General features: G+C 31.8%; 52 protein-coding genes and 1 pseudogene (2 of these 53 running past the window's edge). 30 read left to right on the top strand and 23 right to left on the bottom strand.

Translation table 11 applies throughout. The annotated features are described in order from the left end of the window. The 4 genes from H0I32_RS09375 to H0I32_RS09360 all read left to right on the top strand — a co-directional run. On the top strand, positions 1-370 hold the 3' portion of the coding sequence (locus H0I32_RS09375) for a hypothetical protein (RefSeq protein ID WP_173586235.1). It extends 23 nt beyond the left edge of the window; 370 of the gene's 393 nt are visible here — the last part of the coding sequence; its start codon lies off the left edge, out of view; its stop codon occupies positions 368-370. Between the two features lie 70 nt (positions 371-440). Then, positions 441-4,763: a CusA/CzcA family heavy metal efflux RND transporter gene (locus H0I32_RS09370; RefSeq protein WP_179313553.1), complete on the top strand. Its 4,323-nt coding sequence runs from the start codon at positions 441-443 to the stop codon at positions 4,761-4,763. 2 nt (positions 4,764-4,765) lie between these two features. Beyond that, on the top strand, positions 4,766-5,920 hold the full coding sequence (locus H0I32_RS09365) for an efflux RND transporter periplasmic adaptor subunit (RefSeq protein WP_179313554.1): 1,155 nt from the start codon (positions 4,766-4,768) through the stop codon (positions 5,918-5,920). A gap of 105 nt (positions 5,921-6,025) precedes the next feature. After that, positions 6,026-6,577: a DUF3575 domain-containing protein gene (locus tag H0I32_RS09360; protein WP_179313555.1), complete on the top strand. Its 552-nt coding sequence runs from the start codon at positions 6,026-6,028 to the stop codon at positions 6,575-6,577. A 75-nt stretch (positions 6,578-6,652) separates the two neighbouring features. On the opposite strand, the gene H0I32_RS09355 is transcribed toward H0I32_RS09360, so the two are convergent. From H0I32_RS09355 to H0I32_RS09345, 3 genes are all read right to left on the bottom strand, one after another. Beyond that, entirely contained in the window at positions 6,653-7,756 is a 1,104-nt protein-coding gene (locus H0I32_RS09355) for a hypothetical protein (RefSeq protein WP_179313556.1), read from the bottom strand. A gap of 161 nt (positions 7,757-7,917) precedes the next feature. Next, the gene (locus H0I32_RS09350; protein WP_179313557.1) at positions 7,918-9,459 is read right to left on the bottom strand and encodes a glycine--tRNA ligase; all 1,542 of its coding nucleotides are present in this window, start codon (positions 9,457-9,459) and stop codon (positions 7,918-7,920) included. A 77-nt stretch (positions 9,460-9,536) separates the two neighbouring features. Next, positions 9,537-10,421 (bottom strand): hypothetical protein, encoded by an 885-nt coding sequence (locus tag H0I32_RS09345; protein WP_173586229.1) that lies wholly within the window; start codon positions 10,419-10,421, stop codon positions 9,537-9,539. 71 nt (positions 10,422-10,492) lie between these two features. On the opposite strand from H0I32_RS09345, the gene H0I32_RS09340 reads away from it, so the two are divergent. Both H0I32_RS09340 and H0I32_RS09335 read left to right on the top strand, forming a co-directional pair. Beyond that, positions 10,493-11,170 (top strand): ComF family protein, encoded by a 678-nt coding sequence (locus tag H0I32_RS09340; RefSeq protein ID WP_173586228.1) that lies wholly within the window; start codon positions 10,493-10,495, stop codon positions 11,168-11,170. A 56-nt stretch (positions 11,171-11,226) separates the two neighbouring features. Beyond that, entirely contained in the window at positions 11,227-12,840 is a 1,614-nt protein-coding gene (locus tag H0I32_RS09335) for an Ig-like domain-containing protein (RefSeq protein WP_173586227.1), read from the top strand. Here H0I32_RS09335 and H0I32_RS09330 read toward each other — a convergent pair. From H0I32_RS09330 to H0I32_RS09315, 4 genes are all read right to left on the bottom strand, one after another. After that, a complete protein-coding gene (locus tag H0I32_RS09330; RefSeq protein ID WP_179313558.1) occupies positions 12,815-13,603 on the bottom strand; it encodes an amidohydrolase in 789 nt (262 codons plus the stop codon). The two genes, H0I32_RS09335 and H0I32_RS09330, sit on opposite strands and share 26 nt — an antisense overlap. Before the next feature lie 2 nt (positions 13,604-13,605). Continuing rightward, a complete protein-coding gene (locus tag H0I32_RS09325; protein ID WP_179313559.1) occupies positions 13,606-14,265 on the bottom strand; it encodes a hypothetical protein in 660 nt (219 codons plus the stop codon). Positions 14,266-14,270: 5 nt separating this feature from the next. Then, positions 14,271-14,792 carry a coiled-coil domain-containing protein gene (locus tag H0I32_RS09320; RefSeq protein WP_179313560.1) on the bottom strand — a complete coding sequence of 174 codons (522 nt, stop codon included), beginning with the start codon at positions 14,790-14,792 and terminating at the stop codon, positions 14,271-14,273. A gap of 76 nt (positions 14,793-14,868) precedes the next feature. After that, on the bottom strand, positions 14,869-16,011 hold the full coding sequence (locus tag H0I32_RS09315) for a methionine aminotransferase (RefSeq protein ID WP_179313561.1): 1,143 nt from the start codon (positions 16,009-16,011) through the stop codon (positions 14,869-14,871). Positions 16,012-16,095: 84 nt separating this feature from the next. On the opposite strand from H0I32_RS09315, the gene H0I32_RS09310 reads away from it, so the two are divergent. Next, positions 16,096-18,228 carry a S46 family peptidase gene (locus H0I32_RS09310; protein ID WP_179313562.1) on the top strand — a complete coding sequence of 711 codons (2,133 nt, stop codon included), beginning with the start codon at positions 16,096-16,098 and terminating at the stop codon, positions 18,226-18,228. Positions 18,229-19,059: 831 nt separating this feature from the next. Here the strand turns inward: H0I32_RS09310 and ahcY are convergent. After that, positions 19,060-20,376: an adenosylhomocysteinase gene (ahcY, locus tag H0I32_RS09305; RefSeq protein WP_179313563.1), complete on the bottom strand. Its 1,317-nt coding sequence runs from the start codon at positions 20,374-20,376 to the stop codon at positions 19,060-19,062. A gap of 133 nt (positions 20,377-20,509) precedes the next feature. On the opposite strand from ahcY, the gene H0I32_RS09300 reads away from it, so the two are divergent. The 8 genes from H0I32_RS09300 to H0I32_RS09265 all read left to right on the top strand — a co-directional run bounded on the left by H0I32_RS09300 (position 20,510) and on the right by H0I32_RS09265 (position 28,090). Then, entirely contained in the window at positions 20,510-21,136 is a 627-nt protein-coding gene (locus H0I32_RS09300) for a 4'-phosphopantetheinyl transferase family protein (protein WP_179313564.1), read from the top strand. Positions 21,137-21,224: 88 nt separating this feature from the next. Then, complete coding sequence (locus tag H0I32_RS09295; RefSeq protein WP_179313565.1) at positions 21,225-21,965, top strand: geranylgeranylglyceryl/heptaprenylglyceryl phosphate synthase; 741 nt, start codon at positions 21,225-21,227, stop codon at positions 21,963-21,965. A 31-nt stretch (positions 21,966-21,996) separates the two neighbouring features. Further along, positions 21,997-22,257 carry a hypothetical protein gene (locus H0I32_RS09290; RefSeq protein ID WP_173586218.1) on the top strand — a complete coding sequence of 87 codons (261 nt, stop codon included), beginning with the start codon at positions 21,997-21,999 and terminating at the stop codon, positions 22,255-22,257. Then, complete coding sequence (gene pnuC / locus H0I32_RS09285) at positions 22,241-22,870, top strand: nicotinamide riboside transporter PnuC (RefSeq protein WP_173586217.1); 630 nt, start codon at positions 22,241-22,243, stop codon at positions 22,868-22,870. The genes H0I32_RS09290 and pnuC overlap by 17 nt, the downstream gene beginning before the upstream one ends. Continuing rightward, positions 22,831-23,397, top strand: coding sequence for an AAA family ATPase (locus H0I32_RS09280; protein WP_173586216.1), 567 nt, complete (start codon positions 22,831-22,833; stop codon positions 23,395-23,397). Before pnuC ends, H0I32_RS09280 begins: the two co-directional genes overlap by 40 nt. Further along, positions 23,394-24,953, top strand: coding sequence for a DUF4301 family protein (locus H0I32_RS09275; RefSeq protein ID WP_179313566.1), 1,560 nt, complete (start codon positions 23,394-23,396; stop codon positions 24,951-24,953). The genes H0I32_RS09280 and H0I32_RS09275 overlap by 4 nt, the downstream gene beginning before the upstream one ends. Continuing rightward, positions 24,953-25,357, top strand: coding sequence for an alternative ribosome rescue aminoacyl-tRNA hydrolase ArfB (arfB, locus tag H0I32_RS09270; RefSeq protein WP_179313567.1), 405 nt, complete (start codon positions 24,953-24,955; stop codon positions 25,355-25,357). Before H0I32_RS09275 ends, arfB begins: the two co-directional genes overlap by 1 nt. 516 nt (positions 25,358-25,873) lie before the next feature. Further along, positions 25,874-28,090, top strand: a complete 2,217-nt coding sequence (locus H0I32_RS09265; protein WP_179313568.1) for a TonB-dependent receptor — start codon at positions 25,874-25,876, stop codon at positions 28,088-28,090. On the opposite strand, the gene H0I32_RS09260 is transcribed toward H0I32_RS09265, so the two are convergent. Continuing rightward, the gene (locus tag H0I32_RS09260; RefSeq protein WP_173586212.1) at positions 28,087-28,518 is read right to left on the bottom strand and encodes a hypothetical protein; all 432 of its coding nucleotides are present in this window, start codon (positions 28,516-28,518) and stop codon (positions 28,087-28,089) included. The two genes, H0I32_RS09265 and H0I32_RS09260, sit on opposite strands and share 4 nt — an antisense overlap. Before the next feature lie 367 nt (positions 28,519-28,885). On the opposite strand from H0I32_RS09260, the gene greA reads away from it, so the two are divergent. Next, positions 28,886-29,359: a transcription elongation factor GreA gene (greA, locus tag H0I32_RS09255; RefSeq protein ID WP_173586211.1), complete on the top strand. Its 474-nt coding sequence runs from the start codon at positions 28,886-28,888 to the stop codon at positions 29,357-29,359. An 82-nt stretch (positions 29,360-29,441) separates the two neighbouring features. Continuing rightward, positions 29,442-29,831, top strand: a complete 390-nt coding sequence (locus tag H0I32_RS09250) for an HIT family protein (RefSeq protein ID WP_173586210.1) — start codon at positions 29,442-29,444, stop codon at positions 29,829-29,831. 2 nt (positions 29,832-29,833) lie between these two features. On the opposite strand, the gene H0I32_RS09245 is transcribed toward H0I32_RS09250, so the two are convergent. Both H0I32_RS09245 and H0I32_RS09240 read right to left on the bottom strand, forming a co-directional pair. Then, positions 29,834-30,190 (bottom strand): hypothetical protein, encoded by a 357-nt coding sequence (locus tag H0I32_RS09245; protein ID WP_173586209.1) that lies wholly within the window; start codon positions 30,188-30,190, stop codon positions 29,834-29,836. 252 nt (positions 30,191-30,442) lie between these two features. Further along, positions 30,443-31,597, bottom strand: coding sequence for a sensor histidine kinase (locus tag H0I32_RS09240; protein ID WP_179313569.1), 1,155 nt, complete (start codon positions 31,595-31,597; stop codon positions 30,443-30,445). Positions 31,598-31,720: 123 nt separating this feature from the next. Between H0I32_RS09240 and H0I32_RS09235 the strand changes: the two genes are divergently transcribed. The 3 genes from H0I32_RS09235 to aat all read left to right on the top strand — a co-directional run bounded on the left by H0I32_RS09235 (position 31,721) and on the right by aat (position 33,865). After that, complete coding sequence (locus H0I32_RS09235) at positions 31,721-32,590, top strand: flavin reductase family protein (protein ID WP_173586207.1); 870 nt, start codon at positions 31,721-31,723, stop codon at positions 32,588-32,590. Positions 32,591-32,635: 45 nt separating this feature from the next. After that, positions 32,636-33,013, top strand: a complete 378-nt coding sequence (locus H0I32_RS09230; protein WP_173586206.1) for a DUF3127 domain-containing protein — start codon at positions 32,636-32,638, stop codon at positions 33,011-33,013. Positions 33,014-33,226: 213 nt separating this feature from the next. After that, the gene (aat, locus tag H0I32_RS09225) at positions 33,227-33,865 is read left to right on the top strand and encodes a leucyl/phenylalanyl-tRNA--protein transferase (protein WP_173586205.1); all 639 of its coding nucleotides are present in this window, start codon (positions 33,227-33,229) and stop codon (positions 33,863-33,865) included. On the opposite strand, the gene H0I32_RS09220 is transcribed toward aat, so the two are convergent. Continuing rightward, complete coding sequence (locus H0I32_RS09220) at positions 33,846-34,409, bottom strand: DNA-3-methyladenine glycosylase I (RefSeq protein WP_179313570.1); 564 nt, start codon at positions 34,407-34,409, stop codon at positions 33,846-33,848. The genes aat and H0I32_RS09220 overlap by 20 nt on opposite strands. A gap of 78 nt (positions 34,410-34,487) precedes the next feature. On the opposite strand from H0I32_RS09220, the gene H0I32_RS09215 reads away from it, so the two are divergent. Beyond that, complete coding sequence (locus H0I32_RS09215; RefSeq protein WP_179313571.1) at positions 34,488-35,102, top strand: thioredoxin family protein; 615 nt, start codon at positions 34,488-34,490, stop codon at positions 35,100-35,102. 95 nt (positions 35,103-35,197) lie between these two features. Here the strand turns inward: H0I32_RS09215 and H0I32_RS09210 are convergent, their stop codons facing one another. From H0I32_RS09210 to H0I32_RS09185, 6 genes are all read right to left on the bottom strand, one after another. Continuing rightward, on the bottom strand, positions 35,198-35,806 hold the full coding sequence (locus H0I32_RS09210; RefSeq protein WP_173586202.1) for a hypothetical protein: 609 nt from the start codon (positions 35,804-35,806) through the stop codon (positions 35,198-35,200). A gap of 205 nt (positions 35,807-36,011) precedes the next feature. Beyond that, the gene (gene truB / locus H0I32_RS09205; protein ID WP_179313572.1) at positions 36,012-36,710 is read right to left on the bottom strand and encodes a tRNA pseudouridine(55) synthase TruB; all 699 of its coding nucleotides are present in this window, start codon (positions 36,708-36,710) and stop codon (positions 36,012-36,014) included. Further along, a complete protein-coding gene (locus H0I32_RS09200) occupies positions 36,710-37,501 on the bottom strand; it encodes an undecaprenyl-diphosphate phosphatase (RefSeq protein WP_179313573.1) in 792 nt (263 codons plus the stop codon). Before H0I32_RS09200 ends, truB begins: the two co-directional genes overlap by 1 nt. A gap of 56 nt (positions 37,502-37,557) precedes the next feature. Next, positions 37,558-37,821, bottom strand: coding sequence for a DUF3098 domain-containing protein (locus tag H0I32_RS09195; protein ID WP_173586199.1), 264 nt, complete (start codon positions 37,819-37,821; stop codon positions 37,558-37,560). A 95-nt stretch (positions 37,822-37,916) separates the two neighbouring features. Continuing rightward, positions 37,917-38,942, bottom strand: a complete 1,026-nt coding sequence (locus tag H0I32_RS09190) for a TlpA family protein disulfide reductase (RefSeq protein WP_179313574.1) — start codon at positions 38,940-38,942, stop codon at positions 37,917-37,919. Between the two features lie 18 nt (positions 38,943-38,960). Next, complete coding sequence (locus tag H0I32_RS09185) at positions 38,961-39,839, bottom strand: cell division protein FtsX (RefSeq protein ID WP_173586197.1); 879 nt, start codon at positions 39,837-39,839, stop codon at positions 38,961-38,963. Between the two features lie 127 nt (positions 39,840-39,966). On the opposite strand from H0I32_RS09185, the gene H0I32_RS09180 reads away from it, so the two are divergent. The 5 genes from H0I32_RS09180 (at position 39,967) to H0I32_RS09160 (ending at position 46,625) form a co-directional block, all read left to right on the top strand. Beyond that, complete coding sequence (locus H0I32_RS09180) at positions 39,967-43,008, top strand: leucine--tRNA ligase (RefSeq protein WP_179313575.1); 3,042 nt, start codon at positions 39,967-39,969, stop codon at positions 43,006-43,008. A 124-nt stretch (positions 43,009-43,132) separates the two neighbouring features. Beyond that, positions 43,133-43,555 (top strand): hypothetical protein, encoded by a 423-nt coding sequence (locus H0I32_RS09175; protein WP_179313576.1) that lies wholly within the window; start codon positions 43,133-43,135, stop codon positions 43,553-43,555. Between the two features lie 338 nt (positions 43,556-43,893). Continuing rightward, positions 43,894-44,994: an alanine dehydrogenase gene (ald, locus tag H0I32_RS09170; protein ID WP_179313577.1), complete on the top strand. Its 1,101-nt coding sequence runs from the start codon at positions 43,894-43,896 to the stop codon at positions 44,992-44,994. Positions 44,995-45,103: 109 nt separating this feature from the next. After that, the gene (locus H0I32_RS09165; protein WP_173586589.1) at positions 45,104-45,799 is read left to right on the top strand and encodes a zinc metallopeptidase; all 696 of its coding nucleotides are present in this window, start codon (positions 45,104-45,106) and stop codon (positions 45,797-45,799) included. Between the two features lie 106 nt (positions 45,800-45,905). Beyond that, complete coding sequence (locus H0I32_RS09160) at positions 45,906-46,625, top strand: Bax inhibitor-1 family protein (RefSeq protein WP_179313578.1); 720 nt, start codon at positions 45,906-45,908, stop codon at positions 46,623-46,625. 63 nt (positions 46,626-46,688) lie between these two features. Here the strand turns inward: H0I32_RS09160 and H0I32_RS09155 are convergent, their stop codons facing one another. Together H0I32_RS09155 and H0I32_RS09150 are read right to left on the bottom strand one after the other, a co-directional pair. After that, on the bottom strand, positions 46,689-48,233 hold the full coding sequence (locus H0I32_RS09155) for a ribonuclease E/G (protein WP_179313579.1): 1,545 nt from the start codon (positions 48,231-48,233) through the stop codon (positions 46,689-46,691). A 472-nt stretch (positions 48,234-48,705) separates the two neighbouring features. Further along, positions 48,706-49,023: an HU family DNA-binding protein gene (locus H0I32_RS09150; protein ID WP_256928803.1), complete on the bottom strand. Its 318-nt coding sequence runs from the start codon at positions 49,021-49,023 to the stop codon at positions 48,706-48,708. Positions 49,024-49,132: 109 nt separating this feature from the next. Here H0I32_RS09150 and mutY point away from each other — a divergent pair, with 109 nt between their 5' ends. From mutY to gldD, 4 genes are all read left to right on the top strand, one after another. After that, a complete protein-coding gene (mutY, locus tag H0I32_RS09145) occupies positions 49,133-50,173 on the top strand; it encodes an A/G-specific adenine glycosylase (protein ID WP_179313580.1) in 1,041 nt (346 codons plus the stop codon). Between the two features lie 90 nt (positions 50,174-50,263). Then, positions 50,264-50,707 (top strand): single-stranded DNA-binding protein, encoded by a 444-nt coding sequence (locus H0I32_RS09140; RefSeq protein ID WP_179313581.1) that lies wholly within the window; start codon positions 50,264-50,266, stop codon positions 50,705-50,707. A gap of 20 nt (positions 50,708-50,727) precedes the next feature. Continuing rightward, complete coding sequence (locus H0I32_RS09135) at positions 50,728-52,047, top strand: gliding motility-associated protein GldE (RefSeq protein WP_179313582.1); 1,320 nt, start codon at positions 50,728-50,730, stop codon at positions 52,045-52,047. Between the two features lie 105 nt (positions 52,048-52,152). Then, positions 52,153-52,719: a gliding motility lipoprotein GldD gene (gene gldD, locus H0I32_RS09130; RefSeq protein ID WP_179313583.1), complete on the top strand. Its 567-nt coding sequence runs from the start codon at positions 52,153-52,155 to the stop codon at positions 52,717-52,719. 339 nt (positions 52,720-53,058) lie between these two features. Here gldD and H0I32_RS09125 read toward each other — a convergent pair whose 3' ends face one another. The 3 genes and pseudogenes from H0I32_RS09125 to H0I32_RS09115 form a co-directional block, all read right to left on the bottom strand. Further along, a complete protein-coding gene (locus tag H0I32_RS09125) occupies positions 53,059-55,665 on the bottom strand; it encodes a TonB-dependent receptor (protein WP_179313584.1) in 2,607 nt (868 codons plus the stop codon). 162 nt (positions 55,666-55,827) lie between these two features. Continuing rightward, positions 55,828-56,313, bottom strand: a pseudogene (gene pgi / locus H0I32_RS09120) (glucose-6-phosphate isomerase); the annotation flags it as partial. A 96-nt stretch (positions 56,314-56,409) separates the two neighbouring features. Beyond that, positions 56,410-57,671: the 3' portion of a TonB-dependent receptor gene (locus H0I32_RS09115; protein WP_173586186.1), read on the bottom strand. The gene runs 1,399 nt beyond the window's last position; only the last 1,262 of its 2,661 coding nucleotides appear in the window; its start codon lies off the right edge, out of view; its stop codon occupies positions 56,410-56,412.

Here is a 57,671-nt window from a genome sequence, read left to right as displayed (position 1 = left end):
ATATTCACTTTTGATTCTTATTCAAAGTTTCAACATTGGCTTAGAAGATCTTTCTAAGTTCGGTATATTAATGGAGCATGCTGACTATCATAAAGAGTTGTATGGCGACACATTTATACAGTTTTTAGCAGAGCACTATGGTAACGCAATATACCAGCATGATAACGAAGAACACAAAGAGCATAAAAATTTACCTTTTAAAGATGCTCACCACACATGCTCTCATACTCAAATCCCCTTTATAGACTTAACGGTTACTTTAACAATTAATAAACAAGATTTTATAAAAATCCCATTCAATTTTCACTATACAGAATCTCATACAACTTACGAGAAATCTTCTGTTTTTCAACCACCCAAGCACGCATAATTCACTTTAGATTATAATCCTGTTTTTTTTTACAAAACAGGCATCCATTATTTTTTAATTTTTATGAATTATGTTAGAATACATTATTAAGTTCAGCTTAAAAAACAAGCTGATCATCTTCCTGTTTACAGCATTTATTATTGGGTTTGGATTTTTATCACTCAGTCAAATTCCTATTGGAGCAGTTCCTGATATCACCAACAATCAAGTACAAGTCATTACCACATCACGCAATTTATCAACGCAAGATGTAGAACAATTTATTACTTATCCGGTAGAATTAGAAATGGCAAATTTACCAGGAGTAGAAGAAATTCGTTCGGTATCAAAATTTGGCTTATCTGTTGTGACTATTGTTTTTGAAGATAATATGGGAACTTTTCTTCCCAGACAACTGATTGCTGAAAAAATAAAATCTGCATCAGAAAAAATCCCTGAAGGTTTTGGTAATCCAGAAATGGGGCCTATCACCACAGGTTTAGGAGAAATATATCAATACATTTTAGACGTTAAACCGGGTTATGAAGATCAATATTCGGCAACCGACTTAAGAACCATTCAAGATTGGGTTGCAAAGCGTCAACTATCAGGAATACAAGGAGTTGTTGAAATCAATACTTGGGGAGGATTTTTAAAGCAATATGAAGTTGCAATTAATCCAAACAAGCTAAATGCAATGCATATTTCTATATCAGAAATCTACGATGCACTTGAAAAAAATAATAGTGTTGCTGGTGGTGGGTATATTGAAAAAAATAATGAATCCTTTTTTATTAGAGGTGAAGGTTTAGTAAAAACCTTAGACGATATTGAAAACATAGTCGTTAAAAACACCTCAACACCAATTTATATTAAAGATGTTGCTAAAGTCGGATTTGGTAGTGCAACACGCTTTGGTGCTATTACCGGAAATGGTGAAGGCGAAAAAGTTTTAGGTCAAATTATGATGATTAAAGATGGAAATTCTAAAGCCGTCATCGATGCCGTAAAACTACGCATAGAATCCATAAAGCATACTTTGCCAGAAGGTGTATTTATCAATGGCTTTTTAGAACGAAGTGAACTCATTGGAAAAACTACATTTACAGTCTCAGAAAATTTAATCCTTGGCTCTCTCATTGTCATTTTTGTAGTGGTTTTACTACTCGGTAATTTACGCTCTGGATTAGTAGTGGCTTCAGTCATTCCTTTGAGTTTATTATTTGCCATTTCCATGATGAACGTATTTGGAGTCGATGCCAATTTAATGAGTCTTGGCGCCATTGATTTCGGAATCATTATCGATGGAGCTGTCATTATTGTAGAATTTATTGCTTTCAGAATTATCACTCAAAGCGACAAACTAAAAGCACTTAATAAAGAAGAAAAACAGACCGAAATTGACAATATAACCCTAAAAAGTGCTTCAAAAATGATGAATTCAGCCATTTTTGGACAATTAATCATCTTAATTGTTTTTATTCCTATTTTAACTTTAAGTGGTGTAGAAGGTAAAATGTTTAGACCCATGGCACTCACCTTTAGCTTTGCTTTAATTGGCGCCATGATTCTATGTTTAACTTATGTCCCGGTAGTGGCTTCATTGTTTTTAAAACCAAGCCCACCCTCTTCAAAAAATGTATCGGTTAAGCTAATGAATTTTATTAAAAAAAGATACGAACCAATTATCAATTGGGCTTTAAGACACAAGAAAATTGTACTCATTCTCTCTACCGTTTTATTAGCTACGAGTGTTTTTATATTTAGCAGAATGGGCGGTGAATTTGTTCCCACATTAGACGAAGGTGATTTTGTAATACAACCTATATTAAAAACAGGAACTTCTCTCGGAAAAACCATTGAGACAACTACAAAAATAGAACAAATTTTGTTAAATAATTTCCCTGAAGTCGACCAAGTAGTTACGAGAATAGGTGCTGCAGAAGTTCCAACGGACCCAATGTCTATGGAAGAAAGTGATGTTATTATTAAGCTAAAACCTAAAAAAGAATGGGTTTCAGCAAACAGTAAAGATGAATTAGCTAATAAATTTAAAGAAGCATTGTCCATCATCCCTGGTATGGAGGTCGAATTTACCCAACCCATTGAAATGCGATTTAATGAACTTATTACTGGGGTTAGAGCCGATGTTGCTATTAAAATTTTTGGAGAAGATTTATCCATTTTAGCAAAAAAAGCAAATGAAGTAAAAACCTTAATTCAAAATGTGCAAGGTGCTTCGGATATTACGGTAGAAAAAGTGGAAGGTTTACCACAAATGAGCGTTGTTTTCAACCGACATAAAATAGCAAGGTATGGACTCAATATTTCAGATGTAAATCATTTGATTTCAATGGGATTTGCCGGGGAAACGGTTGGAAATGTCTTTGAAGGAGAAAAACGTTTTGACCTCGTTATCCGTTTAGATGAGAATAGCAGAAAAAATCTAGCGAGCCTTCAAAATTTATATATTGATGTTCCTAACGGAGCTAAGGTTCCATTAAGCGAATTAGCTGATATCAAATATACCGAAGGACCCGCTCAAATTTCTAGAGATGATACAAAAAGACGAATTGTAGTTGGTATAAATGTTAGAAATCGAGATTTAGAATCGGTTGTAGATGATGTTAGAACAATTCTAGATACCAAATTAAAACTTCCCGTAGGTTATAATATTACTTATGGTGGCCAATTTGAAAATCTACAAAGTGCTAAAGACCGACTTTTAATTGTGGTGCCAATTGCCTTAGCTTTAATTTTTGTGCTATTGTATTTTGCTTTTCATTCGGTAAAAGAAGCTTTAATTGTATATTCTACAATTCCACTAGCCGCAGTTGGTGGCGTCTTACTGTTATGGTTACGCGACTTACCGTTTAGTATTTCGGCAGGTGTTGGTTTTATTGCACTTTTCGGTATTGCAGTACTTAATGGAATTGTACTCATTGAACACTTTAAATCCTTGCACGATGAAGAGGGTATGAATGATATTGATGCACTTGTAAAACGAGGAACCACAGAACGCTTAAGACCCGTATTATTAACCGCATCTGCTGCTGCCTTAGGGTTTTTACCTATGGCAATTTCTACCAATGCCGGTGCAGAAGTACAACGTCCGTTAGCAACAGTAGTGATTGGCGGTTTATTTACTGCCACCATTTTAACCTTAGTTGTATTACCCGTTTTGTATGCTTGGCTTAAAAATAGAACAGCTCCTAAAACGAATAAAACAGCAATAGTAACTATTATCGGTTTTCTATTTATATGGAATAGCAATGCGCAATCACCTCTAACCGTTGAACAAACTTTAGATTTAACAATAGAAAATAACGCGAGTTTAAAGGCTTCAAATTTAAAAATCGAAAAAAGCAATGCATCTGTAGGAAGTGCTTTTAGTTTTGACAAAACAGCTTTGTATTATAATTATGACGAAAGCAACCTCGCTTCAAACAACAAACCTTTAAAGGTGTTTAAAATTGCTCAAGACTTTAAATTTCCAACCGTTTATTTTGCTGATAAAAAAGTAAATAAAGCATTGGTTAATTTAGAAGAATCTAGATATAATATTCAACTTCAAAAAGTTAAAAAGAAAGTTTATTCTAGCTATTATCAATTGCAATATGCTAAGCAACGTGCAAAAACCTATCGCTTTTTAGACAGTCTTTATAAAGATTTCGCACAGAAATCAGCACGACGTTTTGAACTAGGTGAAACCAATTATTTAGAAACTATTACCGCGGAATCTAAGCAAAAACAAATCCAAACGTTATACAAACAAGCTTTACAAGATATTGAATTTTCTAAAGAACAATTAAAAGCTATCGCTCAAGTCAATACTATTACTATTATAGATCAAGATTTAGAAAAACTTGAATTAAACAGTCCATCTCTTGATGATAATTCAGGATTAAGCTATTATGAAAATGCTGAAAACTATCAGAATACGCTTTATAAATCCGAAAAGCAAAGTCTTTTACCAGACCTTAGTTTCGAATATTTTCAAGGAACAAATGACCAATTAAATGCGAATCTTAGAGGCTATCAATTTGGACTAAAAATACCGTTGTTATTCTTTGGAAATTCATCAAAAATTAAAGCTTCAAAAATCGCTAAAGAAATTATTACTGAACAGAAACAAGATTATAAAATACAGTTAAATTCTGAATACAAATCGCTTTTAACGACACAAAACAAATATGAAGAAGCCATTAGTTATTACGAAAAGCAAGGCAAGCGTTTAAAAGATGAAATTATAAAAACAGCCAACAGAACCTTTAAAGAAGGAGAAATTGACTTTTTTCAATACATCCAAAGTTTAGAAACAGCAACAGACATTGAGCTAACTTATTTAGACAATCTAAACGCATACAACCAAACTGTTATTAACATTAATCACCTTATTTTAAATATCTTTTAAAGATGAAACATCTATATTTTATAATATTCGCAGTACTTATTACAGCCTGTGGGAACGACAATAACAATACATCGGAACCTATATCAACAGATGAAGGAGATCACGACCATATCTCTATTACAAAAACACAATTTGAAAGTGAAAAAATGGTTTTTGGAAGCTTAACTGAATTAGATTTTAACGAAAGCATAAAAGTTAACGGTATAATTGATGTGCCACCACAAAGTAAATCTAGTATTTCTACTTTTATAAGTGGTTACATTACCAATACACCATTACTTATTGGTAGCGAGGTAAAAAAGGGACAACTTCTAGTAACGCTTCAAAATCCAGAATATATTGAAATTCAACAAAATTATCTCGAAGTTGCAGAACAACTAAATTACTTAAAATCGGAATTCAACAGACAAAAAACCTTGTTTGACGAACAAATTACCTCTGAGAAAAATTATCTCAAAGCCAAAAGTCTATACAAAAGTAATTTAGCACATTACAATGGCTTGCGTAAAAAACTACAGATGATGAATATTAGTCCTAAACGTGTAGAACAAGGACAAATTTCTTCGACCATAAACTTGTATGCACCAATTTCTGGTACTGTAAGCAAGGTAAATATAAGTAATGGTACCTATGTTTCTCCAAGTGATGTAATTTTAGAACTTGTAAATACAGATCATATTCATCTAGAACTCGCAGTTTTTGAAAAGGATATTATGAACGTTAAAAAAGGACAACAAATCCGTTTCAAAATCCCTGAAGCTTCTAAAGATACTTTTGATGCAGAAATTCATTTAGTCGGTACAACAATTGATGCTGAGACGAGACGTGTACAGGTACATGGACATGGACATGTAGAAAATGAAGATAGCAACTTTATTGTAGGCATGTTTGTAGAAGCTGAAATCATTACTGAAAGCACAAAAAAATTAAGCCTCCCAAAAGAAGCTATAATCCCCTTAGAGGACGGAAATTATGTTTTAGTTTTAGATGAAGAAAATGAAGATGAGTTTCATCTAAAAAAAATAAAAGTAAATTTAGGAAAACAAACAGAAGATGCTGCAGAAATTCTAAATACAGACAATTTAAAAAACAAACAAATATTAATAAAAGGTATTGGTATGCTATTGAATGAAAGTGAAGGTGGTCATAGTCATTAATGGATTTAGGTGTTTTTTAGATTCAACTTTTTATTATATTTGATATATCTATATGATACAGTTATCATTATAACCTAGTATTATTAATCAATCTTAAATCAACTTATGAAGAAATCACTTTTTATGCTATTGCTCCTTTTTTCTATTTGTACACTAAGTGCACAACAACAAAACGATAGTATTGCTTCTTTATATGAAAAGCAAAATGAAGTTAAATTAAATGCTGTAATGCTGCTTGCTGGTGTTTTTGAAGCAAGTTATGAAAGAAATCTTAATGAAGAATCTTCTGTTGGTATTTCTTTTTTAACACCATATGACAACGAAAATTCAGATGCTGATATTAATTATTACATTTCTCCTTATTATAGAGTTTTCTTTGGAAAAAAATATGCGGCCGGTTTTTTTATTGAAGGATTTGGAATGTTAAATTCAATAGACCGAGATTATGAAGTTCAAGAATCAGGGATGTACTATACTTATGAAGAAAAAAGTGTTACCGACTTCGCACTTGGCTTTGGCTTAGGTGGTAAGTGGGTTACTAAAAGCGGGTTTGTATTTGAACTTGTTGGAGGAATAGGTAGAAATCTTTTTCAAAATGATTATGATTCTCAAATTGTTGGAAAATTCGGATTCAATTTAGGTTACCGTTTTAATTAGATAAAATTATTTATAAAAGTATAATGCCCAAACTTTAATAGTTTGGGCATTTTTAGGTTTTATTGAGTTTAAGCTTCAATAATACTTTATTTTTCTGCTCCACACATATAATGGTTCATCATTAACTATTTTTATAATTTTAATCCAATTACCTTTTTTATCTAAATCATATTTGTAATCAATATTATAAGTTTTTCCTATTTCCTCAATTGTTATGTGAACTATATAATTATCATCATATATTCTAGTTACTGTTTTTTCTTTTCTACCTGAAAATATACTTTCCTCTTTTATTTTTAAGTCTAATTTATTGTATTTAAATATGGCTTTATAATGATAAGAAGTATCTGATGGTGTATTGTAAATAGTTCTTTCAATTATATTATCATTATCATATTTGTAAATAGTCTTACTTCTTATAATATCACGGTCATTATATCTCTCTTCATAAATCAAATTATCATTTACGTCATACTTTAGTTTTTTAATATTTCTCCATGTCCCCGTGGAATCCCTAGCGAATAATCGACTCCCATTTTTATTTTCTCGCCATTTTCTAGGAATGTGTTGAAATTCCCTAATCAATTTATTTTGTTTATTATAGTTTTTATAATCTGAATTTACATACCCAAATGCATCATACCTTGATGTTTTAATTAGATTACCAATGGAATCATATTTAAATAGTAAATAATAAAATAAATCAGTTTCATCACTATATGTAGAAATAGAGCTTCTTAATTTACCATTATAATCATAAGTATACTTAACTAAATTATGCTCATAATCAAAAAATGTTTCTTTTTTTTCTGAAAGATTCCCTTCTTTATTATAGGAATATTCATATTTCATTACAAAATCCTCATCTTTATCTCTCCAAGTTTCATTTTTTGGTTTTCCATTTTTTAAAAATTCTTTTTCATAGTTAATATAAGCAACATCAGGGTATTTAAACCAAAATGCATGAAATTTGTCTTTTAAATTTTCTGGCGTAAGAATTGTTGCATGCCCATAATCTCCATCCCCTTCCATAAATGTATAGTTCTGCTTATTCTTTTTTAAAAACTCCACTTTTTCTTTAACATATCTAGGATTACCATAAATGGTATCTATATTTTTTTGAGAATAACAAGTAAACGCAAAAAGAAGAGCTAACAAAGTAACAAAAGATGTTTTCAAAACTTATATTTTAGTATTAAATCAAAAGTATCTATTTTATTTATAAATAAAGAACAACAATGAGTGAGTACAACTTTTCCATGACTAAAAATAAAAAAACGCCCAAACTTAATAGTTTGGGCGTTTTTTGTAAAAGAGATTCCTGCGTTTGCAGTAATCTGTTATTTCATTCTCTGTAGCCAATGCTTTACATCAACCTCAGCTTTAATGATATCTTTTAAATCTTCAATCTTCACACGTTTTTGTTCCATCGTATCTCTATGACGAATTGTAACTGAATTATCTTCTAAAGTATCGTGATCTACAGTAATACAAAATGGTGTTCCGTTAGCATCTTGTCTTCTGTAACGTCTTCCAACCGTATCTTTTTCTTCGTAGGCAACATTAAAGTCCCACTTTAAATCTTCAACAATTTGTTTTGCAACTTCTGGTAAACCATCTTTTGCTAACAAAGGAAATATTGCCGCTTTTACAGGTGCCAATACTGCTGGTAATCTTAAAACAGTACGTGTTTTTCCATCTTCTAGCTCTTCTTCTACTAAAGCGTTAGAAAACACAGCCAAAAACATACGATCTAAACCTATAGAAGTTTCTAAAACGTAAGGTGTATAGCTTTCTTTATCTTCTTGATCAAAATACTGAAGTTTTTTACCAGAAAATTCTTCGTGTTGCTTTAAATCGAAATCTGTACGAGAATGAATCCCTTCTAATTCTTTAAACCCAAATGGGAATTTGAATTCGATATCTGTAGCCGCATCTGCGTAATGTGCTAATTTTTCATGATCGTGAAAACGGTAATTATCAGCGCCCATCCCTAGAGATAAATGCCATTTCATACGTGTTTCTTTCCAATGCTCAAACCATTTTTTTTGTGTTCCTGGCTTAATAAAAAACTGCATTTCCATTTGTTCAAACTCACGCATTCTAAAAATAAATTGTCTTGCAACAATCTCGTTTCTAAAAGCTTTTCCTGTTTGTGCAATTCCGAAAGGAATCTTTAAACGTCCTGTTTTCTGAACGTTTAAGAAATTCACAAAAATACCTTGTGCCGTTTCTGGTCTTAAATATAAGTCCATTGCAGATTCTGCTGAAGCACCTAATTTTGTTCCGAACATTAAGTTGAATTGCTTAACGTCTGTCCAATTACGACTTCCTGCAACAGGACAAGCAATTTCTAATTCTTCAATTAAAGCTTTTACATCTGCTAAATCTTCATTTTCTAAAGATTGACCCAAACGTTTTAAGATAGAATCAATTTTTTCTTGATAACCAACAACACGTCCGTTAGTCGAAAGAAATTCTTCTTTATTAAAGGCTTCTCCAAAGCGTTTTTCAGCTTTTTTAACTTCCTTTTCAATTTTAGCTTCAATTTTTAAACAATAATCTTCAACTAAGACATCGGCTCTATAACGTTTTTTTGAGTCCTTGTTATCAATTAAAGGATCACTGAACGCATCTACGTGGCCAGAAGCCTTCCATGTGGTAGGATGCATAAATATTGCGGCATCAATACCTACAATATTTTCATTCATCTGTACCATGGCTTTCCACCAATAGTCTCTAATATTTTTCTTTAATTCTACTCCATTTTGAGCATAATCGTACACTGCACTAAGTCCATCATAGATTTCACTACTCTGAAACACGTAACCATACTCCTTTGCGTGAGAGATTACTTTTTTAAATTGATCGTCGTTTGCCATAATACTGCAAAAATAGAAAACCGCTCTGATTAACAGAACGGTTTTACAAAAATTATATCGTTAATTATATGTATTTACTATTTTAAAACAAGACTTGTACTCGCGAGCTTAGTATTTTTATGAAAAACATTCACAAAATAATGCCCTTTGGTTAACGGTTTTTCGTTTTCACTGGGTATAATAGCTGTACAAACTTCTAAGTTTTTATTAGCATAGTTAACAACTTCCTTCTTACTATAATTTAAAGTATCATCCCCAAAAACCAATTCTCCTTTATCTGAAACAACATTACCTTGTGGACTTACAATTTGTATGTAAATATCTTTTTCTCCTTTTAGTGTTAAAATATTTTCTGATAACGTAATGCAAACATCGATAGCATTGGCACGTCTTGCCTTTTCCGTTAAACGCTTTTTACCAGACTTAAGTTTATAAGATTGTACACTAACATTACTAGCCTTTAGTACTGCAGCATCATTAATAGATCTATTTAAAACATTATTTGTTTTTTCTAAATCACTAATTGTTGTTGTCTTTTTTTTAATAGTATTTAAAGCGTAGTGTTTCTCTTGTTGCAGTTTTTCATTTTCATAATTTAAAGAATCAATAGTGCTAAGAAGCACTTTGCTTTTAGATTTAAAAACAGCAAGCTGACCTTTAAATTTAGTAATTATAGATAAGTTCCCTCTAAGTAATCTTAAAGAATCTAATGCATTCTTAGTTTCTTGCTTTGCTTGTTGTAGCTGAGCAGACATAAGACTGTAATCTTCACTAAGTTCGTCGTAACTGGATAAAAGCTCTGATAATTCAGTTTCTATTAAAACTTTTTCTTGATTTAAAAAAGTCTCGTAAGATTCAATGGATTTGTATTTATCAAAACTATAGGCTCCTAAAACGGTTAAGACAATTAATAAAGAACTTATAATTAATCTATAATTTAATAGCTGAGGGTTAACTATCATAATTAATTTTATTAATTTGAAGCCAAAATAAAGGTTCTTATAGTGTAATCCTTATTTTAATCGTTTAAGTGATGAAAAACTTGTTAAACTTGTTCTTTCCAATGGTTTGCGAAGCGTGCAACGATGCTTTAAGTGATAACGAAGTACTTTTATGCACTTCATGCAGACATCATTTACCCGTTACTAACTTTCATTTTAATAATGATGAAACCGTTAAAAAAACAGTTTATGGAAGAGTAAAATTAGAAAATGCAACTGCTTTATTACACTTTTCGAAAAAAGGAATTGTACAACAAATACTTCATAATTTAAAATACAGAGGTCATGAAAGTATTGGGGAATTCTTTGGTAAATGGCTTGGTGCCGAATTAGCAACAATAGATGTTTATAAAAATATAGATGTCGTTATACCGGTTCCTTTATACAAGTCTAAGCTAAGAAAACGGGGCTATAATCAAGTTGCTAAATTTAGCCAAGAAATTGCAAAAGCTTTAAATGCAGAATATAATGACAGTGTTTTAATAAAAATAAAATCAACAAAAACACAAGTTTTTAAAGCAAGAACTACACGATGGAAAGATGACGGAGCCTTATTTAATATTTCTGAGAATAAATCTTTAGCTGGCAAACATATTTTATTAGTCGATGATATTATTACAACTGGCGCAACCGTAGAAGCCTGTGCGGCAGTTTTGTTAAAAATTCATAATATAAAGTTAAGTCTCGCCACTTTAGCAATTGCAGATTGATTTTTTCGTTACTTTAATTTATAGTTGTTTCTTTGTATTAAATTATTATAAAATAGATGCGTTTATCTTTTATTCGAATTATAAGTATACTGTTAATTTCAATTAGTATTGTAAGTTGTGCTAATCGCGGTACACCAACTGGTGGAGAAAAAGATATTTTACCTCCTGAAATAATATCATCTAACCCAAAAAATTTCTCAACTAATTTTAAAGGTGATGAGATTATTATACAGTTTAATGAATATGTTCAAATAAAAGATCTTCAGAAACAACTTATTATATCGCCTCCAATGGATAATGCTCCTGTCGTTTCTCCTGCAAGTGGTGCTAGCAAAACAATATCTATCAAAATAAAAGATACGCTAGATGCTAATACTACTTATGCTTTTAATTTTGGAGAAAGTATAGTGGATTATAACGAAAGCAATCCTTATCCTTATTACCGTTATGTGTTTTCTACAGGAAATACTATTGATTCATTATCCGTAAAAGGATTTGTTGAAGATGCTTTAAAAAAAGAGCCCGATACATTTATTTCTGTAATGCTTTATGAAGTAGACTCTACATATTCGGATTCTATCGTTTATAAAGAAAAACCAAGATACATAACGAACACATTAGACAGTCTTACAAGTTTTAGTATCGATAACATCAAAGAAGGTACTTATAAACTAATTGCTTTAAAAGATGAAAATTCGAATTATATCTTTAATCAAAAAGATGATAAAATAGGTTTTAAAGAGGGGTATATTACTGTACCGTCAGATTCGACTTATGGCTTAAAATTATTTAATGAAGACGTAAACTTCAAAGCTATTAAACCAACACAAGATGGTGAAAAACGAATCATTTTCCCATACGAAGGTGATTATGAAGCCATGAGAATTAATGTTCTAGGTGAAACGCCTGAAGGTTATAAAACTAGAATTGTAAAAGACAAAGAAACGGATACTTTGTATTATTGGTATCAACCAAAGTTTGAAATTGATACTACATTTTTCACAGTGACTAATGGAAAAAAAATAGACACTTTTAAACATCGTTTTAGAGCATTAAAAAGCGATTCTTTAAAAATTACAGCTTTAACACAAGGTGCTATTAATTTTGAAGATGAATTTACTCTTGAAGCTAATATACCTTTATCTAAAATTGATACCACAAAAATTAAAGTTATAGACAAAGATTCTTTAGCTGTAACTTATAAGGTTGAATATGATTCAATCTACAATAAATATAGATTTCCCATAGATAAAATAGAAGGTCAAGAATATAATTTCACTTTACTACCAGGTACATTAACTGATTTTTACGAAGATACCAATAAAGACACTCTAAATTTCAAAATTAAAACTAAAATGAAATCTGATTATGGTAACATTAGAGTGAACCTAATTAATGCTAAGCTACCAATGATTGTTCAGCTAATAGATAATAATGATGTGGTTTTATTCGAACGTTATGCTAAAGATATTCCTGTTGTAGATTTCACAAATTTGACTCCAAAAAAATATAAAATGCGAGCTATTTTTGATACTAATGAAAACGGAAAATATGACACAGGTAATTTCTTATTAGGAATTCAACCTGAACGTGTCAGTTATCCAAAAGAAGAATTAGATGACGTGCGTGCTAATTTTGATTTCGTTATTGAATTTGAACTTTTAGACTAAATCCGTCTCCGTCATTTAAAAAGTTTAATTTTTCTCGGTATTTTTTAATAGCGTCTTTATGTAATGTAACGACTTCTATAGTTTCCTCGTTTTCAGAAATATGATCTAATCTATTCCCTAAAACGTCGTAAACAACTGAGTGCCCAGAATGTTCATAATTATTCCCGTCTAGACCTACTCTATTAACACCAACACAATACGTCATATTCTCTATGGCTCTAGCTTGTAACAAAGCATCCCAAGCTTTAATCCGAACTTTTGGCCAATTGGCAACATATATCAAAAGGTCGTAATCCTCAACATTTCTAGCCCAAACAGGGAAACGTAAATCGTAGCATACCAACGGACAAATTCTCCAACCTTTATAATTGAATATTACTTTTTCTGAACCAGCAGTATATACTTTATCTTCACCTGCTAAAGTGAATGTATGCCGTTTATCATAAGTAATAATTTTACCAGAAGGCTCTACACAAACCATACGATTATAGAAATTATTATTTTCAGAAATCACAAGACTCCCCATAATAACTGCGTTTTTTTCTTTTGCTAATTGCTTTAACCATAATATTGTTTCACCATCCATTGGCTCCGCAACTAATTCTGGCTTCATGGTAAAACCAGAAGTAAACATTTCTGGTAAAACAATAAGATCAACACCCGTTATGGTATTGATCTTATCATTTAGTAAACGTCTATTTTCTTTTGGGTTTTCCCAAACTAAAGACGTTTGTATTAAGGCTACGTTTAAAACGTTAGACATATTTATAATTTTCGTTTCGCTTTATTTACTTTGTCAGTAAGCTTCTCTAATTTATCCATCCACTTATTTTCATCGACAGGAGACAATTCACCTTTTCTTTTTAACTTCTCGTATTTCTTTTGAGCTTTGTCTAATTTATCTTCAGCTTTTGCCAAATTAGCTTCTAGTTTTTCTTCTTTTTCTAATGCTTTTTCAGCTTTCTTTTCTGCTTTCTCTGCCTTTTTCTCAGCTTTCTCAGCAGCCTTTTTTTCCTTTTCTAACTCCTTAGCAGCATCTTCTCTTTCTTTTACGGCTTTAGCTTCTTCTTTTTCAAGCTTTTTTGCTGCAGCTTCCTTTTTCTTTATCGCTTTTTCTTCTTCTTTTTTCGCTTTAGCTTCAACAACTTTAACCTTCTCTTCTTCAGCTTTTACTTTTGCCGCTTCTTCTTTTGCTTTAGCTTCTTCTAATTTTGCTGCTGCTTCTACTTTAATTTTTTCTAAAATTGTAGCCGCTTCTTTAAAAATAACTGCTTTTTCTTCTAAACTTAAAGTTTCTGTCACATCCTTTCCTTCTAAAAAGATTTTCTCACTTTTAACCTCGTAGATTTTTCCTTCTTTGGTTACTTCTTGCGCGTTTAAAAACAACGCAAATACTAGACTTACACAAGTTAATATATATTTCATAATTTTTATTTATTTAAGTTATTCATTTTTTCTTTTGCTTCTTCAAACTCTTTTTCTAAATCGTCTAATTTTTCAGACCATTTTTCCTCATCATTAGGAGATAGCTTTTCTTTTAATTTTTCAAATTTCTTCTGTTGATTATCTAAACTTTTCTTTGCCTTTAAAAAATCTTTACGTGCATCTTCTTTATCTTCAATCTTTTTTTCTAATGCCTCTTGTTGCTCCTCTAGTTTTTCTTGTTTTGCTTCCGCTTCTTCTTTTGTTTTTTTCAACTCTTTTTGCTGTGCTTTAAGAGACTCTTGTAACTGCTCTGCTTCTGCTTTAGCTTTATTATTTGCTTTTAGTGTCGCTTCTATTTCTGACTTACGTTCCTCCGATAAAGTTTCTGTAACATCGGCACCGTCGTTTTTAAAAGAATTACCTTTTACTTCATAAACTTTTCCATCTGTCATAATAACACGATCACTACTACCACAAGACAGCATTAAACTTATTAAAAAGAAAATAAATATATATTGAAATTTCATATTATATATAATTTTTGTTTCTATAATTTAGACACTAAAGAATTGATAGCGTCACTACATTACGAAAGTTTTAACATTAAATCCTATTCAAAATTTCAGCAGCTTGTATTAAAGTTTCTTCTGTTTTCGCAAAACAAAACCGTAACACTTTATCATCCTTATTATTAGTATTAAATACAGACAATGGAATAGCAGCTATTCTAAATTCTTTTGTTAATCGTTTTGCAAAATCTACATCATATTCATCTGTAATATCACTATAATCTAATACTTGAAAATAGGTTCCTTTAGAGGCTTGAAATTTAAATCTAGATTCTGAAATTAAATTCAGAAACAAATCTCGTTTCCGCTGAAAAAAAATATTCAAACTTAAATAACTTTCTTCATCTTTCATATAATCCGCAATCCCTTTTTGAGACGGATGATGTACTGAAAACACATTAAACTGATGTACTTTTCTAAATTCGGACATTAATTGTTCTGGCGCACAACAATACCCAATTTTCCAACCCGTATTATGAAACGTTTTACCAAAGGAAGCCGTAATAAAACTACGTTGTTTTAAATCTTCAAATAAACAAACACTTTGATGTTGTTCAGCATCAAATATAATATGTTCATAAACCTCATCACTTAAAATTATAATATTAGTGTTTATTGTTATTTTTTGAAGTTGAAGCATATCCTCTTTAGACCAAATTGTCCCACTTGGATTATGAGGTGAATTGATAATAATCATCTTTGTTTTAGATGTTATTTTTGAAGCAACCTCTTCCCAATTCACTTTATAATTTGGTGCTGATAACTGAATAGCAATTGGTTTCCCTCCATTAATTTCAACTGCAGGCTCATAACAATCATAAGCGGGTTTAAAAATAACTACCTCATCATCTTTTCTAATAAATGTAGAAATAATCGTATAAATGGCTTGTGTTGCTCCTGCTGTAACTGTAATTTCTTTTTCTGGATGGTATTTACTTTTATATAACAACTCATATTTATGAGCAATAGCCAACCGCAAATCTAAATTCCCAGCCATTGGTGCATATTGATTATAGCCTTTATTCATGGCGTCATAAACCAAAGCATTCAGTTTCTGAGAACTAGGGTAATTAGGAAAACCTTGCGATAAATTAATTGCATTATACTCTTTAGCCAAAGCACTCATAACAGTAAAAATCGTTGTCCCTGTGTTTGGTAATTTAGATGTGAAATTCATAAAAAAAGTAGGCTTTATGTACAAAAACATTAAAGATATAAAACAAGCTTTTCTATCTTTACAAAAACTAAAAAAATATTGAATATGCGATTTTTTAAAATTCTTTTCTTTTTCGTTGTTTTTCAAGTCTCGGCACAGCAAGGAGGCATGTGGATTCCTTCACTTTTAGAGGGTATGAACGAAGATGAAATGCAAAGTTTGGGCAGTAAATTAACAGCTCAAGATATTTACGATGTTAACAACTCAAGCTTAAAAGATGCCATTGGCCATTTTAATGGTGGCTGTACAAGTGAAGTTATTTCAGACCAAGGTTTAGTACTTACCAATCACCACTGTGGTTTTAGCCAGATACAATCGCACTCTTCTTTAGAAAATGATTATCTAAAAGATGGTTTTTGGGCCATGAATTTAGAAGACGAATTACCAAACGAAGGTTTATTTATTGAGTTTATTGTGAGTATTCATGATGTTTCTGATGTGGTTTTAAAAGGAATTACAACTAACATGACGGAAACAGAAAAGCAATCTTTAATTTCTAAAAACAGTAATGCAGCTTTAAAAACTTGGCCAAAAGAAACTTGGCAAGACTTAAAAACAAAAGCATTTTTTGAAGGCAATCAATATTTTCTTTTTGTAACAGAACGTTTTGAAGATATCCGTTTAGTAGGTGCACCACCAACAAGTATTGGTAAATTTGGTAGCGATACTGACAACTGGGTTTTCCCAAGACATACCGGTGATTTTTCTATGTTTCGTATTTATGCAGATGCTAATAACCGTCCTGCAAAATACAGTAAAGACAACCAACCTTACAAGCCTAAACATTTTCTTCCGATCTCTTTAGATGGTGTTGAAGAAGGTGATTTTACGATGGTATTTGGTTTTCCTGGTACAACTAGCGAATATCTACCTGCAGTAGCAATTGAACATATTACAGAGGAATTTAACCCAACAAACATCGCTATTCGTGAAGCGGCTCTAAAAGTTATTGACCAAAAAATGAAAACTAGCGATGATGTGCGTATTAAATACGCTTCTAAACAAGCTAGAATTGCTAATGCTTGGAAAAAGTGGATTGGTGAAAACTTAGGAATTAAGAAAACTAATGCTGTTGAAAAACGCAGAGAATTTGAAGCTACTTTTACCAAAGCTTTAAAAGAAAAAGGACTAGAGGACAAATACGGTCATATCCTTCCTGAATTTGATAAACTATATAAAGATTTTGCACCTATAGATATTAAGAGAAGAAACTTTATTGAAGTCTTTTTCACTACCAATGAATTAATGCAAATGACATTTAGAGCTTACCAAATTGAACAAGCTTTAATTGAAAACCCTGCAATTCTTGAAAACGCTAAAGCAAGTTTAACAGGAACTTTAAAAGGGATTCATAAAAACTACGATGTTGACGTTGACAAAGGAGTCTACCTTAATGTAATGCCGTTATATAGTAAAGATGTAGATGCTACAATTTATGACAAAACAGCCTTTACTCATTTAGACTCTGCTCTAAAATTATTAGAAGGTGATGCTGATACCGTGATAAAAAACCTTAATAATGATGCCGCTTTTGCTTATGCAAAACCAATGATTACAGAATTTTTTGATTCAATTAATAAAGATTACGAAGCAAAGAATGCACCTATCACAGCTTTACAAACCGAATACATGACTGCATTAATGGAAGCCTTACCTAACGAACGTTATTTTCCTGATGCTAACAGTACGCTACGTGTTACTTACGGACAAGTTAGAGGTTATTCGCCAAGAGATGCTGTGTATTACAACCCAGTGAGTTATTTAGAAGGTGTGATTGAAAAATATATTCCAGGTGATTATGAGTTTGATGTGCCACAAAAACTAATTGAGCTATATGAAGCTAAGGATTACGGACAATATGTAGATAGCAACGGAAAAGTACCAGTTTGTTTCTTAGGAACCAACCACACTACAGGTGGAAATTCGGGAAGTCCTGCTATTGATGCCGAAGGAAATTTAGTTGGTTTAAACTTCGACAGAGTTTGGGAAGGGACTATGAGTGACATGAATTACGATCCGGAAATTTGCCGTAACATTATGGTAGATTTGCGTTATGTACTTTTCATTGTTGATAAATATGCTGGTGCACAACACTTAATTGATGAAATGACCTTAGTGCATCCTAAGAAAAATGATTCTAAGAAAAAGAAAAAACGCAAGAATAAAAAGAGAAAGTAGGCCGTAATTAAGTCCTAAGTTAGCAATTGCTAACTCTAAAATATATTAGACCTCACTGATTATTAAAATCCGTGAGGTCTTTTTTATACTTAATAAACACTTCTCGATACGATTTGTCGTGCCTCAAAATCACTCGAAGTGACGATAACAGTAATCATTATAATTCTTGTTTAACGCAAGCCGTCAGTTCAAGTGGAATTGCTTTTTCTGCAATTTTATATCGAGAACTAATCAAATTAAAACTCAATAACTCCTAAAAACTAAAACAACACTTCTCGATACGATTTATCGTACCTCAAAATCACTCGAAGTGATGATAACAGTAATCATTATAATTCTTATTTAACTCAAGCCGTCAGTTCGAGTGAAATTGCTTTTTCTGCAATTTTATATCGAGAACTAATCAAATTAAAACTCAACAACTCCTAAAAACTAAAACAACACTTCTCGATACGATTTATCGTATCTCAAAAATCACTCAAAGTGACGAAATAGTAATCACTATAATTCTTATTTCACGCAAACCGTCTGTCCGAGTGGAATTGCTTTTTCTCCAATTTTGTATCGAGAACCAATTAAATTAAAACTCAATAACTCCTAAAAACTAAAACAACACTTCTCAATACGATTTCTCGTACCTCAAAAATCATTCGAAGTGACGAAATAGTAATCATTAATAATTCTTATTTAACGCAAGCCATCAGTTCGAGTGAAATTGCTTTTTCTGCAATTTTGTATCGAGAACCTTTTTTTAATTTAAAACAAAAAAAATCCCAAACACTGATGTTTGGGATTTTTCGATTATACAATTCCTGCCTTCGCAGAAATTTATTAGTATCTATAATGCTCAGGCTTATAAGGACCTTCAACCGTTACACCAATGTATTCTGCTTGGTAATCTGCTAATTCAGTTAACTCTACACCAATTTTTGCTAAGTGTAATTTAGCTACTTTTTCATCTAAATGCTTTGGCAACATGTACACGTCATTTTCATAACTGAAACTGTTTTTCCAAAGTTCAATTTGCGCTAAAGTTTGGTTTGTAAATGAATTACTCATTACAAAACTTGGGTGACCTGTTGCACAACCTAAGTTTACTAAACGTCCTTCTGCAAGTAAAATAATATCGTTTCCGTTGATGTTATATTTATCAACCTGAGGCTTAATTGTATCTTTAGTATGACCGTGTTTCTCGTTTAACCAACCTACTTGAATCTCATTATCAAAGTGACCAATGTTAGCAACGATAACTTTATCTTTCATTGCTTCAAAATGCTCAGCTCTTACAATATCTTTGTTTCCTGTTGTTGTAATAATAATATCAGAATTACCAACTACAGTTTCTAATTTCTTAACTTCAAAACCGTCCATTGCAGCTTGTAATGCACAAATTGGGTCAATTTCAGTAACTGTTACAATAGAACCTGCACCTTTAAAAGAAGCAGCTGTTCCTTTACCAACATCACCATAACCACAAACAGTTACACGCTTACCAGCTAACATAATATCTGTTGCTCTACGAATTGCATCTACTGCAGATTCTTTACAACCGTATTTGTTATCGAATTTAGATTTTGTTACAGAATCATTCACGTTAATTGCTGGCATTGTTAAAGTACCATTTTTTACACGCTCATAAAGTCTGTGAACTCCTGTTGTAGTTTCCTCAGACAATCCTTTAATTCCTTCAGATAATTCTGGATACTTATCTAAAACCATGTTAGTTAAATCACCACCATCATCTAAAATCATGTTTAATGGTTTTCTGTCTTCACCAAAAAATAAAGTTTGTTCAATACACCAATCAAACTCTTCTTCTGTTAATCCTTTCCATGCATAAACAGCTGTACCCGCTTCAGCAATTGCTGCAGCAGCTTGGTCTTGCGTAGAGAAAATATTACAAGAACTCCAAGTCACTTCTGCACCTAAAGCTTGTAATGTTTCAATTAAAACCGCTGTCTGAATCGTCATGTGTAAACAACCTGCAATACGTGCTCCTTTTAAAGGCTGCTCATTTTTATACTCTTCTCTAAGACTCATTAAACCTGGCATTTCTGATTCAGCCAATTTAATCTCTTTTCTTCCCCATGCCGCAAGCGACATATCTTTTACCTTATTCGGTACGTAAGCAATTGTTTTTGCACTCATATTCTTTTTCTCGTTTTTTATATATTATAAAACGCCTTTGGGTTTAACACTTAAATAGTTAAATTCGCTAATCTAAAAATGTCAAAACAGACATAGGCGATGCAAAGATAATCAATAACATTAAGAATTCTAAATGCCACTTTATAAAACCATTAGTGTTAACTCACAAACTACTGTTAAAATCTGGAAGATCGAAGAATCTTATGATGATTTAATTTCACCTATTGATTTAAAACCAGACAGTTTAAAACGCGTTTTAGGCATGAAAAGCGAACTACACCAACGTGGCTTTTTAAGTGTGCGTCATTTACTTAGAGCGTTTGGATATACTGATCAAGATTTATTTTATGACGAAAATGGAAAACCTCATCTAAAGGATGGAAAACATATTTCTATAACGCATTCGTTTACATTTTCTGGAGTTATTATTAGTGATAAAGAAGTCGGAATTGATATTGAAAAGCAGCGTGAAAAAATAGGCATTATTGCTCATAAATTTATCGATTACGAAAACCATTACGTAAAGCCTAAAGACGAAGACTACATTAATAGATTGACTGTAATTTGGGGCATTAAAGAATCATTATACAAACTCTTTGCAACTCCAGGCATGTTATTTAAAGAGCATTTTTTAGTTATTCCGTTTATGCTTAAAGATGGCAAAACCGTAGCTTGGATAGATTATAAAAATAAAAAATACAGATACGACACAGCCTTTTTCGAATTTGAAGGATTTACTTGTGCTTATGTCGTTCCCTAAAAAGACTCTAAACTATTAGACGCTAGAGTTTAGAAAAGAACCAACTAGAAAAAAAACATTTACACCTAAAATTCCATTATTGGAATAAATGAAACACCACAACAATATATTAGAGACAATTAAGGCAAATAAGAAAAACTTAGCCGTTTTAATTGATCCAGACAAGATGAAGATTCATTCCGTTTCAAATTTTATTGAAAAGGTGAATCAGTCTATTACTACACATATTTTTGTTGGGGGAAGTGAAGTTAATAAAGGATTAACCGAAGCTTTAGTTATAGAAATAAAAAAATACACAACTTTACCTATTATATTGTTTCCTGGAGATATCATTCAAATTACAGATAAAGCAGATGGAATTTTATTTTTATCTTTAATCTCCGGAAGAAATCCTGATTATTTAATAGGTAAACATGTTGAAGCAGTTTCAAGATTAGCCAAAACAAATCTCGAAATTATTCCTACTGGATATTTACTTATTGAAAACGAAAAAGAAACGGCAGTACAACGTGTTAGCGAAACAAAACCAATAAGCAGAAATGCTATAGAAACAATTAAGGATACAGCAAAAGCAGGAGAATTATTGGGCATGAAACTCATTTACCTCGAAGCTGGAAGTGGTGCCAAACATGCTATTGAACCTCATATTATTTCAGAAGTTAAACAGAAAATAAATATTCCATTAATTGTTGGTGGAGGTATAAGGACTAAAGCAGAACTAGAATCAGCTTACAATGCTGGTGCCGATTTAGTAGTTATAGGAACCGCTTTTGAAGATGACGAAACATTTTTTGATGATTTAAAAAAAATCACTAAAACATATAATTAATTATAAATTCACCGCCTTTGCGGCAATCACAATGAAAATATCTATAGAATTACAATTATCACCATTAAAAGACGATTACGAACCACACATTATTGATTTTATTAAGCATTTAAGAGCTTCAGAATTCACAGTTTTAGAAAACCCTTTAAGCACACAAATCTATGGTGATTTCGATACCTTAATGCCTTTTCTAACACAAGAAATAAAACGATCATTTGCTGATATAGATATTGCAGTATTGCAAATGAAAATCGTAAAAACGGATAGGAGTGACTATGAACCACATTTTTGATTTTTTTTTAGAACCCTATCGTACAGCAACAACTCTTAATATTATCATTGAAATAATTGCTGTTGTTTTTGGTATAGCAAGTGTTTGGTATGCTCAAAAAGAAAATATTTTGGTGTTTCCAACCGGGATTATTAGCACCATTCTATTTGTTTATTTGTGTTATATATTTACACTTTACGGCGATTTAACAATCAACATTTACTACACATTAATGAGTATTTATGGTTGGTATATGTGGAAATATTCTGATAATGGCAACGAATTAGCCGTCACAAAATCATCCATAAAAGACTGGGTAAAAGCCGGATCAATTTTCGTAATAACAATGATTTTTGTAATTTGTGTGTATCTCTATTTTAATCGTTTCGATAGAATTACAGATTATATAGATACTATAACCACAGGTATTTTCTTTGCAGGAATGTGGTTAATGGCCAACAAAAAAATAGAGAATTGGATATTATGGATTATTGCAGATCTTATTTCTATCCCTTTATATTTTGTAAAAGGCTTAGGATTTACTGGAGTTCAATTTATAATATTTTTAATCTTAGCTGTTCAAGGCTATAACGCATGGAAAAAAAGCTTAGACAAGAACCCTCAGACTGTGTAAAAATAGTTTTATTCGGCCCAGAATCAACAGGGAAAACAACGATATCTCGCCAATTAGCAAGACATTACAATTCTATTTGGGTCCCTGAGTATGCTAGAGAATACTTACAAGACAAATGGAACGACGAACGTAAAACTTGCGAACCAAAAGACCTACTTCCAATTGCAATAGGGCAAATTAAATTAGAGAATGAGTTAAGCAAAAAAACAAATTCTGTTTTAATTTGCGATACAGATTTACTAGAAACAAAAGTTTATAGTGAAGCCTATTACCAAGGAAGTTGCGACCCCATTTTAGACAAGTATGCTAAGAACAATATTTATGATTTATATTTTTTAACTTATATTGACACACCGTGGGAAGCTGATGATCTGCGAGATAAACCCGATGAAAGGGAGCGCATGTTTAAAGCTTTTGAATCCGCATTAAAGAATCACAATAAACCTTATGTGCTTTTAAAAGGAAATGAAAAAGAGCGATTACAATTAGCGGTTAAGCACATAGATGAATTAATAAAGAACAAATGAATTTTACTGATAAAGACCTTAAACAAATAGATACTAATAATTTGACCTTAGCCAAGGTTGAAAAACAAATAGGAATTTTTGAAACCGGAATTCCTTTTACTAATGTCTCTGCTGCAGCAACATTAAACAAAGGTATTATGCCTTTGACAGAATCTGACATGAAAGATTTTGTAGCTCTTTTTGAAGCCGAAAAAGACAACAAATCACTATTAAAATTTGTACCTGCATCTGGTGCAGCAACTAGAATGTTTAAATTTCTCTTCCGGTATATCAGTGAATATAATGAGAATGAACAATCTCTTAATGCGTATATAAATAAGAATAACTTAAGAGAATTATCCTTGTTTATGGTGGGCTTGGAGAAATTCCCGTTTTATAAACAAGTTGCAGGATTATTAAAATCTGAAGGTATAGATTTAGAAACTTTATCTAGTCAAGAAAAAGTATGGCATTTTGCCAAAGCAATGTTAGATAAAAATGAATTAAATTTTGGTAATCAACCCAAAGGATTACTTCCATTTCACTACTATAAAAACGATTACATCGCTACTGCCTTCGAAGAACATCTTTACGAATCAGCCTTATACGCTACAAGTAATAACACAGCAAGATTACACTTTACAATATCAGAGAGTCATGAAGCTAAGTTTACTGAAGAATTTAATAAAATAAAAGATCGTATTGAAGCAGAAAAAGGAGTGAAATTCAATATTTCATTCTCTTATCAACAACATGCCACAGACACTATTGCTGTGACTATGGAAAACAAACCTTTTAGAGAAGCTGATGGTTCATTATTATTTAGACCTTCTGGACATGGTGCACTTCTAAAAAACTTAAACGCTATTGATGCAGACGTTATTTTTGTAAAAAATATAGATAATGTTGTCGTTAATAAATACAAAGAAGAATTAGCAGGCTTTAAAAAAGCTTTAGCAGGAATCTTATTAAAACTACAAAGCAAATCATTTGAATACTTAAATGATTTAGACGCTAATAATGTTGAAGAAGGAACGCTAGTTGCTGTCGAAAATTTTGTAACACACAAATTAAGTATCAAAATATCTGATGAATATTTTAAATATAAAGATTGTTATAAAGTCGAATATTTAAAAGAAAAACTCAACCGTCCAATACGTGTCTGCGGAATGGTAAGAAATGAAGGCGAACCAGGAGGAGGTCCTTTTTGGGTTAAAGACGAAAAATCTAACCAATCGCTTCAAATTGTAGAATCTGCACAGATTAATCTAAAAGATTCTAAACAAGAAGAGATACTTAAAAATGCCACACACTTTAATCCTGTAGATTTAATTTGTGGAATTAAAAATTATAAAGGCGAAAAATTTGATTTAGAAAAATACGTCGATCATAATGCTGCTTTTATAACAAATAAAACAAAAAATGGTAAAGCATTAAAAGCTCTTGAATTACCAGGACTTTGGAACGGAAGTATGGCACATTGGAATACTATTTTTGTAGAAGTTCCAATTAGTACTTTCAACCCTGTGAAAACAGTAAATGATTTGCTTAAGCCACCACATCAAATTAAATCATAGTGAAAATTGATGTTTTAAAATCAGAGTTAAGCTATAAATACGTTAGAAGCTCAGGAAGTGGAGGTCAACATGTAAATAAGGTATCATCTAAAGCCGAATTATATTTTGACCTCAACAATTCTGTAGCCTTTAGTGATGAACAAAAGCAAAAGCTCTCTGAGTTTTTTGGTAACCGATTAACAAAAGATGGGGTCTTAATTCTAGCCTGTGATGAAAGCCGAAGCCAGTTTAGAAATAAAGCCTTGGTCACCCAACGTTTTATTGTATTAATTGAAGAAGGTTTAAAGAAAAAGAAACTACGGATTAAAACAAGAGTTCCAAGAGGCGTAAAAAAGAGACGTTTAAGGAATAAACGCATTAATGCTGATAAAAAAGCAAATCGAAAAACTCCTGATATAGAATAAAACAATCTCGTCTGTACGTAATTCCGAATAAATAGGGAATTGCACTGAGAAGTATTAATTAAATTTTTATTTATTTTTTGAACTAATCCCTGTGTCAAAAAAATTCAAAAATCTTAATTCAAAAATCATAAATCCTTTCTATATTTGCAGCGTTCTCAAAAAAGGGGTGCTAAAATGAGTTGGCAGTCGAGAGTAAAAAGTTAAACGTAATTCCAGAAAACGATCAACCTTTTACAAAAGACCACTAACTTTTCAAGCTGAGATCATACCCATTGAACCTAGAACAGATAATGCTGTTTAGGAAACGAGCATAAAAAATATCTCATCGATATTTTGGCAAATGCTATACGGTTATCAATGTCATTTTACTTCTGATTTTTATGCGGCATTTGTTTTACGTGCTTAATTTCAAAATAAAATAACATTTTCCATATTGCAGGAGTCTAAAGCTCAACATAACTAATTATTAACCAAGAATAATGACCTCTTTTTATTCGATTATAATACTATAGTCGTATGAAAAACCTATTCAACAATCTCTCAAAAACAAGTAGACAGAGGTTGTCAATTTCCATTTTTTTATTAAGTGTTTGCTCCATTTATGGACAAGAAAAACCACAAGATTCTACTAAAGTTGAAAAACTAGATGAAGTTCTAGTAAAAGCTGTTAGAGTAGATGCCAAATCACCAATTACACACTCTAACATTGACAAGGAAGCATTAGCCAAACGAAATTTAGGTCAAGACCTTCCTATGTTACTTAACTTTTTGCCTTCGGTTGTTACCACTACAGATGCTGGTGCAGGTGTAGGATATACGAGCATAAGAGTTAGAGGTGTCAGCTCGCAATCTACTAATGTTACTATTAACGGAATACCATATAATGATGCGGAATCTCAAGGTACATTTTGGGTAAATTTAAGCGATTTTGCCTCTTCTACAGAAAGCTTACAATTACAACGAGGAGTCGGAACATCTACCAATGGCTCTGGTGCTTTTGGTGCAAGTATTAATGTATTAACAGATGCGGTATCTAAGGAAGCTTCTGGTGAGATTTCAAACTCTTACGGAAGCTATAACACTAGAAAACATACTGTAAAATTTAGTACCGGACTTATGAATGACCACTTCGAAATTGCTGGTCGTTTATCTAATATTGCTTCTGACGGTTATATAGATCGTGCATCATCGGATTTAAAATCATACTTTTTACAAGGTTCTTATGTAGATGACAACACCTTAATTAAAGCTATTGCTTTTGGAGGAAAAGAAGTGACATATCAATCTTGGAATGGTTTAGAAGATTTAGACAAGCTAGAGAATGATAGAACTTACAACTCTGCCGGAGAATATAACGACGCCAATGGTGACCCACAATTTTATGATAATGAAGTAGATTATTACAATCAAGATCATTACCAATTACATTGGGACCAACGTTACAATAGCCAATGGTCAACTACTCTAGGCTTAAACTACACTTATGGTCGTGGATATTTTGAGCAATATAAGGAAAACCAAGATTTTGAAGATTATGGTTTACAACCTCTTGCTTTTGGAACGGAAACCGTAAACACAACAGATTTAATCCGTAGACGTTGGTTAGATAATGATTATTATGTAGCTAATTTAAATGCGAATTATAAAGATGATAATCTAAATTTAATTTTTGGAGGTTCATTTAGTCATTATGACGGTGATCATTTTGGTGAAATTATTTGGGCAGAATTCGCAAGTCAATCTGAAATCAGAGACCGCTATTATGATGGTAATAGTTTAAAAAATGATTTATCTTTTTTTGCAAAAGCAAATTACCGCTTAAATGAAAAAATAAGTTTATACGGAGATTTACAAACGAGAAACGTAACCTATAAAACAACAGGAACAACATCTGATGTTGTAGAATTTGCGATTGATAAAAACTTTTCTTTTTTCAATCCAAAAGCTGGTATTACATACGATGTAAATACAGATAACAGCCTATATTTTTCTTATGCAAGAGCAAACAGAGAAGCTAACAGAACGGATTTTGAAAACAATAGCGATATAAAACCAGAACAACTTAATGATTTTGAATTAGGCTGGAGACATAACAAAAACAACTTCACATTTAATGCTAATGTATATTATATGCAGTATAACCAACAACTGGTTTTATCTGGCCAATTAGATGATGTAGGAAATCCTATTAGAACTAATAGTGGTAAAAGTTACCGTTTAGGTTTAGAATTAGAAGCTATAATTCCTGTTACTCCAAAGTTAACATTACAACCTAACGCAACATTAAGCACTAATAAAAATAATGAAACTGTTATTTCTTTTGATGGCGCAGTTCAAAATTTAGGTGAAACAGATATTTCATTCTCGCCTAGTTTAGTTGCCGCTAATGCAATTGTTTTTCAACCTATTAAAAACCTTCAAATGTCTTGGCTAAGCAAATTTGTTGGCGAACAATATATGGGAAACACTGAAGCAGATCGTTCTAAATTAGATAGTTTCTTCACTAATGATTTCAACATTAACTATACTTTAAAAACAGAATCTATTTTTGACTCTATTGTTTTTTCAGGCTTAGTTAACAACATCTTTAACGTAGAATATGTATCTAACGGATATTACTATACTTATGATGACGACTGGTCTAACCCAGGAAGCATTACAACTATAGAAGGAGCAGGTTTCTACCCACAAGCAACCACAAATTTTTTAGTTGGTGTTACAATGAATTTTTAATTACTAATTAAATAAACATTATCACTGATGGTTTCAACTCTGTATGGTTTTAACGTACAGGGTTGAGGATCATCATTAAGTGCCGTACCCGTAATTAAACTATATTCATTACCATCACCACAACCACAAACGGCATTTAAACCTACAATTTCTAAAGTAGAACATGAAGAAGACACATGGTTAGGATCTGCACCATCCCATGCTAAAAGTGAATTACTCCCCGCTCTTACCAAAATAATACCATCATTACCATAATTTGATACTCTAACAGCATTAACAGGAAACAATAGTTGGTTATACTGAGGAAGATTAAGATTCACCGTTAAATTAACACCAACATCTAACAAATAATTACAATTATAATCCGTGTCATTTTGGCTACAGCCTAAAACAACCACACTAACGAGTATTAAAAATATTTTTTTCACAGGTTTAATTTATTTTATTAAGGATTTGAAATTTAATGACTTAAAAATAAAAATATTTAAAAGCCGCAAGAACACTAACATCCCACTTTATTTTTTGACGTATTCATATTTATTATGAATTTCACCTTAAAATTCCAAGTGGCAATTTACTATTAATTCAACAATACCGTAAATATTTTATATATTTGCATAGTAATCTCGTCAGCGCGAGGTTTTTTTTATGCTAACATTATAATTATATTATAACAAACTTCTAAGAAGAATATTATTTCTACTTCTATTTTAGAGCCTGTCTGCTTTCCAGACAGGCTCTAAAATAATAAAGAATTCACCTTTTAGAATTTGTTATACTTAAAACGATTAAATTATGAGTAAAGTATCTTATTACACAGCTGAAGGTTTAAAAAAATTTAGAGATGAGTTAAACCAACTTAAAGATGTGGAACGCCCAAAGGCATCTCAAGATATTGCAGACGCAAGAGACAAAGGAGATTTAAGTGAAAATGCAGAGTACGATGCTGCAAAAGAAGCACAAGGTATGTTAGAAATGAAAATTTCTAAAATGGAAGAAATTTTATCTGGTGCAAGAGTTATAGATGAGTCTCAGTTAGATTTAACTAAAGCTTTGGCACTTTCAAAAGTTAAAATTAAAAACCAGACTAACGGCATGGAAATGACCTATACTTTAGTTGCGGAAAGTGAAGCTAACTTAGCCTCAGGTCGAATTTCTATAAATTCACCAATCGGAAAAGGGTTACTAGGAAAATCAGTAGGAGATGTTGCTGAAATAAAAGTCCCAAACGGTGTAATGAAATTTGATATATTAGAAATTTCTAGATAACAAAAACTAAAGTTATAATACAAAAAGATTCCTGTTTTTCAGGAATCTTTTTATATTTATAGAACTTAATATTGATTAGGATATGGCTACAATTTTTACAAAAATAATCTCAGGAGAAATCCCTTCGTATAAAATCGCAGAAACTGAAGAATTCTATGCGTTTTTAGATATTAACCCTAACTCTAAAGGCCATACGCTTTGTATCCCTAAAAAGGAGGTTAACAAAATTTTTGATTTAGATGAAGCGACCTATATCGGTTTAATGAAATTTTCTCATCGTATAGCTATAGCTTTAGAAAAAGCAATTCCTTGCAAACGAATTGGAATGACTGTTATTGGACTAGAAGTACCGCATGCACATGTTCATCTAATTCCATTACACGCTATGGAAGACGCACTTTTTTCTAATAAACAAAAATTAGAGTCTGAAGAATTTGAGGCTATTGCAAAGAAAATCTCTTCTTTCTTATAATTTTAGATTGAAATAATTTTTGCTACAAATAAGATTGTTGTAATCAACAAAACAACACCTAAAACAATTAAACCCCAAGCAATAGGTTTTAGCTTTGTAGATTTAGGTCTAATTTTAAGTCCTCTTTTGTGGTAATCTACCACGCGTTCTATATCCTCAGTCCATCGTATGGGAAAAATTGGCATTTCACAATTAAGACATCGTATATCACTAGTCGTTTCGTCTGTAAGCGCTTTATAGAATTGAGTTTCAATTAGCTTTTGTTTTAACGTGAGCACTAGGCTATCGTTAGAATAACATTCAGGACAGTTATTACCTATCCTAGCTTCTTTTAAAGTGAAATATTTTGACGAATTCATGCCCCAAATTTAAACTAAATTTTGAATTATTCTAGTTTAAAAACTTTCATCTACTTAAGCAATAGCGAGCATTCTGTAAGTATCCCTTTCAATTCTATAAACCCATATTCTCTGATAACCAACGTCATTATTAAAGAATTTAAACATCTTTGACTTCTGTCTTAAAATGATTTTCCTTGATTATTTTTTTTGAAAAAAATGTTAAGATCAATTAATTTAAAAACCACAAGTCCTTTTCTAATTAAAAATGAATTAAACCTGCTTTAGTATTATTTGTATAGTGGTTCCCTTCCCTATTTCGGAAGTCAAAACTTTTATTTTACCATTGTGGTAATCTTCAATAATTCGTCTAGATAATGACAAACCAAGTCCCCAACCTCTTTTTTTGGTGGTAAAGCCAGGTTCAAATATTTTATTAAAAGATGATTTAGCAATCCCTTTTCCGGTATCAGAAATATTAATGAAAATTTGTCGTTCAAGCTGTGTAAGTTCTACTTTTAAATCCCCTTTGCCCTTCATGGCATCAATGGCATTTTTCACTAAATTCTCTATCGTCCAACTAAAAAGTTGTTCATTTAGATTCACTTCTATTTTTCGCTCAGGAATTACTATTTCAAAATTAATTAACTTAGAAGATCTTGATTTTAAATACTCGTAAGAAGACTGAGTAACTTCTACAATATCAACATTTTTAAGCTTAGGAATAGAACCTATTTTACTAAAGCGTTCTGTAATTGTTTGAAGACGGTCAATATCCTTTTCAATTTCTAAAATATACTCGGGATTAACATTTTCCATCTTTAAAATTTCTGTCCATCCCACAAGTGAAGACAAAGGTGTTCCTATTTGGTGCGCCGTCTCCTTTGCCATACCTGTCCAAAGTTTATTTTGTTCTGCTATTTTAGAACTACGATAAAAGAAATAGACAACGGCTGCAAAAAGTAAAATGATTAATAATAAAGCTAAAGGATAATATTTTAGTTTATTTAACAATGGTGAATTTCCGTAATAAATAAGTTGTTTAGAATCAGAATCCATATTGACTTCAATAGGCGTATTTTCATTTTTAAACTGATCTACCAATCGTTTCACATCTAAAGAATCTTTCAACAAAGATTCGTCAATATTAATAGAAGTACTTAAATCTCCGTTTTCATCAATAACTAATACAGGCGTATTTATTATTGTTTCTGTAATAACATGATCTGTAACTATGTTTACTTCATCATTTAATTTAGGTGTCCCAATATCGCTAACTGCAACAGACCAAGTATTCATTTTAGAGCGCTCTTCAACTTTAAAATTTTGAAAAAACGTATAAGTATTCAAAAGAATTAGAGAAATAATAACAAAAGAAGACCCTATTATAACCCAACGTATTACATTTCGGTTTAAACTAAAATTCATTGATTAAGTTTATTTTAATATTAAATATAATGCAAAAGTGTTGAAAATATTGTGCCCTATTCTCTTTAAATACTTTTACTGAAAATTGATTATACTTATATTTACTGAAAATCAGACAAGTACATGATATCATTAAACCCAAAGCATCTTAAAACAGATGTCTTACAAAGCTACTTATTAAGTGCGGTTTCACCAAGGCCTATTGCTTTTGCGAGTACTATAGATGCAAATGGTAATGCTAATTTATCGCCATTTAGCTTTTTTAATGTCTTTAGTACTAATCCTCCAATTTTAATATTTTCTCCGGCTAGACGCGTTAGAGACAACACTACAAAACATACTCTACATAATGTTGAAGCCACAAAAGAGGTTGTTATCAACGTGGTAAATTATGATATTGTACAGCAAATGTCATTAAGTAGCACAGAATACCCTGAAGGAATAAATGAGTTTGAAAAAGCAGGTTTAACCATGTTGCCTTCAGATAATGTAAAACCTTTTAGAGTTGCAGAATCTCCAGTACAATTTGAATGTAAAGTCAATGAAATTATTGAACTAGGAACTGAAGGAGGAGCTGGTAATTTAGTGATTTGCGAAGTGGTAAAACTTCACATTGCAGAAGAAGTTTTAAATGAAGACAAAACCATAAACCAAGAAGCTTTAGATTTAGTTGCAAGAGCAGGTGGTAGCTACTACAGTAGAGCTAAAAATGGTTTTTTTGAGATACCAAGACCGCTATCAGACATGGGCATTGGCGTTGATAATCTACCACATAACATAAAAAACAGTATCATTTTAACAGGCAATGATTTAGGGATGCTTGCCAATGTAAAAGGATTACCTAATACCAACGATGTTAATAAGTTTATTAACAGCATAAGTGACAGGTATCCAAACATAAAAACAGCATCTAATAGAGAAAAACACAAATTAGCACAAAATTATTTGAGCTATGGAGACGTAGAAAGTGCTTGGAAGTTATTACTTTTGTAGCCTCAAAATATTTAAGGATTATAATAAATTATAGATTAAGAAGAAATGGAAGTACAAGGACGAATTAAAATGGTAGGAGAGACTCAAACCTTTGGTAGCAATGGGTTTAGAAAAAGAGAAATTGTTGTAACTACAGATGAACAGTACCCACAGCATATTATGGTGGAATTTGTTCAAGATAAAACAGATTTATTAAATAGCTACCAAGTTGGTCAACAAGTTAAAATTAGCATTAACTTAAGAGGAAGAGAATGGGTTAACCCACAAGGTGAAACTAAATATTTTAACTCAATTCAAGGTTGGAGAATTGAAGCTGCACAAGCTGAAGCTGCAAGCGGAAACATGCCTCCTGTACCTCCAACAGAAGCTTTTGAACCTGTAAAAGATTTAGAAGAAAGTGATAACGACGATTTACCTTTCTAAACGAAAGGATTAAACACATATAAAAAAGACTTGTTTTTCTATAAAACAAGTCTTTTTCTGTTATATAAATTAATAGAAAACAATCTAGATGATTCATAAAGACTTAAAAGTTGGATTTTAAATTTGATTATTATTCTAAGAAAGAATCAACAAAATTCTTTTAGCATCAAGATCTAAACTATTAATTTTAAACATCATTACTTATTTTCGATTATGCACTTTTTAACTCATAAAATTGAATTCCCAGATGTTTCTGAAGCTTCGGAAGATGGTCTCTTAGCTGTGGGAGGAGATTTAACTTCAGAACGTCTAATACATGCTTATTCTAATGGTATATTTCCATGGTATCAAGATGAAGAGCCTATACTTTGGTGGTCACCAGATCCTCGATTTGTTTTACTTCCTAAAGATTTAAAAATCTCTAAAAGCATGAAGCAAATTCTAAAAAAAGAAACATTTAAAGTTACCGAAAACAAAGCTTTTAGAGAAGTTTTAGAAAATTGTGCAGCCACAAAACGAGTAGGTCAAGACGGAACATGGATAACCGAAGATATGATTAAAGCTTACGTTAAACTACATCAATTAGGTTATGCTAAATCTGTAGAAGTTTGGCAAGATGATGTTTTAGTTGGAGGTCTATACGGTATTGCAATTAACGACAAGGTGTTCTGTGGAGAAAGCATGTTTGCTAAAGTTAGTAATGCAAGTAAAGTGGGGTTTATCACTTTTATAAAAAACACGAATTACAAATTAATTGACTGCCAAATTTACACCAACCACCTTGAAAGTTTAGGTGCTAAAGATATGCCAAGAGCTCAATTTATGGAATATCTTAAACCTCTTGATATCTAAAACAAGATACTTCATGATCGTTAACCATACCTGTAGCCTGCATTTGTGCATAAATCACAGTAGAACCTACAAATTTAAAACCACGTTTCTTTAAATCTTTACTGATTTTATCACTTAATTCCGTGTTGCTTGGAGAATCCTTAAAACTTTCAAAGCTATTTTTTATAGGTTTACCATCAACAAAAGCCCAAATGTATTTAGAAAATGAACCAAATTCTTTTTGAATTTCCATAAAAGCCTGCGCATTACTAATCGTTGCTTTTATTTTTAACTTATTTCTAATAATTCCTGCATTTTGCAATAACTCTTCTTCTTTTGAAGCTTTATAGGTTGCTATTTTTTTATAATCAAAATTATCAAAAGCTTTCCTGAAATTTTCACGCTTTCTTAAGATTGTAATCCAACTTAAACCTGCCTGAAAGGTTTCTAAAATTAAAAATTCAAATAATGTCTTGTCATCAAAAACAGGAACACCCCATTCTTCATCATGATAGGCTTCATATAACGTATCACCAACACACCATCCACATCTGCTTTTACTCATCTTGTAAGGAATTAAATTTAGAGCTACTAATGTAACAACTGTTGCACAAAAATAGCAACATATTATTATTTTTGTTATATGGATACAGACACACTTACTTTAAACAATATTATTTCAGAAAGTCTAAAAAATAGTATGACTTATGCTGAATACAGAACTTTAGTAACTTCTTTAGTTGACGAAAAATCAAACACCGGAAGTGAAAAAACAGAAGCATTAGCTGAATACACCCAACTTAATGACAGACGTATGAGACGTTGGGATAAAACAGGAAAAGTTTCTGAAGAAATGAAAAGTAAAATTCAAAATTCTGATAAGAAAATAACTTGGTTGGTTATTTCAGAAAGCTGGTGTGGTGATGCGGCTCATATAATGCCAATTATCAATAAAGTTGCAGAATTAAATGACGCTATTGATTATAAAGTTGTGCTTAGAGATGAAAACGAAGCGCTTATGGATCAATTTTTAACCAATGGAGGTAAAGCGATCCCGAAGCTTGTTATGTTAGATTCTGAAACAAATGAAGTTTTAAATACATTTGGCCCAAGACCAACAGTTGCGACAAAGTTGGTACAAGATTATAAATCAAAACATGGTAAATTAACTCCTGAATTTAAAGAAGATTTACAACGTTGGTACAATAAAGATAAAGGACAATCTACAATTGAAGATTTAGTTAATCTATTAGGTTAATGAACCTTCAAGTTAAAAGTAATTAAGCTATTGTTGGTGTTTTTTTCAATTCTATATAAATGAATACCGACAATAGTTCCATAAAACAATAACCATTATTTTCCCTTAAATAAAAATGTAATGGTTCCTAATTGCTCATTACGATCTGAAGCATTAAACTGCACAGATTCTGCATACGCAATTGCATGCTCTACTAAACATTTGTTATTGGAGTTAGACGAGCCGTTAACTTTGGCATCAAAAACATTACCTACTTCATTTACTTTAATGTTTACAACAATTTTACCACCAACTTCACACAGATAGCGTGGAATTTTATAATGTGATAAAACTCTACCTTTTAAAGAATAAGTAAGTGTACCCTTAGTTTTAGCATGCTCATCTGCCGCTCTTTTATTATCAAGACGTTGTTTTAATTCCTTTTGTAATTTTTTATAAGATTCTGTTTCTTCTGAATTTAAAGCGTAGTCCTTACCATTCTCGTAAGATTTAGAATAGTTTGTCTCCACCAATACCTCTTTACTTGCTTTAGCCGCTTCCATGGCCTTAGTGGTACGTTCAAAATCATTAGTGCTAACCGATTTAAAGTTACGCATCATCTCTTTGTACTCTTGGTCTTCGTTAAAGGCTTTATTTGTAGATTCTGAATTTTGCTCTTCTATTTTCTGAAGGTCTTCTTTAGTTGTTTCAGGCTCGGGATCCATGAGATAATAACTTTCTGTTATTAAATCTTGATGACGTTTAATCTGAAAACTAAACAGGCCAAGAACTACAATTCCCGCTAAGAGAAATGTAATTAATGCTGCTTTATGTTGTTCTATGAAATTCAGTACAAAAAGTTTTAGGCTACTAATATATACGAAAAGAATGAAGAAATAGTCTAAGACAACCTCTTAAACCCGTGTTAAATCAGTCTTTAGAAGGTAAACTTGCAATAAAATCTTCAGGAGTAAGGGCTTCTTCAACTTTAAAATCACCAATACGTGTACGACGTAATTCTGATAAATGTCCACCAGAATTTAAAGCTTTTCCAAAATCATTTGCTAAAGATCTAATGTAAGTTCCTTTACTGCAAACGACTCTAAATTTCAACTCTAAACCATTGATTTCTGTAATCTCAAATTCAGTAATTTCAACTTGTCTTGGTTTTATTTCAACCTCCTCACCTGCTCTTGCAAATTCATATAAACGTTTTCCATCTTTCTTAATGGCAGAAAACACCGGTGGATATTGTTCTATCTTACCTATAAATTGTGGAATTGCATTTTGAATTAATTCCTCTGTAATATGATCTGTGGGGAATGTTTCATTCACTTCTGTTTCTAAATCAAAAGAAGGTGTTGTTCCTCCTATAACAAAAGTTCCTGTATATTCCTTTTCCTGACCTTGAAAAATATTGATTTGCTTAGTCATTTTACCTGTACAGATCACAAGTAAACCTGTTGCTAAAGGATCTAAAGTCCCCGCATGACCCACTTTAATTTTCTTAATACTAAAGGCTTGCCGTATAGACCAACGCAACTTATTAACCGCTTGAAACGATGTCCAAGTTAATGGTTTGTCTATTAATAAAACTTGTCCGTTTTTAAAATCTTCTTCCGTTTGCATTAGCTTAATGACCAGATTATAGCTGCAGTACCAGCAATGACACAATAAATCGCAAAATAACTTAATTTACTCTTCTTTACTAGTGCTATCATCCAAGTACAAGCAAATAAACCTGCTACAAACGCAGCAATAAAACCGACGCTTAAAGCCGTAAAATTAGAACTATCAAAAGTTAATTCTCCTCCTAAAAGATCTTTAGCAATTTTACCAAAAATTAAAGGCACAACCATTAAAAATGAAAAACGTGCTGCTTTTGTTTTATCGTTTCCTAATAAAACTGAGGTAGAAATTGTAGCTCCAGAGCGCGAGATACCAGGTAACATTGCAATGGCTTGAGATACACCAATGATAAAAGCGTTAGAAAACGAGACTTTCTTTTGGGTATCCTTTGCTTTATCTGCTAAGAAAAGTAAAACGGCTGTTACGATAAGCATACAACCTACAAGTAGAATATTGCCATTAAAAAGTTGTTCTAATTCCTCTTCAAAAAAGAGACCAACAATAACTGCTGGCAACATGGATAAAGCAATTTTAGAAATAAACTGAAGATCTTCGTTCCATTCAAATTTCAAAATACCTTTTACAATATCAAAAATATCTTTTCTAAAAATCACCATTGTACTTAATGCCGTAGCAAAATGAAGTACAACCGTAAATAATAAGCTTTCTTTTGGCACAGAATGATCACCAAGTATAGCTTTTCCGATTTCTAAGTGACCACTCGATGATACTGGTAAAAACTCAGTAAGACCTTGAATGATTCCTAAAACAACAGCGTCTATAATTTCCATGAAGCAAAAATATCAAATAAGCGCAGTTTACGCTTTAGAAGTAGATAAAATAAGGATTATTTCTCCGATTTTTTATTCGGATTTAAAAGAATAGCATACACCTGTATACCAAACCCAATTAACACTAAAGTTGGCGCTAAACGAATACGTCTCCAACTGTAAATAGATTCATCAAAGACATTAGGATCATCGCTACCACCACCAGACATAAGGATAAAGCCTATAACAATACATGCCAAGCCTATAAATAAGAATTTATAATTTTTCTTCCCGAAAATGAATTCAGATTTAGAATCGTCCTTACGTTTTTGTTCTCCCATGGTCTTTCTGTTCTACTTTAGTATGCTGCAAAGTAACAGTTTTATTTATAATTGCAGCGTTAAGAGTTTGTGAATTTAATAATGATAAAAAGAATTTATAGTTTACTGTAATAGCTTTCTAATTCTTCAAATGAGTAAAACTTAGTTTTAACTTCTCCTTCAGGACTAATTAAGATATAAGTTGGAAATTCCCAAACATCTAATGCATCAATTAAATCATTCCCTTTTCTAAGTTCCCTATAGTTCTGCCAATTATAATCATGACTCACTAAGTAATCTAACCATTTATCACTTTCTGTATCAATAGAAACACCTACTAATTCAACATTATGATTACTAAACATCTCTAAATTGGCTCCTATTTTTTTATGATCACGTACACAAGGCGGACAATGTACAAACCAAAAATCTAAAAGATAATCGCCTTTATGGCTTAGATCTATTTTAGACACATTCCCTTCTCTATTATAAAATTGAAACGCAGAAAGATCTAAATGTTCTTCTTTAATTAAATTATCTAAAGTTCTATTAACACTAAGCGTGTGTTCTTTTAAAGCTTCGGGTTGTCCTTCTAATACAGACTTAAGATTTATTAACTGAGCTTTATAATTTTTATTTCGCTCTATATAAATAGTGCTTATTTCGTGAGAGAATGGATGATTTAAGTTATCCTTAATGTTTTGTAATAAAAATTTATTCATCCCTGAATCATCAATTTTATCAGATTCTAACTGATGTAATGTTTTATAGAAATCAACAGATTTATAATAGATTTCAGAACCTATTACAGTATCAATTTTAAAAACACCTGAGCTTAATTCAGCTTGAATTTTCAAATCCTCACCGTCAAGAAATATCTTTTTCGAAGATTTTTTACCATCCTTAAAAACATCAATAACATAAGCATCATTAATGGTGTCGCTAAAATTAAAATGATAAGGGTTTCCTGTTTTCGCAATAATGACTTCAGAATTATTATAGCTTACAATTTTAATACTATCAGCTTCTACTCCTTCTTTTATTTCAATAGAAATACGATTAGGATTCCCTTTTTTAAGAGGGTTACAAGAACTGAATAAACAGATTGAAATTATAGAAATAACAAAAAAATAAATCTTCATAAATTGATTATTTATCCCTTAATAATACAACTGATCTGTCTTTAAGTTTAAGAAACGTTGTGTTGCTATAAACGTACTAATCCAAGTAATTACAATACCTAAAAGGAAAATACCTAGAAAAAGCGCTGCGATAGATATCGTATTTTTCAGTAATTCTAATTCTGGAAATGTAAGATCTAAATAGTATAGAACAATCGCCATACCTGCTAAAGCAACTAATGCTCCAATAATACCAAGCTGTACACTTTTCCAAACAAATGGTCTACGAATAAAACGTTTTGTAGCACCAACCATTTGCATAGTTTTAATGATAAATCTTTTAGAGTAAACGGCTAAACGGATAGAACTATTAATTAATAAAACAGCAATTAAGGTAAATAACCCGCTAATAATCAAAACCCAGAAAGTAATTTTCTTAACATTATCATTCATTAATTCTACCAAATCATTATCGTATCTAATCTCTTCAATAAATACTTTATTAGAAAGGCTCTCGGTAATTTCTGCTAACTGTTCTGTAGTTACAAAATCTGCTTTTAAATGAACATCAATCGAATTCTTTAAAGGATTATAGCCTACAAAGTCCATAAAATCTTCACCTGTTTCTGCTTTCATAAATTCTGCAGCTTCTTCTTTAGAAACATAAAGTGCATCTTTGGTATAATCGGCCATTGCTAAACTCTTTTTTAACTGATTAACCTCAACTTCTTTAGCTGTATCATTCAAATAAATAGTCATCACCACTTGTTCTTTAAAGTGATCCGCAACTTTTTTAGAATTGATAACCAAAAGCCCTAAACAGCCTAAAAGAAACAGTACCAAAGCAATACTTATCACCACAGAAACGTAAGACGATATCAGTTTACGTTTTTGATATTTATCAAAAGATGATGCCATAAATGAATTTGAATTTAAGATGTAAAAATAATAAAGAATTTGCTTATGTTGAACATTACAACGTTTAGTTTTTTATTGTGTTGTAATACTGTTAAATTTGTAGCTTCATTACAAGGAAAACAAGACAATGACATACGATTTTAACAGCATAGAAAAAAAGTGGCAAGACTACTGGGCAAAAAACGAAACGTTTAAAGCCTCAAACAACAGTGATAAACCAAAATATTACGTTTTGGATATGTTCCCTTATCCTTCAGGAGCAGGTTTACATGTTGGCCACCCACTAGGTTATATTGCTAGTGATATCTATGCGCGTTACAAACGTCATAAAGGTTTTAATGTACTACACCCCCAAGGTTACGATAGTTTTGGTTTACCTGCAGAACAGTATGCTATTCAAACAGGGCAACATCCGGCGGTTACTACAGAAACGAACATTAATACCTACAGAAGACAGTTAGACCAAATTGGTTTTTCTTTCGATTGGAGTCGTGAAGTACGCACCTCTAATCCTGAATATTACAAATGGACACAGTGGATTTTCATTCAATTATTTGAGTCTTGGTATAATAATGACACAAATAAATCTGAAGCAATTGACACCTTAATTTCAAAATTTGAAGTAGAAGGAAATGCTACAGTAAATGCAGCTTGTGATGATAATATTGAGCCTTTTACAGTTGAAGAATGGAATAATTACACCTCAGAAGAACAACAAAGCATTCTTTTAAAATACAGATTAACATATTTAGCCGAAACGGAAGTGAACTGGTGTCCTGCATTAGGAACTGTTTTAGCAAATGACGAAATAGTAAATGGCGTTTCCGAACGTGGTGGACATCCTGTTGTTCGTAAAAAAATGACACAATGGAGTATGCGAATTTCTGCTTATGCAGAACGTTTACTACAAGGTTTAGATACGATTGATTGGACAGACTCTTTAAAAGAAAGTCAACGTAATTGGATTGGTAAATCCGTTGGAGCATCAGTATCATTCAACGTAAATGGTTATGATGATATTATTGATGTCTTCACTACAAGACCAGATACTATTTTTGGTGTGTCTTTTATGACCTTAGCACCAGAGCACGAATTAGTTTCTAAAATTACAACAACAGAACAAAAAGAAGCGGTTGAAGCTTATATTGAAAAAACAGCAAAACGTAGCGAACGCGATCGTATGGCCGATGTAAAAACCATTTCTGGTGTATTTACTGGCGCCTATGCAGAACATCCATTTTCTAAAGAACCTATTCCGATCTGGATTGGCGATTACGTGTTAGCAAGCTACGGAACAGGTGCCGTTATGGCGGTTCCTTGTGGTGACCAACGTGATTACGATTTTGCAAAGCATTTTGATATTGCCATTCCAAATATATTTGAAGGTGCAGATATTTCTGAAGAAGCTTATGCCTCTAAAGACAATGTAAAAATTACAAATAGTGATTTCCTTAACGGCATGAACTACAAAAAAGCCTCTAAACTGGCCATTTACCAATTAGAGCAATTAGGACAAGGAGAAGGAAAAACAAATTACCGTTTACGTGATGCTGTTTTTTCTCGTCAACGTTATTGGGGTGAACCTTTCCCAGTGTATTATGTAAACGACAAACCTCAAATGATTGATGCGGCGCATTTACCAATTAGACTTCCTGAAGTTGAAAAGTATTTACCAACCGAAGAAGGCGAACCTCCTTTAGGACGTGCAGATGTTTGGGCTTGGGATACGGAAACCAATACTGTAGTTTCTAATGCTAAAATTAACAATACAACCATTCATCCTTTAGAGCTTAATACCATGCCAGGTTGGGCAGGGAGTTCTTGGTATTTCTTCCGTTATATGGAAGATGCAGCTAATAGAGATGGTGTTTTTGCAAGTGAAGACGCGCTTAAGTATTGGGAAAATGTAGATTTATATATTGGTGGTAGCGAACATGCTACAGGTCACCTACTTTATTCGCGTTTTTGGGTGAAATTACTAAAAGATAGAGGTTTTGTAAATGTTGAAGAGCCTTTTAAAAAGTTGATTAACCAAGGGATGATACTTGGGACCAGTGCTTTTGTTTATAGAGTTAAACTAAATGCAAACCCTTTAGGAACATATGAACGTGGAGATGATAAAAAAACGAAGAAATATACTGAAGAAATTAACAAGTTATTACCTTCAATATATATATCTAAAGATCTTTTTGAAGGAAAATCTCTAAGCGAGTTTAGCGACTATTTTAAAGAAAACTACTCAAAAACATATCTAACTAAAGAAGTATTAGAAAAAATTGAATTATTAAAAGAAAATGATAGTTCATTAACACTAATTAGTATCCATATTCAAAACGTTGATAAATTGCACGTTAAAGTCCAATATGTTAATGCTTCAGATGAATTAGATATTGAAGGTTTAAAAAATGACGGAGAATTTGGCGAAGATTTTAAAAATGCAGAATTTATTCTTGAACAAGGTGTTTATAAAGTAGGAAGAGATGTTGAAAAAATGTCGAAATCTAAATACAACGTGGTAAACCCAGATAGTATTTGTGAAGATTACGGAGCAGACAGCCTAAGACTCTACGAAATGTTCTTAGGTCCTTTAGAACAATACAAACCTTGGAATACAGCTGGTATTACAGGAGCACATAATTTCCTAAAAAAATTATGGAAGTTATATGCAAATGATAATGGTTTAAAAGTGAATGACACAAAACCAACTGCAGACAACTTAAAAACATTACATAAAACCATTAAAAAAGTAGAAGCAGATATTGAGAGTTTCTCATTTAACACCTCAGTTTCTACATTTATGATTGCTGTAAATGAGTTAACCACTCAAAAATGTACAAGCAAAGATATTTTAGAACCTTTATTGGTTTTAATTTCGCCTTATGCGCCACATATTGCAGAGGAATTATGGTCGCAATTAGGACATACTGAATCTATCTCAACAGCTCCTTTTCCTAAATTTGACGCAAGTCATTTAATAGAAAGCAGTAAAGAATATCCAATTTCTTTTAATGGTAAGATGCGTTTTACTTTAGAATTACCAATGGACATGAGCAAAGATGATATTGAAAAAACCGTTTTAGCTCACGAAAAAACAATTGCACAATTAGATGGTAGAACACCTAAAAAAGTCATTGTGGTTCCTGGCAAAATTGTAAATATTGTTGGGTAAACCTATAAAACATACCATCATAACTTTAATGCCAATTTTAGGTTAATTTTAAAGTTATGATGGTTATGTAACCAACTACCAACAGATTTATTTAATTCGATAATTTAAATAAAAGACTCATACCATGTTTTTAGACCAACCATTACCTAAAAAGAAGCGTAAAAGTCTTAAGGATTATTTTGATTTTCGTAATAATCAAACAAATCAAATTGGCTTAATATTCTTTTCTGCTTTTGTTATTAGCACCTCTTTACATTTCTTTTTTGAAAACCGCTTTACTGAAGAACAATGGAAAACAAAACCAATGACACGAAGCAAAATTGTAGATGATCTTATTGAGTCGCAGATTTTATTGTACGAATCGAAATCTAATGTTATAAAACGACTAGGTGAACCCGATAGAGTTTTAACAACCGAAAAAGACATTATGCTCTACGAACTTGGTCTAGCACCACAACACTACAAAAACCAAGCAGAACATTTGTACATTGAGTTTATTAATGAAACCGTTTCTAAAGTATCTATAGCAATGTATGAATATAAATAAGTTTGATAAAAGACCTTAGTTAAAATTCTGTAGCCATAATTTTACAATCCCACTTTCTTCTTAATATTTTATTATTAACAGAATATCATATTGCCTTCAAAATCAAACTGATTTTTAATAGTTTTTAAAATAAAAGCTTCATAATATTAATTCAGTAAAAGTGATTTCAAATTAACTATCAAATTTGGAACAACAGCTTTATTAATAGTAATTTTCGAAAGCTATTATTCATAAAATCTACAAAACAATGAAATGAGCTTAATTAAAAAGTGGATTCATATCTATATTTTTATTGGCAAATTTCATTTAACAGATTTAATAAATTAAAAAATATAAAAATGAAAATCGGAGTTCCAAAGGAAATCAAAAACAATGAAAACAGAGTCGGTATGACACCTTCTGGAGTTTTCGAATTAACCAAAAACAAACATATTGTATATGTTCAAAAAGATGCAGGTTGTGGTAGTGGTTTCTCGGATTTAGATTATATAAATGCTGGTGGTATTATTTTAGATACTATAATAGACGTTTATGCTTCTAGCGATATGATTGTAAAAGTAAAAGAACCTATTGCGGAAGAATATCCATTAATACAAGCACATCATGTTGTGTTTACTTATTTTCATTTTGCTTCTAGCGAGCCTTTAACTAAAGCAATGCTAAAAAGTGAATCTGTTTGTATTGCTTACGAAACAGTTGAAGACAAAGATGGTTCATTGCCATTATTAACACCAATGTCTGAAGTTGCAGGAAGAATGGCGATTCAGCAAGGTGCAAAATATTTAGAAAAACCAATTAAAGGTCGTGGTGTGTTATTGGGTGGAGTTCCAGGTGTACCTCCAGGCAAAGTTTTAATTTTAGGAGCTGGTATTGTAGGAATTCAAGCCGCTAAAATGGCTGCTGGTTTAGGCGCTCAGGTTACCGTTATGGATATAAACATGAAACAATTACGTTATGTCAATGATGTAATGCCTAGCCATGTGGTTACAGAGTTTTCAAGTGAATACAATATTAGAAAGCGTATTAAGGATCACGATTTAATTATTGGTGGTGTGTTAGTAAGAGGAGCGGTTGCACCAAAATTAATTACTAGAGATATGCTTAAAGACATGCGTCCTGGAACTGTTTTAGTAGATGTAGCTGTAGATCAAGGCGGTTGTATGGAAACCACTAAAGCAACAACTCACGAAGATCCTACTTTTATTATTGATGATGTGGTGCACTACTGTGTTGCAAATATGCCAGGTGCCGTACCTTATACATCGACTTTAGCATTAACTAACGTAACATTACCTTACGTATTACGTTTGGCCAATGAAGGATGGGAAAAAGCCTGTAAACATGACAAGACATTAGCTAAAGGACTTAACATTGTTAAAGGAAAAATTGTTTATGAAGAAATAGCCGAAGCTTTTAATTGGTCTATTGACGCTATGTAACACAAGCAATTACGTTTTACTGACAAAATTTCTTAACTCAAATTTGGCTTACTATTTGCTATTCATTTATTAAATTTACATGAATTAAAAATTTCAGATTATGAGTGGAATGATGGGATATTATATATTAATTGGTGCAATTGCATTAGTAAGTTGGTTAGTAAGTAACCAACTAAAACGCAAATTCGCTAAGTATTCTAAAGTGCAATTGAGAAATGGATTATCAGGAAGAGAGATTGCAGAAAAAATGTTAGCTGATAATGGTATATATGATGTGCAAGTAATTTCTACACCAGGACAATTAACAGATCATTATAACCCAAAAAATAAAACAGTGAACTTAAGTGAATCTGTATATAACAAAAGAAATGCGGCTTCAGCAGCAGTTGCAGCGCACGAATGTGGACACGCCGTACAACATGCACAAGCTTATAGCGCATTAGGTATGCGTTCTGCGTTAGTACCAATTGTAAGCGTAACATCAGGAATGTCGCAATGGCTTGTTATTGGTGGTTTAATCTTAGTTTCTGCTCTAGGAGTAGGATTAGGCTATTGGGTTGCAGTTGCCGGTTTAGTGTTTATGGGATTTGCTACGTTATTTAGTTTTATTACTTTACCCGTAGAATACGATGCAAGTAATAGAGCATTAGCATGGTTAAAAAACAAGAATATGCTAACACCAGACGAATATAAAGGTTCTGAAGACGCACTTAAATGGGCTGCAAGAACTTATTTAGTTGCTGCTATTGGTGCATTAGCATCTTTATTATATTGGGCACTACAAGTATTTGGTGGCAGAGATTAATTTTACAAATACAATTATAATAAAAGAGCTTTGAGGAATCAAAGCTCTTTTTATTTGAAATACAAAAGAAAATATTTATCTTGAAAACCTCAAATCAAATTAAACTATGGACAATCAATTCCCTTACCAATCATCAGAAAAAATAATGCTAAGTAATATTTCTGAAGTTGAACGTGTTGCATTTTATAAAAAGACTTATGGACACGTAGCAGGAGGTGTATTAGCATTTATTTTATTCGAATACCTATTACTACAAAGTGAAACCGTAGTGAGTTTTATGCTGTCTATGACACAAGGCTATAAGTGGTTACTCTTACTTGGTGGTTTTATGGTAGCTACAAATTTCGCAGAAGGGATGGCTATGAAAACTTCAGATAAAAACACACAGTACTTAGCTTACGGTATTTATATCTTTTTTGAAGCATTAATTTTTGTACCTATGCTGTATATAGTAACACAATTAATGGGATCTTCTGGTACAGAAATTCTTTATCAGGCCTCTATTGTTACTTTGGCATTATTTACAGGACTAACAGCTGTTGTTTTATTGACTAAGAAAGACTTTTCATTCTTAAAAACAGGATTAACAATTGGGTTCTTTATTGCTATTGGTTTAATTATAGCAGGAACAATTTTTGGATTTAATTTAGGCTTATGGTTTTCTGTAGGAATGTGTTTATTAGCAGGAGGATCTATTCTATATCAAACTTCTAACCTAGTTAAGAAATATGGTGTTGAAGATTATATCCCAGCAGCATTAGGTTTATTTGCTTCTTTAATGTTGTTGTTCTGGTATATACTTAGAATATTTATGTCTAGAGATTAGTCCTTAATTATATAAAAAACAAAAGCCCAACTGAAAGTTTCAGTTGGGCTTTTTTAATAGATATTATTTGATTTTGTCACCATTTTCATCAAAAAAATGATATTCAAGATAAGTGTAAGCATCTCTAGGTAATATTTTTACCCATTTTTTGTGTTCAATAAACCACTTTGAACGAACTGATGGAAACCCTTTGGTTAAAAAGGCAGCAATAAAAGGGTGAATATTAAGAGTCACCTTTTTATGATCTTTTTTGAAAATTCGCTGAAGGTCTTGATTAATACGTTCCACCACTTTAATTGGTGCTTCGATTTCATCTCCTCCTATATTGTCCGGATTTTCTTCTTTTGTTTTAATATTGCGTTCTGGCCTAACGCGCTGTCTGGTTATTTGCACTAATCCAAACTTACTCGGCGGCAATATTTTATGCTTTGCTTTATCATCTTTCATCTCATCTCTAAGATAATTGAAAAGCTTTTTTCTGTTCTCAGCAACTCCCATATCGATAAAATCGACAACTATTATGCCTCCCATATCACGTAAACGTAATTGTCTGGCAATTTCTTGGGCTGAGATCATGTTGACTTCTAAGGCTGTATCTTCTTGGTTTTTTTCTTTGTTAGAACGGTTTCCACTATTAACATCTACAACGTGTAGTGCTTCAGTGTGCTCTATTACCAAGTAAGCACCTTTTGCCATAGATACAGTTCTACCAAATGATGTTTTAATTTGACGTTCTATGCCAAATTTTTCAAAGATTGGAACATCATTTTTATAGTACTTCACTATTGATTCTTTATTTGGTGCAATTTGCTGCACGTAATCTTTTACCTGTACATACATTTCTTCATCATCCACAACAATACCAGAGAATGAATCATTAAAAATATCTCTCAAAATTGAGGATGCTTTGTTCATTTCTCCCAATACTTTAGTTGGGTGATTTGCTTTGTACAATTTTTTACACATTGCTGTCCATCGACCCAGCAAGTTCTGTAAATCACTATCTAGCTCGGCAACTTTTTTGCCTTCTGCTACAGTACGAATAATAACTCCAAATCCCTTAGGTGTGATACTTTTTACAAGTCTTTTTAAGCGATCTTTTTCTTCTTGAGAGTCAATTTTTTGTGAGATTGAAATTCGGTTAGAAAAAGGCACCAAGACAATATATCTTCCTGCAATAGACAATTCTGAACTAATGCGGGGTCCTTTTGTAGAGATTGGTTCTTTTACTACTTGTACTAATATGGATTGGTTAGATTTAATGGCATTTGCAATAGTACCATTTTTATCTAAATCCTTTTCCATAGGAAAATCCTTAAGGGTATAATCCTTTAGTTTCCCTGTGCTTACACGTTTAATGAATTTTAAAAGCGATGGCAATTGCGGTCCTAGATCATGATAGTGTAAAAAACCATCTTTCTCATACCCTACGTTAACAAACGCAGCGTTTAAACCTGGCATAACCTTACGTATTTTGGCAATAAAAATATCACCTACCGCAAAGTTGTTGTCATCATCGTCTTTATGTAATTCAATAAGTTTTCCATCTTTTAATAAGGCAAAATCAACAATATCAGAACTCGATCTAACGATTAATTCATTGTTCATAATGTCAATTTAAATCTAACTCTTAATTGAGATAGATAGATGTTACTAAATTATTTGACACAGGATGTAATATCCAATAAATTTAGAAACACTCTATTAAATGCTTTCTAAATTCTATATCAAAGAACGTTTCTTTTAAATAAAACTCATATTAAATTTTTCAATCACCTTAAAATAATATAAAGCGATAATCATAAAACAGTTTTCTTACTTACAGCTAGGCCATAACTTTTGAAAAAAATCTATAAGAATACCTATTTTAATTTCTTTTAGGGTAAAGGAAAAAATCAATATGAGTCAAAACTGAAAAAAGTAGTTTCAGAACTACTTTTTTCAATTTATTTCTTTTTATGACGATTAGCGCGTCTACGTTTTTTACGCTTGTGAGTCGCTACCTTGTGTCTTTTTCTTTTTTTACCACTTGGCATAATAAATAATGCTTTTTAAATTAATATTTTGTTTAAATGCTCTCTTAGTTTACCTCAACATTAGATTTAACGCCTTCTAAAAATACTTTAGCAGGTTTAAATGCAGGGATGTTGTGTGCAGGAATTTTTATTGTAGTATTTTTTGAAATATTACGACCTGTTTTTTCAGCTCTTGTTTTAATAATAAAACTTCCGAAACCTCTTAAATAAACGTTATCTCCGCTTTCTAAAGACGTTTTAACTTCCTCCATGAAGGTTTCAACAGTGGCTTGAACGTCACCTTTTTCTATACCTAATTTATCAGATATTTTCGCTACCAAATCAGCTTTTGTCATTTTTGTTACTAGTTTTAAGGTTACTATAAATTCTAAGGGATGCAAATATAGGCAATTTAATTTCAATTCATCAAGCGTAATTAATTAAAATTTAACACAATAAACATTTAGTTTTGCTTTTAATTAAAAAAGCGCAATGGAATTCAAAAATGAACTAATCAATTGGTACTCAGTAAAAAAAAGAGAGTTACCATGGCGAGGAACCAACAACCCCTACTACATTTGGCTATCAGAAATTATTTTACAGCAGACACAAATTAAACAAGGGTTGCCTTATTATGAAGAATTTGTTACCCAATATCCAACAATTTTCGACCTTTCGAATGCTTCGGAAACCTCAATTTTAAAATTATGGCAAGGTTTAGGCTATTATTCTAGAGCTAGAAATCTTCATGCTACAGCAAAACATATCGTTAATGAACTTAAAGGGGAGTTTCCTAATAACTATAAAGACTTATTAAAATTAAAAGGAATTGGTGATTATACGGCAAGCGCCATTTCTTCAATTGCATTTAATGAAGTTGCAGCTGTGGTAGATGGGAATGTTTATCGTGTATTATCGCGTTATTTTGGTATTAAAACCGCAATTAATTCAACTTTAGGAATTAAAGAATTTAAAGCCTTAGCAACTTCTTTAATAGACAAAGAACAACCTGCAACTTATAATCAAGCCATAATGGAGTTTGGCGCATTACAATGCAAACCTAAAAATCCAGATTGCAAAACTTGCCCACTTAAAGATAGCTGTGTTGCCCTAGAGAAGGATTTAATAGGTGAGTTACCTTTAAAACTAAAGAAAACAAAAGTCACTACTAAGTATTTTAATTTTATGGTTTGTATTGACAGTCACAAACAGACTTTAATTGAAAAACGAACACATAAAGGTATTTGGCATAATCTTTATCAATTCCCTTTAATTGAATCTGATAAAAGTTTAACCTCAGAGGAGTTTCATCTATTAAATACTAAGAATACTTTTTTAGAAACCATAGAGTTTGATTATTCCTTATATAATGAAATAGATATTGTACATAAGCTATCGCATCAGCACCTTCATACTAAATTTTGGATTATTGAAACAAATTCAGCTCCAGAAGGCGCGATATCTATAGATTCTTTAACAGAATATCCTGTTCCTGCACTTATAAATGACTTTATAATTCGGTTCAAATTTTAGAAACTTAAAGAAATCACATTTTTTTAGTACTTTTAGTCTAAGAGTTACGCAATTGAGTAACTTTGTAGATTATTTAAAAAACGAATTATTATGTCTGGAACCTTAAATAAAGTGATGCTGATTGGAAACTTAGGAGACGAAGTTAAAATGCACTATTTTGATGATAAAAATTGCGTAGGTCGTTTCCCTATTGCTACCAGCGAAAGCTACACAAGTAAGCAAACAAACGAACGTATTACAAATACTGAATGGCATAATATCGTTGTTAGGAATAAAGCTGCAGAAATTTGTGAAAAATATCTTTCTAAAGGTGACAAGATCTATATTGAAGGCCGTATTAAAACTAGAAAATGGACAGATGATAAAGGTATGGAGCGCTATTCTGTCGAGATTCAATGTGACGACTTTACTTTTTTAACACCAAAAGGAGAGCAACAGCAGCCTAAAAATCCCTCGACATCAAATACAAAACCTCAACCTCAAGGACCTACAACCAAAAACGTAGAATCTGAAGCTGACGATTTGCCATTTTAATCACTAAATATTAATTTATCTTGGACCCAGAACCCACGGTTTTATTTTCAACTTTACTCATAACTGACACTTCTTTTATTACTAGTATAATTATACTAATCGTTTTACTAACGTGTTCTGCTTTAATTTCAGGAGCAGAAGTTGCTCTATTTTCTCTAACCAAATCTGATTTAAATGAAGGTTTAGAAAATAAATCTCATGCAATGCAAATTATTGCCTCACTATTAGAGCGACCAAAAAAACTATTGGCTACCATTTTAGTTGCTAACAACTTTATAAATATAGCTGTCGTTTTATTATTCTCTTATATAGGAGAAACGCTTTTCTTTAATATCACAAACCCACTTTTTAGATTTCTATTAGAGGTTGTCTCTGCTACATTTTTAATTTTGTTGTTTGGAGAAATAATCCCTAAAATCTATGCCAACAGAAATAGTGTAAAGTTTTCATCGTTTATGGCGCGACCATTACGCGTTTTAGATGTTATTTTTTCGCCTTTAAGCCTACCAATGCGCTATGTTACAATTCTTATTCATAATAAATTTGGTAAACAACGCTCTAATCTAAGTGTCGATCAATTATCACAAGCTTTAAAACTAACAGTTAATCAAGACACCACACAAGAAGAACAAAAACTACTTCAAGGTATTGTCTCTTTTGGAAACACTGATACAAAACAAGTGATGCGACCAAGGATGGATTTGTTTGCATTAAGAATAGATACCCCTTACGAAAACATAATAAAGCAAATTATTGAAAATGGGTATTCTAGAATTCCTGTTTACGAAGAAAGTATAGATACTATAATAGGTGTACTTTACGTTAAAGATTTATTACCACACTTGAACAAAAAGACATTTGATTGGACTACAATTTTAAAAGAACCTTTCTTTGTTCCTGAAAATAAAAAGTTAGATGATTTAATGGTAGAGTTTCAAACCAAAAAAGTCCATTTAGCTGTTGTTGTTGATGAATATGGAGGAACTTCTGGATTGGTTTCACTTGAAGATATTATTGAAGAAATTGTTGGAGATATTAGTGATGAGTATGACGACGACGACCTTGTATACACCAAATTAAACAACAATAATTATAGCTTTGAAGGTAAAACACCTCTAAAGGATGTTTATAAAATCGTTAATATTGGAAATGACGCAGAACTTTTTGAAACACAAAAAGGTGAAGCTGAAACACTTGCTGGTTTTGTTTTAGAAATCTCAGGTGGATTTCCAAGAATAGGAAGTAAAATAAATTTTGAAAATTATATTTTTACAATTGAAGCCCTAGAACGTAAACGTATAAAACAAATTAAGTTAACCTTGTTAGATAGACAAGCATAGATAAGCGCTCTAAAAGGTATTATCATTTAGAAGAATTATTAATAATAAGCCACATCCTTTTACTGGACAGATATAGAAGCTTACCAAAAACAATAAATAAAACACATGAAACTAATAGCTCTACCAATTTTAAGCCTATTTCTATTAAGTTGCGGTAATGACACATTACCAAAACCAAAAGGCCACTTAAGGTTAGAATACCCAAAGGCTATTTACGAAGAAGCTATTGTACCATTACCTTTTACTTTTGAAAAAAACAAACTTTCAGACCCTATAAAAACGGTAAAGTCAACAAAGAACACAAATGGTATTGATATTAATTACTCCAGCTTAAAAGCAACGATTTACCTTACTTACAAAGATGTAAATGGCAATATAGATAGTTTACTGAAGGACGCTCAGAATCTCACACAAAAACACACTATTAAAGCAGACGCTATTTCTCACAATACTTTTGAAAATAGTGAATCTAATGTTTATGGAATGTTATATGAAATAGATGGTAATGCCGCTTCACAATCTCAGTTTTATGTTACAGACAGTACAAAACACTTTTTAAGTGGCTCGCTTTATTTCTATGCCAAACCTAATTACGATTCTATTTATCCTGCTGCGGAATACTTAAAGAAAGATATTAAGCGTATTATGGAAACAGTACGCTGGAAGGAATAAACATCATACAAATAACATCTTTTTCTTTTTACTCCACTTATTTCTTGTAACTATTATAGGAGACTAGATTCCTGTGAATTATCCCAAAAGACAAAAACAGCCTTTCTTTACGCGGTTTTCTTAATCAGTAATCTAACAAGAGCTTACTTACAAAACTTCTTACTTCACTTATACTGTACGAGCTAAGCATACTCATTAAACTTTATATAAGACCTACTGAGTCCTTAAATTAAGAATATAGCATCCGCACTATATAGTAAAATGAGTGTTAAATATATTTCATAAAAAAAGACTGTCTTTTCAGACAGCCTTTTATATATAATTTAAATGATCTTAGATTTAGAATACAAATCTGATTCCAAAGTTCCAAGTTCTTAAGTTTCCAAAATACACTTGGTTAGTTTGATTAATTCCTAAATAAGTTTCATCTCCAGCTTCAACTTTGTTAGCTGTACTAGACTGAGAGATATACTCTTCGTTTAATAAGTTATTTACGTTAAATCTGAAGTTTACAGAATTAGTTTTATCTTTTCCTACTAACATTTTATAAGAAAGACCTAAATCCATAACACCAAAGTTAGGTAGCTCTAAATTTTCTTTAATAGCTCCAACATCAGCATATAATTTGTCATAATATCTGTAATCTGCATCAATAGACAATCCTTTAACAATTGTATAATCAGCTCCTAAACCAAAAGTTGTTTGAGCAGCACCTCCTACTTCACCACCATCAACATCTTCAAGCTCAACTGATAACGTTTCAAGAGCTTCATTTCTGATAGTTGTTTGAGAATCACCTACGTATTCCCACTGACCAACTGAAGCAAAACCTTTAATTCTAAGAGCATCAAAAGGCTTGTAGCTTAATTGAAGTTCAGCTCCTGAGTGTAATTGCTCGACACCTTCGTTAGTTCTGTAAAGTAATTCATTAGTATCTTCATCCGTATAAGAAGAAGACTCAACACGATCTTTCCAGTTTGTTCTGTATAAATCTAAAGCTACAGAGAATGCAGATGATGTATATGTATACCCAACTTCTAAACCAAGTATTTTTTCATTTTCAGTTAAAGGGTTAACCTCATTAGTATAGTTTAAGTAAATATTATCATGGTAAGGCTGACGTGAGTAATAACCTCCATTTACATATATTTTACTGTTATTACCAATAGCATAACTACCACCAGCTTTAACATTGAAACCTGTATTGTTAATTGTTTCAGATTCCTCATTAGCCTCGTCATAGTTAAATCTATCCCATCTTACGTGACTTTGATTAGAAACTGCTCCTTGAAAAAATGTAGAAAAATTATCTGTAGCGTACTCTAATTGACCAAATACACCACCATAGTTTATACGCTCATCATAATCGTAATCGATTCTTTGATCTTCGTCTGCAAAATCAAACACTGTAGACCAAGGGTTTATGCTATATGTATTAGATACAACATAACCATCTGGGTACTGTGAGCTATTAACCCCTTCATTATACCCATTTAGACCTAATAAATCAACTAATTGTCTAAAGTGAGTTCCTTTATATGTACGTAAATCAGCACCTAAATTCATACTAATATTATCTGTAAGTTCAGTTTCATAATTAGTCACTAAACCATACCAAGCATGATTATTCATAGAAGCTCTAATTGCAGAACCTTCATAATTATAAACACTATCATCAGAGATACCAATACCACCAGCTACAGATTGATTAGCTGCTACTGTAGCATCCCAATCAACATGACCGTCATCAGTAGATGCCGTGTAAGCTCCGTAACCTCCGGTTCCACCTCCACGTCCCCATGAAGCATAAAGTACAGTAGATAAACTAGATTTTTCACTGATATTCCAATCCCAGTTTAAGTTAGTCACTGGTTTGTGGTAAAAGTTAGTTCTTAAACTAAGGTATTCACCATTACGGTAACCATAGTTATAGTTATATTTTTTACCATATTGTAAATACTGAGAAATAGATTTTCTATAGTTTTGATCATGTTGTTGAGGCGCACCTGTAACTAAAAAGTTTAAGTTATGCTTTTCGTTTATTTTATAACCAAATGAAATAAAATAAGTTTGTCCTTCACCTTGAGTACCTAAGTTATACCCATCACCTTGCCAATGAGACAACATAACCGTTGCACCAAATCCTTTTTCATTAAGCCCTGTACTATAACCTAAAGAAGTTTTAAGGTAATTATTGTAACCTGTAGTTACAGCAGCAAAACCACCTTCTCTTTTATCTGTAGCTTTAGTAACAAAGTTTACAGTACCACCAACAGAAGAAATTGCTAATTTAGAAGATCCTAAACCCCTTTGAATTTGTACTGCACTAGCAATATCTGAAATACCAGACCAGTTAGACCAATACATTTTACCATCTTCCATACCATTAATTGGTTGTCCATTTAATAAGAACGCTGTATTATCTTGGTCAAAACCACGAACACGTATGTTAGAATCACCAAAACCACTTTCTCCTCCTGCAACATAAACAGATGGTGTATTCACTAAAGTTGTAGTTACATCTCCAGCACCAATTTTTTGCTGAATTTCAGATGCCTTAATTGTAGACACAGCAACGGGTGTATCTCTACCGTCAGCTAAATCAATAATACCTGTACCAACAACAACAACTTCATCTAAGCTGCTATCTGGACTTAATACAATAGTTCCTAAATCAATATTACCACTAAAAGCAAATGTTTGAGAAGTAAAACCTACATAAGAAATTACAACTTCTCCAGTTGAAGATGATGTTGATATAGAAAATTTACCATCAAAATCAGTTGTTGCACCATCTGTTGTTCCTTTTACAACAGCATTAGCTCCTGGGAGCGGTGAATTCATTTCACTATCCACTATTTTACCAGTGATAGTGGTTTGAGCATACATTGCTGATGACACGAGGGCAAAAACAGCAATAAATAAAAATTGATTAAATTTTTTCATCTTAAAATTTAAGTTAATTGGTTTTTAATTAGCGCAAAATTACGCAATACAACAGCTATAACATTAACTTAATGTTAACAATTGAGTATTGTGAAGATAAATTATAGAATCAACAAAAATTATAGAAACTCAATCAATTTTACGAAAACTTTTTAACAATTATTAACAATTATTCACACAAAAAGCCAATAAATTTTGCGTAGATGCATCATGATCGGCGTCTTTACTCGCTTTTTTAAGCTCATCTAAGATAGATTTTGCAAGTTATTTACCTAACTCAACACCAAACTGATCGTAGCTATAAATGTTCAAAATTATGCCTTGAACGAAGATTTTATGCTCATACATAGCAATTAATTTCCCTAAACTCTCCGGTGTTAGTTTCTGAATCAACAAAGAAGTTGTTGGTTTTTTCCTTCAAAAACTTTAAAAGGAACCAATGTAGATATCGCTTCTTTAGACATAGACTTACCTTCAAATTCAGCTAAAACTTCAGCTTCTGTTTTACCATTGATTAAAGCTACTGTTTGCGCAAAGTAATTAGACATCAATTTATCATGATGATCTTTATTACCATATACATGGCTCTACATATCCAATAAAAACTGTTTGAATTAGTTTAGTCTCTTTATATATGAGTATAAAAAATATTTAGCGAAAGAATAATTATTTCATTTAAAAACTTTTTACAAAAAAAAAGGTAGCCATGTGGCTACCTTTTTTTAATATGCTGTAGTAAATAGGTTAGAAATTATAACGTAAACTTGCGTTAAATGTTCTTCCTATTCCTAAATAATACCCAAAAGCATCTTTTTGATTAATATAAGACTCATCAAGTAGATTATAAATATTAGCTCTGAAAGTTAAAGGATTATCACCTAAAGTAAATCTATATGTTAAACCTGCATCTAATAAAGAATAAGATGGTAATTTAATAGAATCATAAACATTACCAGATAAAGCCGCATCAGCAACATCTGCAGGATCTACAAATTCATATAAACCGTTATAAATGTTATAATCTAAATCTATAGAAAGCCCATTAAATATCTCAGCTTTAACACCAAAACCAAAAGATGTTTGTGGTGCATTACCAATTTTAACATCTGTTAAATCTATATTTCCATCTGTAGTAATAAAATCTCCCGTATCATCATTTTGCAAAGTGTATGGTGTTTCTCCATCATATTTCCAATCTCCTAAAGAACCAAATACTCTAAATGACCATGCCCCATTTAGAGGACGGTATTCCATATCAAACTCTACTCCTTTATGTGTTTGAGCAACATCCGTTAATCTATAAGTACTTAACTCGTCATCACTAGAACTTAAGCCACCCTCACCATCTATAATACCATCAGCACCTGGCTGAACTGGTCCATCTGTAGAAAGAAATCTATTACCCCATTCTGTACTATAAACATCAATGTTTATTCTCAAAGTTCTATTTTTAAAACGGTAACCTCCTTCAAAACCCGTAATCTCTTCATTATCTACATCTGGCTCTGAAAGTGCATTATCATACCTCACATTACTAAAAATATTATCTAAGAAAGGTTGACGTGAGTAAAAACCTGCATTAGCAAAAACAGAATGCTTGGTATTAATTTTATAAGCCAAACCTCCTTTAATATTATATCCTTCTTTACTTATTTTGTCAGACTTCCCTAAACCGTTTCCTGTTCCTATAAAAAACCCTTCTCTTTGGTAAGATTGTGTTGATACAGCCCCTTGAACAAATGCAGAAAAATTATCATTAGAATATTCTGCTTGACCAAACCCTCCTATATATTGAATTACTTCTTCATAGTTATAATCATACCTTTGATCATTATCTGCAGAGTTAAATAATGAAGACCACGGATCGGCATCAAAAGTTTCAGTTATTACATAATCACTAGGACGACTTGTGCTTGAATTATCATTGTAACCATCTAAACCTAATGTGTTTTCTAATTGTCTAAAGTGCATACCATTATAAGTTCTAGCATCTACACCGAAATTCA

Source organism: Winogradskyella sp. HaHa_3_26 (assembly GCF_019278425.1).
GTDB classification, from domain to species: Bacteria; Bacteroidota; Bacteroidia; order Flavobacteriales; family Flavobacteriaceae; genus Winogradskyella; species Winogradskyella undariae.
Note: the sequence above shows the minus strand (reverse complement) of the source record. Positions and strands in the feature narration are given on the sequence as shown.

What these genes read in the sequence shown, in the direction of transcription:
- H0I32_RS09295 (WP_179313565.1), top strand. Translation starts at nt 21,225, where the DNA reads ATGAAACACCACAACAATATATTAGAGACAATTAAGGCAAATAAGAAA.
- aat (WP_173586205.1), top strand. Translation starts at nt 33,227, where the DNA reads ATGCACTTTTTAACTCATAAAATTGAATTCCCAGATGTTTCTGAAGCT.
- H0I32_RS09325 (WP_179313559.1), bottom strand. Translation starts at nt 14,265, where the DNA reads ATGAAATATATATTAACTTGTGTAAGTCTAGTATTTGCGTTGTTTTTA.
- H0I32_RS09350 (WP_179313557.1), bottom strand. Translation starts at nt 9,459, where the DNA reads ATGGCAAACGACGATCAATTTAAAAAAGTAATCTCTCACGCAAAGGAG.
- H0I32_RS09370 (WP_179313553.1), top strand. Translation starts at nt 441, where the DNA reads ATGTTAGAATACATTATTAAGTTCAGCTTAAAAAACAAGCTGATCATC.
- H0I32_RS09210 (WP_173586202.1), bottom strand. Translation starts at nt 35,806, where the DNA reads ATGGATCCCGAGCCTGAAACAACTAAAGAAGACCTTCAGAAAATAGAA.
- H0I32_RS09240 (WP_179313569.1), bottom strand. Translation starts at nt 31,597, where the DNA reads ATGAATTTTAGTTTAAACCGAAATGTAATACGTTGGGTTATAATAGGG.
- H0I32_RS09195 (WP_173586199.1), bottom strand. Translation starts at nt 37,821, where the DNA reads ATGGGAGAACAAAAACGTAAGGACGATTCTAAATCTGAATTCATTTTC.
- H0I32_RS09185 (WP_173586197.1), bottom strand. Translation starts at nt 39,839, where the DNA reads ATGGCATCATCTTTTGATAAATATCAAAAACGTAAACTGATATCGTCT.
- H0I32_RS09215 (WP_179313571.1), top strand. Translation starts at nt 34,488, where the DNA reads ATGGATACAGACACACTTACTTTAAACAATATTATTTCAGAAAGTCTA.
- mutY (WP_179313580.1), top strand. Translation starts at nt 49,133, where the DNA reads ATGGAATTCAAAAATGAACTAATCAATTGGTACTCAGTAAAAAAAAGA.
- H0I32_RS09290 (WP_173586218.1), top strand. Translation starts at nt 21,997, where the DNA reads ATGAAAATATCTATAGAATTACAATTATCACCATTAAAAGACGATTAC.
- H0I32_RS09140 (WP_179313581.1), top strand. Translation starts at nt 50,264, where the DNA reads ATGTCTGGAACCTTAAATAAAGTGATGCTGATTGGAAACTTAGGAGAC.
- ahcY (WP_179313563.1), bottom strand. Translation starts at nt 20,376, where the DNA reads ATGAGTGCAAAAACAATTGCTTACGTACCGAATAAGGTAAAAGATATG.
- H0I32_RS09320 (WP_179313560.1), bottom strand. Translation starts at nt 14,792, where the DNA reads ATGAAATTTCAATATATATTTATTTTCTTTTTAATAAGTTTAATGCTG.
- H0I32_RS09165 (WP_173586589.1), top strand. Translation starts at nt 45,104, where the DNA reads ATGATGGGATATTATATATTAATTGGTGCAATTGCATTAGTAAGTTGG.
- truB (WP_179313572.1), bottom strand. Translation starts at nt 36,710, where the DNA reads ATGCAAACGGAAGAAGATTTTAAAAACGGACAAGTTTTATTAATAGAC.
- H0I32_RS09125 (WP_179313584.1), bottom strand. Translation starts at nt 55,665, where the DNA reads ATGAAAAAATTTAATCAATTTTTATTTATTGCTGTTTTTGCCCTCGTG.
- ald (WP_179313577.1), top strand. Translation starts at nt 43,894, where the DNA reads ATGAAAATCGGAGTTCCAAAGGAAATCAAAAACAATGAAAACAGAGTC.
- H0I32_RS09360 (WP_179313555.1), top strand. Translation starts at nt 6,026, where the DNA reads ATGAAGAAATCACTTTTTATGCTATTGCTCCTTTTTTCTATTTGTACA.
- H0I32_RS09160 (WP_179313578.1), top strand. Translation starts at nt 45,906, where the DNA reads ATGGACAATCAATTCCCTTACCAATCATCAGAAAAAATAATGCTAAGT.
- H0I32_RS09175 (WP_179313576.1), top strand. Translation starts at nt 43,133, where the DNA reads ATGTTTTTAGACCAACCATTACCTAAAAAGAAGCGTAAAAGTCTTAAG.
- H0I32_RS09180 (WP_179313575.1), top strand. Translation starts at nt 39,967, where the DNA reads ATGACATACGATTTTAACAGCATAGAAAAAAAGTGGCAAGACTACTGG.
- H0I32_RS09200 (WP_179313573.1), bottom strand. Translation starts at nt 37,501, where the DNA reads ATGGAAATTATAGACGCTGTTGTTTTAGGAATCATTCAAGGTCTTACT.
- H0I32_RS09335 (WP_173586227.1), top strand. Translation starts at nt 11,227, where the DNA reads ATGCGTTTATCTTTTATTCGAATTATAAGTATACTGTTAATTTCAATT.
- H0I32_RS09300 (WP_179313564.1), top strand. Translation starts at nt 20,510, where the DNA reads ATGCCACTTTATAAAACCATTAGTGTTAACTCACAAACTACTGTTAAA.
- H0I32_RS09345 (WP_173586229.1), bottom strand. Translation starts at nt 10,421, where the DNA reads ATGATAGTTAACCCTCAGCTATTAAATTATAGATTAATTATAAGTTCT.
- H0I32_RS09310 (WP_179313562.1), top strand. Translation starts at nt 16,096, where the DNA reads ATGCGATTTTTTAAAATTCTTTTCTTTTTCGTTGTTTTTCAAGTCTCG.
- H0I32_RS09220 (WP_179313570.1), bottom strand. Translation starts at nt 34,409, where the DNA reads ATGAGTAAAAGCAGATGTGGATGGTGTGTTGGTGATACGTTATATGAA.
- gldD (WP_179313583.1), top strand. Translation starts at nt 52,153, where the DNA reads ATGAAACTAATAGCTCTACCAATTTTAAGCCTATTTCTATTAAGTTGC.
- H0I32_RS09365 (WP_179313554.1), top strand. Translation starts at nt 4,766, where the DNA reads ATGAAACATCTATATTTTATAATATTCGCAGTACTTATTACAGCCTGT.
- H0I32_RS09315 (WP_179313561.1), bottom strand. Translation starts at nt 16,011, where the DNA reads ATGAATTTCACATCTAAATTACCAAACACAGGGACAACGATTTTTACT.
- pnuC (WP_173586217.1), top strand. Translation starts at nt 22,241, where the DNA reads ATGAACCACATTTTTGATTTTTTTTTAGAACCCTATCGTACAGCAACA.
- greA (WP_173586211.1), top strand. Translation starts at nt 28,886, where the DNA reads ATGAGTAAAGTATCTTATTACACAGCTGAAGGTTTAAAAAAATTTAGA.
- H0I32_RS09245 (WP_173586209.1), bottom strand. Translation starts at nt 30,190, where the DNA reads ATGAATTCGTCAAAATATTTCACTTTAAAAGAAGCTAGGATAGGTAAT.
- H0I32_RS09280 (WP_173586216.1), top strand. Translation starts at nt 22,831, where the DNA reads ATGGAAAAAAAGCTTAGACAAGAACCCTCAGACTGTGTAAAAATAGTT.
- H0I32_RS09230 (WP_173586206.1), top strand. Translation starts at nt 32,636, where the DNA reads ATGGAAGTACAAGGACGAATTAAAATGGTAGGAGAGACTCAAACCTTT.
- H0I32_RS09265 (WP_179313568.1), top strand. Translation starts at nt 25,874, where the DNA reads ATGAAAAACCTATTCAACAATCTCTCAAAAACAAGTAGACAGAGGTTG.
- H0I32_RS09275 (WP_179313566.1), top strand. Translation starts at nt 23,394, where the DNA reads ATGAATTTTACTGATAAAGACCTTAAACAAATAGATACTAATAATTTG.
- H0I32_RS09155 (WP_179313579.1), bottom strand. Translation starts at nt 48,233, where the DNA reads ATGAACAATGAATTAATCGTTAGATCGAGTTCTGATATTGTTGATTTT.
- H0I32_RS09250 (WP_173586210.1), top strand. Translation starts at nt 29,442, where the DNA reads ATGGCTACAATTTTTACAAAAATAATCTCAGGAGAAATCCCTTCGTAT.
- H0I32_RS09340 (WP_173586228.1), top strand. Translation starts at nt 10,493, where the DNA reads ATGAAAAACTTGTTAAACTTGTTCTTTCCAATGGTTTGCGAAGCGTGC.
- H0I32_RS09235 (WP_173586207.1), top strand. Translation starts at nt 31,721, where the DNA reads ATGATATCATTAAACCCAAAGCATCTTAAAACAGATGTCTTACAAAGC.
- H0I32_RS09330 (WP_179313558.1), bottom strand. Translation starts at nt 13,603, where the DNA reads ATGTCTAACGTTTTAAACGTAGCCTTAATACAAACGTCTTTAGTTTGG.
- H0I32_RS09190 (WP_179313574.1), bottom strand. Translation starts at nt 38,942, where the DNA reads ATGAAGATTTATTTTTTTGTTATTTCTATAATTTCAATCTGTTTATTC.